General features: G+C 74.1%; 48 protein-coding genes and 1 riboswitch. Of the genes, 21 read left to right on the plus strand and 27 right to left on the minus strand.

What is annotated here, in order from left to right; all coding sequences use genetic code 11:
- Positions 1–213: 213 nt before the first annotated feature.
- Positions 214–1,185, minus strand: a complete 972-nt coding sequence (locus ACWERV_RS31430) for an SAM-dependent methyltransferase (protein ID WP_452939640.1) — start codon at positions 1,183–1,185, stop codon at positions 214–216.
- A gap of 193 nt (positions 1,186–1,378) precedes the next feature.
- Here ACWERV_RS31430 and ACWERV_RS31435 point away from each other — a divergent pair, with 193 nt between their 5' ends.
- The gene (locus ACWERV_RS31435; protein ID WP_452939542.1) at positions 1,379–2,401 is read left to right on the plus strand and encodes a carbohydrate-binding protein; all 1,023 of its coding nucleotides are present in this window, start codon (positions 1,379–1,381) and stop codon (positions 2,399–2,401) included.
- On the opposite strand, the gene ACWERV_RS31440 is transcribed toward ACWERV_RS31435, so the two are convergent.
- From ACWERV_RS31440 to ACWERV_RS31450, 3 genes are all read right to left on the minus strand, one after another.
- Positions 2,391–3,155 carry a PfkB family carbohydrate kinase gene (locus ACWERV_RS31440; RefSeq protein ID WP_452939544.1) on the minus strand — a complete coding sequence of 255 codons (765 nt, stop codon included), beginning with the start codon at positions 3,153–3,155 and terminating at the stop codon, positions 2,391–2,393. The genes ACWERV_RS31435 and ACWERV_RS31440 overlap by 11 nt on opposite strands.
- A gap of 72 nt (positions 3,156–3,227) precedes the next feature.
- Complete coding sequence (nagA, locus tag ACWERV_RS31445) at positions 3,228–4,427, minus strand: N-acetylglucosamine-6-phosphate deacetylase (RefSeq protein ID WP_452939547.1); 1,200 nt, start codon at positions 4,425–4,427, stop codon at positions 3,228–3,230.
- Entirely contained in the window at positions 4,427–5,359 is a 933-nt protein-coding gene (locus tag ACWERV_RS31450; protein ID WP_398176670.1) for an ROK family protein, read from the minus strand. Before ACWERV_RS31450 ends, nagA begins: the two co-directional genes overlap by 1 nt.
- 272 nt (positions 5,360–5,631) lie before the next feature.
- Here ACWERV_RS31450 and ACWERV_RS31455 point away from each other — a divergent pair, with 272 nt between their 5' ends.
- The 3 genes from ACWERV_RS31455 to otsB are packed head-to-tail and all read left to right on the plus strand — an operon-like array spanning position 5,632 to position 8,075.
- Positions 5,632–6,924, plus strand: coding sequence for an extracellular solute-binding protein (locus ACWERV_RS31455; protein ID WP_452939550.1), 1,293 nt, complete (start codon positions 5,632–5,634; stop codon positions 6,922–6,924).
- Positions 6,925–6,931: 7 nt separating this feature from the next.
- Complete coding sequence (locus tag ACWERV_RS31460) at positions 6,932–7,177, plus strand: DUF3263 domain-containing protein (RefSeq protein WP_398176674.1); 246 nt, start codon at positions 6,932–6,934, stop codon at positions 7,175–7,177.
- 52 nt (positions 7,178–7,229) lie between these two features.
- Positions 7,230–8,075: a trehalose-phosphatase gene (gene otsB, locus ACWERV_RS31465; RefSeq protein WP_452939552.1), complete on the plus strand. Its 846-nt coding sequence runs from the start codon at positions 7,230–7,232 to the stop codon at positions 8,073–8,075.
- Between the two features lie 213 nt (positions 8,076–8,288).
- Here the strand turns inward: otsB and ACWERV_RS31470 are convergent, their stop codons facing one another.
- Together ACWERV_RS31470 and ACWERV_RS31475 are read right to left on the minus strand one after the other, a co-directional pair.
- Positions 8,289–9,698: an alpha,alpha-trehalose-phosphate synthase (UDP-forming) gene (locus tag ACWERV_RS31470; RefSeq protein WP_452939554.1), complete on the minus strand. Its 1,410-nt coding sequence runs from the start codon at positions 9,696–9,698 to the stop codon at positions 8,289–8,291.
- Positions 9,699–9,931: 233 nt separating this feature from the next.
- Positions 9,932–10,897 (minus strand): glucosyl-3-phosphoglycerate synthase, encoded by a 966-nt coding sequence (locus ACWERV_RS31475; RefSeq protein ID WP_452939557.1) that lies wholly within the window; start codon positions 10,895–10,897, stop codon positions 9,932–9,934.
- Between the two features lie 167 nt (positions 10,898–11,064).
- Positions 11,065–11,191: riboswitch (SAM riboswitch) on the plus strand.
- Between the two features lie 17 nt (positions 11,192–11,208).
- On the opposite strand from ACWERV_RS31475, the gene thrC reads away from it, so the two are divergent.
- The 4 genes from thrC (at position 11,209) to groL (ending at position 15,356) form a co-directional block, all read left to right on the plus strand.
- On the plus strand, positions 11,209–12,507 hold the full coding sequence (gene thrC / locus ACWERV_RS31480) for a threonine synthase (protein WP_452939560.1): 1,299 nt from the start codon (positions 11,209–11,211) through the stop codon (positions 12,505–12,507).
- Positions 12,504–12,779 carry a ubiquitin-like small modifier protein 1 gene (locus ACWERV_RS31485; RefSeq protein WP_452939563.1) on the plus strand — a complete coding sequence of 92 codons (276 nt, stop codon included), beginning with the start codon at positions 12,504–12,506 and terminating at the stop codon, positions 12,777–12,779. Before thrC ends, ACWERV_RS31485 begins: the two co-directional genes overlap by 4 nt.
- A 434-nt stretch (positions 12,780–13,213) precedes the next feature.
- Entirely contained in the window at positions 13,214–13,417 is a 204-nt protein-coding gene (locus ACWERV_RS31490; protein ID WP_003986833.1) for a cold-shock protein, read from the plus strand.
- Positions 13,418–13,733: 316 nt separating this feature from the next.
- The gene (gene groL / locus ACWERV_RS31495; protein WP_398176687.1) at positions 13,734–15,356 is read left to right on the plus strand and encodes a chaperonin GroEL; all 1,623 of its coding nucleotides are present in this window, start codon (positions 13,734–13,736) and stop codon (positions 15,354–15,356) included.
- A gap of 85 nt (positions 15,357–15,441) precedes the next feature.
- On the opposite strand, the gene murQ is transcribed toward groL, so the two are convergent.
- From murQ to ACWERV_RS31510, 3 genes are all read right to left on the minus strand, one after another.
- Positions 15,442–16,374 (minus strand): N-acetylmuramic acid 6-phosphate etherase, encoded by a 933-nt coding sequence (gene murQ / locus ACWERV_RS31500; protein WP_452939567.1) that lies wholly within the window; start codon positions 16,372–16,374, stop codon positions 15,442–15,444.
- 232 nt (positions 16,375–16,606) lie between these two features.
- Complete coding sequence (locus ACWERV_RS31505; protein WP_452939570.1) at positions 16,607–17,575, minus strand: MurR/RpiR family transcriptional regulator; 969 nt, start codon at positions 17,573–17,575, stop codon at positions 16,607–16,609.
- 56 nt (positions 17,576–17,631) lie between these two features.
- The gene (locus tag ACWERV_RS31510) at positions 17,632–18,258 is read right to left on the minus strand and encodes an exonuclease domain-containing protein (RefSeq protein WP_452939572.1); all 627 of its coding nucleotides are present in this window, start codon (positions 18,256–18,258) and stop codon (positions 17,632–17,634) included.
- A 90-nt stretch (positions 18,259–18,348) separates the two neighbouring features.
- Here ACWERV_RS31510 and ACWERV_RS31515 point away from each other — a divergent pair, with 90 nt between their 5' ends.
- Positions 18,349–18,711, plus strand: a complete 363-nt coding sequence (locus ACWERV_RS31515) for a hypothetical protein (RefSeq protein ID WP_452939575.1) — start codon at positions 18,349–18,351, stop codon at positions 18,709–18,711.
- Complete coding sequence (locus ACWERV_RS31520; protein WP_398176697.1) at positions 18,708–18,992, plus strand: DUF4031 domain-containing protein; 285 nt, start codon at positions 18,708–18,710, stop codon at positions 18,990–18,992. The genes ACWERV_RS31515 and ACWERV_RS31520 overlap by 4 nt, the downstream gene beginning before the upstream one ends.
- 16 nt (positions 18,993–19,008) lie before the next feature.
- On the opposite strand, the gene ACWERV_RS31525 is transcribed toward ACWERV_RS31520, so the two are convergent.
- Positions 19,009–19,350 carry a Pepco domain-containing protein gene (locus ACWERV_RS31525; RefSeq protein ID WP_452939578.1) on the minus strand — a complete coding sequence of 114 codons (342 nt, stop codon included), beginning with the start codon at positions 19,348–19,350 and terminating at the stop codon, positions 19,009–19,011.
- 193 nt (positions 19,351–19,543) lie between these two features.
- Here ACWERV_RS31525 and ACWERV_RS31530 point away from each other — a divergent pair, with 193 nt between their 5' ends.
- The gene (locus ACWERV_RS31530) at positions 19,544–20,209 is read left to right on the plus strand and encodes a class I SAM-dependent methyltransferase (RefSeq protein ID WP_398176701.1); all 666 of its coding nucleotides are present in this window, start codon (positions 19,544–19,546) and stop codon (positions 20,207–20,209) included.
- Positions 20,210–20,236: 27 nt separating this feature from the next.
- Here the strand turns inward: ACWERV_RS31530 and ACWERV_RS31535 are convergent, their stop codons facing one another.
- From ACWERV_RS31535 to ACWERV_RS31550, 4 genes are all read right to left on the minus strand, one after another.
- Entirely contained in the window at positions 20,237–20,923 is a 687-nt protein-coding gene (locus ACWERV_RS31535; RefSeq protein WP_452939580.1) for an HD domain-containing protein, read from the minus strand.
- Positions 20,924–21,014: 91 nt separating this feature from the next.
- Positions 21,015–21,806 carry an ABC transporter permease gene (locus tag ACWERV_RS31540; protein ID WP_452939583.1) on the minus strand — a complete coding sequence of 264 codons (792 nt, stop codon included), beginning with the start codon at positions 21,804–21,806 and terminating at the stop codon, positions 21,015–21,017.
- A gap of 39 nt (positions 21,807–21,845) precedes the next feature.
- Positions 21,846–22,664 (minus strand): ABC transporter permease, encoded by an 819-nt coding sequence (locus ACWERV_RS31545; protein WP_452939586.1) that lies wholly within the window; start codon positions 22,662–22,664, stop codon positions 21,846–21,848.
- 2 nt (positions 22,665–22,666) lie between these two features.
- Positions 22,667–23,614 carry an ABC transporter ATP-binding protein gene (locus ACWERV_RS31550; protein ID WP_452939588.1) on the minus strand — a complete coding sequence of 316 codons (948 nt, stop codon included), beginning with the start codon at positions 23,612–23,614 and terminating at the stop codon, positions 22,667–22,669.
- 596 nt (positions 23,615–24,210) lie between these two features.
- Between ACWERV_RS31550 and ACWERV_RS31555 the strand changes: the two genes are divergently transcribed.
- Positions 24,211–26,322, plus strand: coding sequence for a HelD family protein (locus ACWERV_RS31555; protein WP_398176711.1), 2,112 nt, complete (start codon positions 24,211–24,213; stop codon positions 26,320–26,322).
- A 23-nt stretch (positions 26,323–26,345) separates the two neighbouring features.
- Here the strand turns inward: ACWERV_RS31555 and ACWERV_RS31560 are convergent, their stop codons facing one another.
- Complete coding sequence (locus ACWERV_RS31560; protein ID WP_398176713.1) at positions 26,346–27,056, minus strand: copper homeostasis protein CutC; 711 nt, start codon at positions 27,054–27,056, stop codon at positions 26,346–26,348.
- Between the two features lie 192 nt (positions 27,057–27,248).
- Here ACWERV_RS31560 and ACWERV_RS31565 point away from each other — a divergent pair, with 192 nt between their 5' ends.
- Together ACWERV_RS31565 and ACWERV_RS31570 are read left to right on the plus strand one after the other, a co-directional pair.
- Positions 27,249–29,597: a WD40 repeat domain-containing serine/threonine protein kinase gene (locus ACWERV_RS31565; RefSeq protein WP_452939592.1), complete on the plus strand. Its 2,349-nt coding sequence runs from the start codon at positions 27,249–27,251 to the stop codon at positions 29,595–29,597.
- 152 nt (positions 29,598–29,749) lie between these two features.
- Complete coding sequence (locus tag ACWERV_RS31570) at positions 29,750–29,926, plus strand: hypothetical protein (protein ID WP_452939595.1); 177 nt, start codon at positions 29,750–29,752, stop codon at positions 29,924–29,926.
- Between the two features lie 64 nt (positions 29,927–29,990).
- On the opposite strand, the gene ACWERV_RS31575 is transcribed toward ACWERV_RS31570, so the two are convergent.
- Together ACWERV_RS31575 and ACWERV_RS31580 are read right to left on the minus strand one after the other, a co-directional pair.
- Positions 29,991–31,643, minus strand: a complete 1,653-nt coding sequence (locus ACWERV_RS31575; protein WP_452939598.1) for a DNA repair helicase XPB — start codon at positions 31,641–31,643, stop codon at positions 29,991–29,993.
- 592 nt (positions 31,644–32,235) lie between these two features.
- A complete protein-coding gene (locus ACWERV_RS31580; RefSeq protein ID WP_452939600.1) occupies positions 32,236–32,382 on the minus strand; it encodes a hypothetical protein in 147 nt (48 codons plus the stop codon).
- A 923-nt stretch (positions 32,383–33,305) separates the two neighbouring features.
- Here ACWERV_RS31580 and ACWERV_RS31585 point away from each other — a divergent pair.
- Positions 33,306–33,875: a VanZ family protein gene (locus ACWERV_RS31585; RefSeq protein WP_452939603.1), complete on the plus strand. Its 570-nt coding sequence runs from the start codon at positions 33,306–33,308 to the stop codon at positions 33,873–33,875.
- Positions 33,876–33,879: 4 nt separating this feature from the next.
- Here the strand turns inward: ACWERV_RS31585 and ACWERV_RS31590 are convergent, their stop codons facing one another.
- On the minus strand, positions 33,880–36,420 hold the full coding sequence (locus ACWERV_RS31590; protein ID WP_452939606.1) for a helicase-associated domain-containing protein: 2,541 nt from the start codon (positions 36,418–36,420) through the stop codon (positions 33,880–33,882).
- A gap of 122 nt (positions 36,421–36,542) precedes the next feature.
- Between ACWERV_RS31590 and ACWERV_RS31595 the strand changes: the two genes are divergently transcribed.
- The 3 genes from ACWERV_RS31595 (at position 36,543) to ACWERV_RS31605 (ending at position 38,262) form a co-directional block, all read left to right on the plus strand.
- On the plus strand, positions 36,543–36,815 hold the full coding sequence (locus ACWERV_RS31595; protein WP_452939609.1) for a hypothetical protein: 273 nt from the start codon (positions 36,543–36,545) through the stop codon (positions 36,813–36,815).
- Entirely contained in the window at positions 36,812–37,222 is a 411-nt protein-coding gene (locus tag ACWERV_RS31600) for a type II toxin-antitoxin system VapC family toxin (protein WP_452939611.1), read from the plus strand. The genes ACWERV_RS31595 and ACWERV_RS31600 overlap by 4 nt, the downstream gene beginning before the upstream one ends.
- Positions 37,223–37,293: 71 nt before the next feature.
- Positions 37,294–38,262, plus strand: coding sequence for a hypothetical protein (locus tag ACWERV_RS31605; RefSeq protein ID WP_452939614.1), 969 nt, complete (start codon positions 37,294–37,296; stop codon positions 38,260–38,262).
- Between the two features lie 51 nt (positions 38,263–38,313).
- Here the strand turns inward: ACWERV_RS31605 and ACWERV_RS31610 are convergent, their stop codons facing one another.
- The 4 genes from ACWERV_RS31610 to ACWERV_RS31625 form a co-directional block, all read right to left on the minus strand.
- Positions 38,314–39,324 carry an ABC transporter substrate-binding protein gene (locus tag ACWERV_RS31610; RefSeq protein ID WP_452939617.1) on the minus strand — a complete coding sequence of 337 codons (1,011 nt, stop codon included), beginning with the start codon at positions 39,322–39,324 and terminating at the stop codon, positions 38,314–38,316.
- A gap of 67 nt (positions 39,325–39,391) precedes the next feature.
- Positions 39,392–40,297, minus strand: a complete 906-nt coding sequence (locus ACWERV_RS31615) for an ABC transporter ATP-binding protein (RefSeq protein WP_452939619.1) — start codon at positions 40,295–40,297, stop codon at positions 39,392–39,394.
- Positions 40,294–41,370, minus strand: coding sequence for a FecCD family ABC transporter permease (locus ACWERV_RS31620; protein WP_452939622.1), 1,077 nt, complete (start codon positions 41,368–41,370; stop codon positions 40,294–40,296). The genes ACWERV_RS31615 and ACWERV_RS31620 overlap by 4 nt, the downstream gene beginning before the upstream one ends.
- Positions 41,367–42,365, minus strand: a complete 999-nt coding sequence (locus ACWERV_RS31625; RefSeq protein ID WP_398176738.1) for a FecCD family ABC transporter permease — start codon at positions 42,363–42,365, stop codon at positions 41,367–41,369. Before ACWERV_RS31625 ends, ACWERV_RS31620 begins: the two co-directional genes overlap by 4 nt.
- 120 nt (positions 42,366–42,485) lie before the next feature.
- Between ACWERV_RS31625 and ACWERV_RS31630 the strand changes: the two genes are divergently transcribed.
- Positions 42,486–43,166, plus strand: a complete 681-nt coding sequence (locus tag ACWERV_RS31630) for an HAD family hydrolase (RefSeq protein WP_452939624.1) — start codon at positions 42,486–42,488, stop codon at positions 43,164–43,166.
- Between the two features lie 29 nt (positions 43,167–43,195).
- On the opposite strand, the gene ACWERV_RS31635 is transcribed toward ACWERV_RS31630, so the two are convergent.
- Positions 43,196–43,435 (minus strand): hypothetical protein, encoded by a 240-nt coding sequence (locus ACWERV_RS31635; protein WP_452939626.1) that lies wholly within the window; start codon positions 43,433–43,435, stop codon positions 43,196–43,198.
- A gap of 167 nt (positions 43,436–43,602) precedes the next feature.
- Here ACWERV_RS31635 and ACWERV_RS31640 point away from each other — a divergent pair, with 167 nt between their 5' ends.
- Positions 43,603–43,986 carry a cold-shock protein gene (locus tag ACWERV_RS31640; protein WP_043180173.1) on the plus strand — a complete coding sequence of 128 codons (384 nt, stop codon included), beginning with the start codon at positions 43,603–43,605 and terminating at the stop codon, positions 43,984–43,986.
- A 122-nt stretch (positions 43,987–44,108) separates the two neighbouring features.
- Here the strand turns inward: ACWERV_RS31640 and ACWERV_RS31645 are convergent, their stop codons facing one another.
- The 4 genes from ACWERV_RS31645 to ACWERV_RS31660 all read right to left on the minus strand — a co-directional run bounded on the left by ACWERV_RS31645 (position 44,109) and on the right by ACWERV_RS31660 (position 47,727).
- On the minus strand, positions 44,109–45,038 hold the full coding sequence (locus ACWERV_RS31645; RefSeq protein ID WP_452939629.1) for a 1,4-dihydroxy-6-naphthoate synthase: 930 nt from the start codon (positions 45,036–45,038) through the stop codon (positions 44,109–44,111).
- Positions 45,025–45,714, minus strand: a complete 690-nt coding sequence (locus ACWERV_RS31650) for a futalosine hydrolase (protein ID WP_452939632.1) — start codon at positions 45,712–45,714, stop codon at positions 45,025–45,027. The genes ACWERV_RS31645 and ACWERV_RS31650 overlap by 14 nt, the downstream gene beginning before the upstream one ends.
- A gap of 4 nt (positions 45,715–45,718) precedes the next feature.
- Entirely contained in the window at positions 45,719–46,210 is a 492-nt protein-coding gene (locus ACWERV_RS31655) for a hypothetical protein (protein WP_398176749.1), read from the minus strand.
- A 140-nt stretch (positions 46,211–46,350) separates the two neighbouring features.
- The gene (locus tag ACWERV_RS31660) at positions 46,351–47,727 is read right to left on the minus strand and encodes an MFS transporter (protein ID WP_452939634.1); all 1,377 of its coding nucleotides are present in this window, start codon (positions 47,725–47,727) and stop codon (positions 46,351–46,353) included.
- Between the two features lie 268 nt (positions 47,728–47,995).
- On the opposite strand from ACWERV_RS31660, the gene ACWERV_RS31665 reads away from it, so the two are divergent.
- On the plus strand, positions 47,996–48,402 hold a 407-nt coding region (locus ACWERV_RS31665), incomplete at its 3' end, for a DUF3027 domain-containing protein (RefSeq protein ID WP_452939637.1).

Here is a 48,402-nt window from a genome sequence, read left to right on the forward strand (position 1 = left end):
GCATTCCGAGGAGGTGCCCCGTGGCGGCCCCCGACCCCACCCGCACGGAGCGCGCGATGCCCCGCCGGGTACCACCCAGGGGCGCGAGGAACTGCGCGAGCAACCCCCCACCGGCAGAAGGTCGCGCGGCGAACCGCAACAAGGCACCCCGAGGCGCAAAGGCCCCGCGCCGAACCGCGCGCTCGACCCCCACCGGGGGAAGTTCGCGCAAGCTCACCCCAGGGCGTAGCCCGTCGCGCCCACCGCCGTGGCCAGCGCGGCGCAGTCCGGGGAGCGCGGGGTCAGGGACCACGTGAACGCCCCGAGCCCCTCCGTGGAGGTGAGGGACGCCGCCTCGCCCGCGGCGGCGAGGCCGCGGACGTACGCGGCGGGGTCCGTCGAGGCGAGGGAGAGCGGGGGGCGGGCCCCCGACACGCCGAGGGCGGCGAGAGCCACCCGCTGGGGGACGTGCACCGCACCCGGCAGGGAGTCCGCGGCGACATGCGCCGTGAGGTCGCACGTGGCGTCGGGGAGGGGCGGGACCTGCCGCCCGGCGCGGTAGCCGGTGAGGGTCCCGTACGGCGGGCGGTCGTCGCGCGTGTGGGCGTAGTCCACCGCGACCGCGAGCCCGGCGGAAAGGCTGCGCGCCGCCTCCGCCCACGCCAGGTCCCGCGCGAGCCCGACCTCGGCGCGGGTGTGCGGCGCCGCAAGCGGCCACCAGCGGCGCAGCCACTCCGCGTCGGCGCCGGTCACCTCGGCGCCCAGCCGCTCGGCCCCGTCGGGTACGCGGACCTCCACGTACCGGACGGCCCCCGCCTCGTCCGCCTCCACGACGTCGAGCGGCACGTTGTCGAGCCATTCGTTCGCGAAGAGCAGCCCGCGTCCGCCGCGCGGCGGCCGGGTGGTCCAGGTGATGCGGGGGTCGAGCCCGGCGGGGGGCGGGGCCAGCTCGACCGCGTACGCCCGGACGCGCCCGGCGATCTCGGGCGGCAGGGCCCCGAGGACGCCTTCGCACAGCTCGCCGCCGCCCGCCGCCATGTCGGTGAAGGTCAGCTCGGCGGGGTGGCCGAGTGCCGTGTCGACCCGGCGGAGGAGTTCGGCGACGGCCCGCGCGTAGAGCGGGGAGACGTGCACGGACGTGCGGAAGTGCGCGGCGGGGCGTTCGCGGACGAAGAAGCCGTCCGGGCCGTACAGGGCCTGGGCCATCGCCTGCCGCCAGGGAAGCCACCGCGGGGTGGGGCTGGTCACAGCGGGAACCTTCCTGGCCTGGTGGTGCGTCCTAGGGCTGGGCACGGAGCCGCCCCGGGCCGGTAGGGTTCCGGCATACCACAGCGCCGCGGGCGCCAGCGCGCAGGTGGCGGCGGATGTGCGGTAAGGCAGTACGAGGGAGTGGACAGGGATGACGGCCGGACAAGACGGCACGCCGGAGAACGACGACCCGTTCGGGTATCTCTACCGGGCCGAGGACGGCAGCGAGCAGCCGGCCGCCCCCCGTGCCTCGTACAACCAGGTGCAGCGGGTCGGCGAGCGGCGCCCGCAGCCCCAGCAGCAGCAGGGCGGCTACGGCTACCCCCAGCAGCAGAGCGGCCAGCAGCAGGGCGGTTACGGCTATCCGCCCCCGCAGCAGGGCGGCCAGCAGCAGGGTGGCTACGGCTATCCGCCGCAGCAGCCGTACGGCCAGGGTCAGGGCCAGGGGCCGCGCGGTCCGCAGCAGGGCGGTCCGCCGCAGTACACGCGGCAGCAGCCGCAGTACGCGCCGGGCGGCCCGGACGACGGCGGCCACCGCGGGGGCGGCGGTGACGGGGGCGACGGCAACCGCCGGGGCCTGCTCATCGCGGCCGGCGCGGTCGTGGTCGTCGTCGCGATCGTCATCGCCGTCGCCATGACCAGGGGCTCGGGCGACAAGAAGCCCGAGGCCAAGGACAACACCCCGGCGGCCACTGCGACGAGCGCGCCCACGACCGAGCCGACGCCGTCCGACACCCCGACGCAGTTCGCGTCGGACAAGGTCGACGCGGCGACCCTCGTGCTGGGCAGCCCCGCCGCGGTGAGCAACCAGTGGACGGGCGCGAGCGCCGCGAACGGCACGTACGTCGACCACATGAACCAGGCCGGTGCCAGCGTGACGTGGAAGGTGACCGTCCCGACGGACGGCTCGTACACCTTCTTCATCAACTACGGCAACGCGGGCCCGGACGCGACGCTGTCCCTCACGGTCGACGGCAAGATGCGCACCACGCCCGTCAAGCTCCGCAACTACGGGAACTACACGTCGTGGGACAAGGCGTGGAACAACACGACCTACGCCTGGGTCACGCTCAAGGCGGGCGAGAACACGCTCCAGCTCTCCTACCAGCCCACCGACACCGGCGGCGTCAACCTCGACCAGCTGTGGCTCAAGCAGGGCCAGGTCAAGAAGTAGCGAGCGGCTCGACCACGACGCGGGGGAGCACCGCCTCGTACGTGCCCGGGTCGTAGCCCCCGGCCGGGGCGGGCGACTGCGCCAGCGCCACCGCGCGGGCCAGCCGCTCCGGCCAGGGCAGGCCCGCCACCGCGCCCGACAGCAGCCCGGCGAGCGCGCGGTCCGCGGCGGTCCGGTCCAGGCGGCGGGTGGTCCGGGGCGGTGCGGCGCGCCAGCCGCCCTCCTCGGCGAGGGCCAGCATCCCGGTGCCGTCCGGGTCCAGCGTCGCGGCCACCGCACGGGCCCCGCGGCGGTAGGTGTCCCGCGCGGCCCGCGCGGGTTCGGCGAAGCCGGTCAGGCCCGCGAGCCCGGCGGCGTCCTGGACGACGAGGTCGGGCCGGGCGCCCAGGCCGCGGCGCAGCGCGGGCCCGTCCGCGTCCAGGGCCACGTAGACGCCTGCCGCGCGGGCCTCGCGTATCAGCTCCGCGTACCCGCCGACCGGTACGCCCGGGGGCAGGCCGCCGCACAGCGCGACTCCCTCCGCCCCGCGGTCCAGCAGCCCCCGGTATCCGGCGAGCAGGCCCGCCCAGTCCCGTACGGGTTCCGCCGCCGGTTCCGTCGTACCGCCGCCGACCCCGGTGACGGTGACCTCGTGCCCGAGCGCGCGCAGCACACCGGCCACGCGCAGGCCCTTGCCCTGGCCGGGCGGGGCGGGGGAGGACGCGGGCGGTACGGGTTCCATCGTGACGACGATCACCCGTCGATGATCCCGCACTCCCGCCTCCCCGCCCAGGGGGCGACGCCCGCCCGTCGGGCGGCCCGGGGAAAAACGGGCGAGGTCAGGGGGTCAGGGGCGGACGATCCACTCGCCCTGCCGCATCACGCCCACCACGGCGTACTCCGCGTCGAGGACGACGAGATCCGCGTCCTTGCCCGCCTCCAGCGTCCCCACGCGGTCCGCGAGGCCGATCAGGCGGGCCGGGTTCGTGGAGATCGCCGCCACCGCGTCGGTGACGGAGAGCCCGTCGAGCGTGACGGCCCGCTTGAACGCGGTGTCGAGCGTGAGCGTCGATCCGGCGATCGTGCCGTTCTCGGCGAGCCGTGCGACGCCCTCGCGGACCTCGACCTTGAGCGGACCGAGGTCGTACGTCCCGTCGCCGAAGCCGGCGGCGTCCATCGCGTCGGTGATGAAGGCGACGCGGCCGGCCCCGGCGGTGCCGAAGGCGAGTTCGAGGACGGCGGGGTGCAGGTGGGTGCCGTCGTTGATGAGTTCGACGGTGACGCGCTCGTCCTCCAGCAGGGCCGCGATGGGGCCGGGGGAGCGGTGGGCGAGCGGCGGCATCGCGTTGAACAGGTGGGTCGCGACGGTGGCGCCCGCGTCGATGGCCTCGACGGTCTGCTCGTAGGTGGCGTCGGTGTGGCCGATCGCGGCGATGACGCCGAGGTCGGCGAGCAGCCGCACGGAGTCGATGCCGCCGGGGAGCTCGGATGCGAGCGTGAACATCTTGGCGGTGCCGCGGGCGGCGTCCACGAGCTTGCGGACGTCGGCGGGGTCGGGGTCGCGCAGCAGCGTCTCGTCGTGCGCGCCCTTGCGGCAGGGGTTGATGAAGGGGCCCTCGTAGTGGATGCCGGCGATGTCGCCCTGCTCGACGAGTTCGGAGAGCATCCCGGAGCGCCGCACCAGGAAGTCCATGGACTCGGTCACCGTGGACACGACGAGCGTGGTCGTGCCGTGCTCGCGGTGCGTGCGGACCCCGGTGAGGACTTCCTCGGCGGTGCCGGAGGTGAAGGACGCGCCGCCGCCGCCGTGGTTGTGGATGTCGACGAAGCCGGGGACGACGAGGTGGTCCGCGGGCAGGTCGAGGACGACCTCGGCGGCGGAGCCGGGCGCCGGACCGGAACCGTTCCCGGAGGCCGTGTCCGCCGGGCCCGCGGAGGCGATCCGCGTGCCCTCGATCGTGATCCGGCCGCCGTCCACCACACCCGAGGGCAGGACCACACGGGCACCCGCCAGCACCGAGCGCTGCGTTGTCGTTACGGGAGCCATCAGGCGGTTACCTCCACGGAGAGTAGATCCCAGGCGAGCAGGCCCGCGCCCAGGCATCCGGCGGTGTCCCCCAGCGCGGCGGGGACGATGAGGGGGAGTTTCTGGAAGGTGATGCGGGACTCCACGGCGCTGCGCAGCGGGCCGAAGAGGGTGTCCCCGGCTTCGGCGAGGCCGCCGCCGATGATGAGCATCCGCGGGTCGAGCAGGGTGAAGCCGGTGACGAGGCCCGCGGCGAGCGCGTCCACCGCGTCCCGCCACACCTCGATCGCACGCGGGTCGCCGGCCTCGACGGCGCGGGCGCAGTCGGCCGCGTTCGCGTCGGGTCCGCCGCCGGCCGCGGCCCAGGCGCGGGAGACGGCACCGGCCGAGGCGAGGGTCTCCAGGCAGCCGCGCTGGCCGCAGCCGCACTCGGGGCCGTCGGGCCGGACGACGACATGGCCGATCTCGCCCGCGTAGCCGTGGGCGCCCGCCTCGATGCGGCCGTCGATGCCGATGGCGCCCGCGATGCCGGTGCCGAGCGCGAGGAAGAGGAAGCGGTCGGTGCCCTGCCCGGCGCCGATCCGGCCCTCGGCGAGTCCGCCGCTGCGGACGTCGTGGCCGAGCGCGACGGGGACGCCGTCGAGGCGGGCGGAGAGCAGGTCGCGCAGCGGGACGTCGCGCCAGCCGAGGTTCGCGGCGTAGGCGGCGATGCCGCGCACGTCGTCGACGATGCCGGGGACGGCGACACCCGCGGCGGCGGCGGGCTCGCCGAACTCGCGTACACCGTGGTCGCGCAGGTCCGCGGCGAAGTCCAGGATCGCCGCCACGACCGCGTCCGGTCCGCGCTTTCGGCCGGTCGGCCTGCGGTCCTCGTGCAGCAGTGTTCCGTCCGCTGCGACCAGGGCGGCTTTCATCCCGGTGCCGCCGACATCAAGGGCGATGACATGTCTCACGGAGGACAGTCTCCCGGGTAACCCCCAAAAAGGTCTAGTCCACTCGTCGAGGAAGATCCGCGGCGCTGCCGGGGCGTTGTCCGCCGGGGCTGTTGTGGCATAGACCTCCTGGCCTGTGCGGATCGGCGTACGCGCAGGTCGGAGGGGTGGTCAGATCGCTGGACGGCCCCGATTGCGAAACAGTTTCGTAAGTGGTGTAGACCTTGGGTGAACCTATGGGGAAGACTCTGCGCTTCCGCAGACAAATCCATCCTCGAAGGCGGTAAACCGGCATGCGCGTCCAGCGGCGAAGAGTGCGGCGGCTCCTCGGCACGGGGGCGCTCGGCCTGAGCACGGCCCTGACCGTGACGGCGGTCGGCGGGTGCGGCGGGCAGTCCCCGCTCAGCAAGGACGTCACGCTGCACATGGTCGCCGCCGACTACGGGGACCCCAAGACGGGCAACAGCTCCACCGGTTACTGGAAGACCGTCGTCGACGGCTTCCAGAAGGACCACCCGCACATCAAGGTCGACGTCCAGGTCATCGACTGGGACCACGTCGACGACAAGGTCGACTCGATGGTCAAGGCCGGCAACGCCCCCGACATCGCGCAGATCGGCTCCTACGCCGGTTACGCCGCCAAGGGCCAGCTCTACAGCGCCGACAGCCTCTTCACCATCAGCCAGCAGGCCGACTTCATCCCCTCGCTGGCCACCATCGGCTCCGTCAACCGGGTGCAGTACGGGCTGCCCTGGGTGTCCAGCTCGCGGCTGTTCTTCTACAACAAGACCCTCTTCAAGCAGGCCGGCATCAAGCAGGCGCCCAAGACCTGGGACGAGGTCGCCAAGGACGCCAAGAAGCTCAAGGCCAAGGGCGTCAAGGTGCCCTACGGGCTGCCGCTCGGCACCGAGGAGGCGCAGGCCGAGGCGCTCATGTGGATGCTCGGCGACTCCGGCGGCTACACCAGCAGCGCCGGCTCCTACAACCTCGACTACTCCGGCAACGTCACCGCCTTCCGCTGGCTCAAGCAGAACCTCGTCGGCAAGGGCCTGACCGGCCCCGGCACCCCCGGCAAGACCAACCGCCGCGACGTCTTCGCCGGCTTCCTCGCCGGCGACGTCGGCATGCTCAACGGCCACCCCACGCTGCTCGCCCAGGCCAAGGCCGCGCACATCGACGTCGGCCTCGCCGCCCTGCCCGGCCTCGACGCCCCCGCCCGCGACACGCTCGGCGTCGCCGACTGGATGATGGCCTTCAAGAAGAAGGGCGACGACCACCTCAAGGCCGACGCGGCCTTCCTCCAGTACGTCTACCAGCCCGCGAACTCGCGCAAGTTCCTCGACGAGTACGGCTTCCTGCCCGTCACCAGCTCCGTCTCCCAGGAGATGGCCGACGACCCGAAGGAGGCGGACATGAAGCAGTTCATCGACGTGCTGCCGACGGCCGTCTTCTACCCCATGAACAAGACGTCCTGGGGCGCGGTCTCCGACGAGATCAAGAAGAGCATCGGCCAGGCGGTCGAGGCGGACCCCTGGCAGGTGCTCGGCGCACTCCAGCGGTTCGCGTCCTCGCAGAGCGGGCAGTAGCCCGCGTATGAGCGACCACGCGGAAGCGGGCGAGCTGCCCGAACGGGACCGGGCGGTGCTGGACCTCGCGTCCCGCTCCTGGCCCGGCCCCGGCGCCCGCGACCGCGCCGTCCGCGAACGCCTCGGCCTGTCCCCGACGCTCTACCTCCAGCGCCTCAACGCCCTCCTCGACGACCCCCGCGCCGCCGCGTACGCCCCGGCGACGGTCCGCCGCCTGCGCGACGCGCGAGCCGAGCGCCGCGCCCGCCGCTGAGCGTTTCCCGGGGGCCGCGCGGGGGGCCGCACCCCGCGGGTAGGTTAGGCGCATGGCCGAGATCCCGACGCCCGGAACGGGCGAGGGCCGAGAAGCCCTCGCCGCCCTCCTCGCAGAACCGCACCGCGCGGTCGTCGCCCTGGACTTCGACGGCACCCTCGCCCCCATCGTCCCCGACCCCGAGCAGGCCAGAGCGCACCCGGGAGCCGTCCCGGCACTGGCCCGGCTCGCCCCGCACGTCGCCGCCGTCGCCGTCGTGACGGGCCGCCCCGCCGGCGTCGCCGTACGGTACGGCGGCTTCGCGGGCGTCCCCGCCCTGGAGCACCTGGTGGTGCTCGGCCACTACGGGGCCGAGCGCTGGGACGCGCACAGCTCCGCCGTGCACAGCCCGGGTGCCCACCCCGGGGTGACCGCCGTCCGCGCGGAGCTGCCCGGCTTCCTGGACCGCAACGGCGCCTGGCAGGGCACCTGGATCGAGGACAAGGGCGGCCGCGCGGTCGCCGTCCACACCCGCCGCGCGGAGAACCCGGACGCCGCCTTCGAGGCGCTGCGCGGCCCCCTCACCGAGCTGGCCGCCACGCACGACCTGGTCGTGGAGCCCGGCCGGTACGTCCTGGAGCTGCGCCCGCCGGGCATGGACAAGGGCGTCGCGCTCGCCGCGTACCTGCGGGAGGTGGACGCCGGCAGCGTCCTCTACGGCGGCGACGACCTCGGCGATCTCGCCGCCTACGCCGCCGTGCGCGAGCTGCGCAAGCAGGGCCTGCCCGGTCTGCTGGTCGCCGCCGCCGGCGGCACCGAGGCCCCGCAGGAGCTGACGAGCCAGGCCGACCTCGTCGTCCCCGGCCCGGAGGGCATCGTCGCCCTGCTGGACTCCCTCGCCGACGCCGTCACCGCCTAGGGCCTGTCGTCTGGATCTCCGCGGCGTCGCGTGCCCCGGCACGCACATCTTCCCCCTGCCTTCGGCGGGAGGTGCCCCCAGCGTTGTCGTCGGTCGACAACGCTCCGCGTTGCCTCCCTCCTCCGCCTTGCAGCTGCACGCACCGGACCCCGCTCCTTCCTCCACGGAGATCCAAACGACAGGCCCTAAGCCGCACCGGCCCGCTCGCGGCGGCTACTCCAGCGCCGCGAGCTGGTCGAGGAACCACCGGGTCGGCGGCAGCGCCGTCGCCGCGGCGGCGAGCCGCTTCGTCCGGTCCGCGCGCTCCGCGTCCGGCAGCGTCAGCGCGTCGTTCAGCGCCTCCGCGGTCGCGCTCACGTCGTACGGGTTGACCACGATCGCGTCGTCGCCCAGCTCCGCGTAGGCGCCCGCCTCGCGGGAGAGGATCAGCGCGACCCCGTTGTCGGAGACCACCGGCATCTCCTTGGCCACCAGGTTCATCCCGTCCCTGATGGGGTTGACCAGCGCCACGTCCGCCAGCCGGTACGCCGCGAGCGAGCGCGCGAAGTCGTCGTCGACCTTCAGCAGCACCGGCTGCCAGTCGGCCGTCCCGAACTCCTCGTTGATCTCCGCCGCCACCCGCGAGACCTCCGCGGTGTAGTCGCGGTAGACCGCCAGATCCTGCCGCGAGGGATACGCGAAGGCCACATGCACCACCCGGCTGCGCCAGCCGGGCCGCTCCTGGAGCAGCCTGCGGTACGCCAGCAGGCCGCGCACGATGTTCTTGGACAGCTCCGTGCGGTCCACCCGCACCACGAGCTTGCGCCCCGGACCCGTCTCGGCCCGCAGCGTCGCCATCCGCTCCACGACGTCGTCCCGCCCCGCGCGCTCGCGCAGGAAGTCCGCGTCCGCGCCCAGGCCGTGCACGCCCAGCCGCGTCGTCCGCCCGCGGTACGTCACCGCGTGCCCGTCCGCCGACACCTCCGCGCCCAGCACGTCCACGCAGCACGCCGCGAACGCGTCCGCCCACCGCCGGGTGAGGAAGGCCGCCCGCTCCGCGCCGAGCATCCCCCGCAGCACCTCGGCCGCGATGTCGTCCGGCAGCAGCCGGAAGTAGTCCGGCGGCGCCCACGGGGTGTGCGAGAAGTGCCCGATCCGCAGGTCTGGACGCCGCTCCCGGAGCATCGCCGGGACCAGCACCAGGTGGTAGTCCTGCACCAGCACCGAGGCCCCGGGCGCGGCCGCCTGCGCCAGCGCGTCCGCGAACGCCGCGTTGTACGCCTCGTAGGACGCCCACCGCCCGCGGAACTCCTCGTCGAAGACGGGCTCCAGCGGTGTCTGGTAGAGCATGTGGTGCACGAACCACAGCACGGAGTTCGCGATGTCGTTGTACGCGGCATGGAAGACGTCCGGGTCGATCGCGAGCATCCGCGAGCCCGGCTCGCCGACCCCGCGCCGGACCGCCTCCCGGTCGCCGTCACCCAGCGCGGCGCACACCCACAGGGAGTCGCCGTCCGACTCGATCGCGCTCAGTCCGGAGACGACCCCGCCGCCGCCTCGCCGGCTCTGCAGTTCGCCTCCGGCGAGGGTGTACGAGATCGGGCCGCGGTTCGACGCGACGAGCACACGTGCGAGTCCATCCACGTCTGCGTACCTTGCCACTCGCCTTGGGCGCCAAACATACGCGCCGGGATGCGCCCCGTCAGGGGCGCGGGGAACTGCGCTCCCCCAGAGCTTCGCCTGGGAGGTGCCCCCAGCCCCCACCGGGGCGCGGGTCGTCACCGACCCAAGGGGTCTCTTCGGTCCGATCCGGACCACCGGCCGGTGGGGGCGGGCCGCGCAGTTCCCCGCGCCCCTGGCGTGCCCCTCGCGCAGGGTTACGCGGCGCGGTGGCGGAGGTACTCGGGGACGGCGACCATCGGAGGGCGCTCCTCCGTGTCGACCGGGTGGGTCGAGGGGACGAAGCCCGAGGCGGCGCGGTCGTACTGGGTGAGGCGCGGCCGCACGAGATGGCCGCGCGCCAGCCGCAGGTGCGCCGTGCGGTAGATCGCCGCGGCCATGCGGCCCAGCGCCGCCCCGTCCTGGTGGCGGTGGTGCCGGACGCCCACGTCCACCTGGCCGAGCGCGTCCAGCCCGACCAGGGCGAGCGCGTCGACGAGCATGCCCAGCTCGACCCCGTAGCCGACCGGGAAGGGGAGCTGTTCGAGCAGCGAGCGCCTTGCCGCGTACTCGCCGCCGAGGGGCTGGACGAAGCCCGCCAGGCGCGGCCAGTGCAGGTTGAGCAGGGGGCGGGCGACGAGTTCGGTGACGCGGCCGCCGCCCGCGGGGACGACCGTGCCGCCGGTCTCCAGCGGGCGGTCGTACATCGCCTTGACGAGCTGGACGCCGGGCTCGGTGAGGAGCGGGCCGACGATGCCGCTGACGAAGCGGGAGTCGAACTCCCGCAGGTCCGCGTCGACGAAGCAGACGATCTCGCCGCTGGTCACGAGCAGGGAGCGCCACAGCACCTCGCCCTTGCCGGGCAGTGCGGGCAGCCGGGGCAGGATGTCGTCGCGCGCGACGACGGTGGCCCCGGCGGCCCGTGCGACCTGGGCCGTACGGTCGCGGGAGCCGGAGTCGACGACGATCAGCTCGTCCACGAGCGGGGCGTCCGGCGTCATGAGGTCGCGGCGGATGGCGGCGACGATCGCGCCGACCGTGGCCTCCTCGTCGCGCGCGGGCAGCACGACGCTGACGGTCCCGGCCGGGCCCGCCGCCCGCTTGGCGGCGAGCAGCGTCTCCAGCGGCCGCTCGGCGGCCGACCAGGACCGTGTGGCGAGCCAGCGCTCGACCTCTTCCAGCACGTTCAGCGCTCCCGTGTGTCCCGTGTGTGACGCATCTCGCGGTACGGACGGCTATCTCACCGGTGTCCGGTGTCGGTTACAGTCTTGAACAACGTCCGTACGCCCCGCATGCCGGGGTCGAACGGCGGGACAAACGCCCGGACCGGCTCAGCCGTCCGGTGCCATACCGCTCATCCAGAGGGGCAGAGGGAACGGCCCGTTGAAGCCCCGGCAACCCTCCCGCCGACCGCGAGGTCAGGTGGGGACGGTGCCAATTCCGGCTCGCGGCGACCTACGCCGTGGGGAAGATGAGGAGAAAGGGCCTCGCCACCATGGCTGTGCAGAACACCGCCACCACCACCCCCCAGGACGCCTCGCAGGACGCCGCTTTCGGCCCCGCCGTCGCGCTCTCCTGCCGCGAGTGCGGCACCCGCTACCCGCTGACCCCGGTCTTCGCGTGCCTGGAGTGTTTCGGGCCGCTGGAGGTGGCCTACGAGCTGCCGACCGGTGACCCGGAGCGGCTGCGCAAGCAGATCGAGTCCGGTCCGGCGAACATCTGGCGCTACGCCCCGCTGCTGCCCGTCCCCGCGGACGTGACCGAGAAGCAGAACCTGAACCCCGGCTGGACCAAGCTCGTCAAGGCCGACAACCTGGCCCGTGAGCTGGGCGTGACCGGCGGCCTGTACGTCAAGGACGACTCCGGCAACCCGACGCACTCGTTCAAGGACCGGGTCGTCGCCATCGCGCTGGAGGCGGCCCGCACCTTCGGTCTGACGACGCTGTCGTGCTCCTCCACCGGCAACCTGGCGGGCGCGGTCGGCGCGGCCGCGGCGCGGGCCGGTTTCCGCTCCTGTGTCTTCATCCCGGACGACCTGGAGCAGGGCAAGGTCGTGATGGCCGCGGTCTACGGCGGCGACCTGGTCGCGATCAAGGGCACGTACGACGACGTGAACCGCTTCTGCTCGGAGCTGATCGGCGACCCGGCCGGCGAGGGCTGGGGCTTCGTCAACGTCAACCTGCGCCCGTACTACGGCGAGGGCTCCAAGACGCTGGCGTACGAGATCGCCGAGCAGCTCGGCTGGCGGCTGCCGGACAACCTGGTCATCCCGATCGCCTCGGGCTCGCAGCTCACCAAGATCGACAAGGGTCTGAAGGAGCTGATCGCGCTCGGCCTGGTCGAGGACAAGCCCTACAAGATCTTCGGCGCGCAGGCCGAGGGCTGCTCGCCGGTCTCGGCGGCCTTCAAGGCCGGCCACGACGTGGTGCGCCCGGTCAAGCCCGACACCATCGCCAAGTCGCTGGCGATCGGCAACCCCGCGGACGGCCCGTACGTCCTGGACATCGCCCGCCGTACCGGCGGTGCGATCGAGGACGTCACCGACGAGCAGATCGTGGACGCCATCAAGCTGCTCTCCCGTACCGAGGGCATCTTCGCCGAGACGGCGGGCGGGGTGACCGTCGGCGTGCTGAAGAAGCTGATCGAGACCGGGCAGCTCGACCCGGCCGCCGAGACCGTCGTGCTGAACACCGGCGACGGTCTGAAGACCCTGGACGCCGTCTCCCCGACCACCGGGCCGACCGCGACCATCGCCCCCTCCCTTGCCGCCTTCCGAGAGGCTGGACTCGCATGAGTGCTTCCGTCCGCATCCCCACGATCCTCCGCACGTACACCGGGGGCCAGGCCGAGGTGCCCGCCGACGGCGCGACGCTCGGCGAGGTCATCGAGTCGCTGGAAAAGAATCATGCGGGTATTTCCGCCCGGGTTCTCGACGACACCGGAAAGCTCCGGCGTTTCGTGAACGTCTATGTCAACGACGACGATGTACGGTTTTCCGACGGACTCGCCACGGCGGTGCCGGACGGTGCCAGCGTGTCGATCATTCCCGCGGTCGCCGGCGGCTGAAACCGGATACCGGCAACGGATACCGAGCGTGAGCGAGAGCGTGATCCGCTAGGTGTCACGGAACTGACGAGAATACGCAGAAGCTTGGACGTTTAGACCCCGCCCCATCCGGGAACTGCTTTCGCCCCGGGTGGGGCGCCCTCATGTGCGGCCCGAAGTCGTAGCGCCGATTTATCGGCAAATTCACACGCGATAAGCGCGCTATGTCCGCTGTGTCCCGCCCGAGTTGCCCCACATTATCGTTTCTTCCTCGGTTATTTCGGATGCGTCGCGCCAAGAATTCTCGTCCAATTGACCTGTTGCGGACGGCATCCGTGCAGATACATTCAGCCGCGGTCGACGCGTTCCGGCGCACACCCTCCACGGGGGGTGAGGTCTGACCCGGGCCCGCGGAGCGCGGGCCCGCGATAGGGCCAGTAATAGGGGAGTTAGGAATGGCTCAGGGCACCGTCAAGTGGTTCAACGCGGAGAAGGGCTACGGCTTCATCGCGGTCGACGGTGGTGCGGATGTCTTCGTCCACTACAGCGCGATACAGATGGACGGCTACCGCACCCTCGAAGAAGGCCAGCGAGTCGAGTTCGAGATCTCGCAGGGTCAGAAGGGGCCGCAGGCGGACATGGTCCGCGTGGCCGGCTGATCGGCGCGGGCGCGTTCGGCCACCGACGCGACGCCACGAAGGGCCACCCCCGCACGGGGTGGCCCTTTCGCCGTTGTGCGCCCCCCCGCGGGGCGCCCCGTCCGTGGCAGGCGCTTGCACTCGGCAGGGGAGAGTGCTAATCATTGGCGTTAGCACTCTGCGCGTGAGAGTGCCACTTGGACCGGGTCGGTGAGGCCCGTCCGGACGCCGGGAAGGAACCGGCGGCCGGCAGGCCGTCCGTCGCGGGCGCCACGCGGTCCGTTCCACCGCCCCCGCCTCCGGTGGGGGAACCCCCAGTCCGCGGAGGACACTTCACATGGCTAAGATCATCGCGTTCGATGAGGAGGCGCGGCGCGGCCTTGAGCGCGGGATGAACCAGCTCGCCGACGCCGTTAAGGTCACCCTCGGTCCCAAGGGCCGGAACGTCGTCCTTGAGAAGAAGTGGGGCGCCCCCACGATCACCAACGATGGTGTGTCCATCGCCAAGGAGATCGAGCTGGAGGACCCGTACGAGAAGATCGGCGCCGAGCTGGTCAAGGAAGTCGCGAAGAAGACCGACGACGTCGCCGGTGACGGCACGACGACCGCGACCGTCCTGGCCCAGGCCCTGGTCCGCGAGGGCCTGCGCAACGTCGCCGCCGGCGCCAACCCGATGGCCCTCAAGCGCGGCATCGAGCGTGCCGTCGAGGCCGTCTCCGCCGCCCTGCTGGAGCAGGCCAAGGACGTGGAGACCAAGGAGCAGATCGCTTCCACCGCCTCCATCTCCGCCGCCGACACGCAGATCGGCGAGCTCATCGCCGAGGCGATGGACAAGGTCGGCAAGGAAGGCGTCATCACCGTCGAGGAGTCGCAGACCTTCGGTCTGGAGCTTGAGCTCACCGAGGGCATGCGCTTCGACAAGGGCTTCATCTCGGCGTACTTCGCCACCGACCTGGAGCGGATGGAGGCGTCGCTCGACGACCCCTACATCCTGATCGTCAACTCCAAGGTCTCCTCGGTCAAGGACCTGCTCCCGCTGCTGGAGAAGGTCATGCAGTCGGGCAAGCCGCTGCTGATCATCGCCGAGGACGTCGAGGGCGAGGCCCTGTCCACCCTGGTCGTCAACAAGATCCGCGGCACCTTCAAGTCCGTCGCCGTCAAGGCCCCGGGCTTCGGCGACCGCCGCAAGGCCATGCTGGGCGACATCGCGATCCTCACCGGCGGCACGGTCATCTCCGAGGAGGTCGGCCTCAAGCTGGAGAACGCGGGCCTGGACCTGCTCGGCCGCGCCCGCAAGGTCGTCATCACCAAGGACGAGACCACGATCGTGGACGGCTCCGGTGACGCCGACCAGGTCGCCGGCCGCGTCAACCAGATCCGCGCCGAGATCGAGAACAGCGACTCGGACTACGACCGCGAGAAGCTCCAGGAGCGCCTGGCCAAGCTCGCGGGCGGCGTCGCGGTCATCAAGGCCGGTGCCGCGACCGAGGTCGAGCTCAAGGAGCGCAAGCACCGCATCGAGGACGCGGTGCGCAACGCCAAGGCCGCCGTCGAGGAGGGCATCGTCGCCGGTGGTGGCGTGGCCCTGCTGCAGGCCTCCGCGGTCTTCGAGAAGCTGGAGCTGGACGGCGACGAGGCGACCGGCGCCAACGCCGTGAAGCTCGCGCTGGAGGCCCCGCTCAAGCAGATCGCCGTCAACGGTGGTCTCGAGGGCGGCGTCATCGTCGAGAAGGTCCGCAACCTGCCGATCGGTCACGGCCTCAACGCCGCGACCGGCGAGTACGTGGACATGATCGCCGAGGGCATCATCGACCCGGCCAAGGTCACCCGCTCCGCGCTGCAGAACGCCGCGTCGATCGCCGCGCTGTTCCTGACCACCGAGGCCGTCATCGCCGACAAGCCGGAGAAGGCCGCCGCGGCCGCTCCGGGCGGCATGCCCGGCGGTGACATGGACTTCTGATCCCCTCCCGGGATCACCTGTCCTGCACGCGTACGACGGCGCCCGCCCCCCGTTCCGTCGGGGGCGGGCGCCGTCGTGTCCGCCCCTACGCGGGTCGGGCCGACTCCAGCGCCTCGCGCAGATGACCGCCGGACTCGCGCAGCAGCCGCTCCGCCGTCGCCGCGTCCACCCGCGCCAGCAGGGTCAGGATCGCGGGCTTGACCTCCCCGTCGGTCGCGGTGAGCGCGTCCTCGATCGCCGTGTCGTCCGCGCCGGTCGCGAGCGAGACGATCCGGCGCGAGCGGGCGCGCAGCTTCTCGTTGGACGCGCGCACGTCCACCATCAGGTTCCCGTACGTCTTGCCCAGCCTGATCATGGTGATCGTCGAGAGCATGTTGAGGACCAGCTTCTGCGCGGTGCCGGACTTCAACCGGGTGGAGCCGGTGAGCAGTTCGGGCCCCACGACGACCTCGATGCCGTGCTCGGCGGCCGCCGCGAGCGGCGAGCCCGCGTTGCACGCCAGGCCCACCGTGAGCGCCCCGAGCGCCCGCGCGTGCTCGACCGCGCCCAGCGCGTACGGGGTGCGCCCGGAGGCGGAGACGCCCACGACGGTGTCGGCGGCGGTCAGCCCCAGCGCGTCCAGATCGGCCGCGGCCAGCTCCCTGCTGTCCTCGGCGCCCTCGACCGAGGTGACCATCGCGGACGGCCCGCCCGCGATGAGCCCCACCACCTCCCCGCCGGGCGTGGTGTTGAAGGTCGGCGGGCACTCGCTGGCGTCCAGCACGCCGAGCCGCCCCGCGGTCCCGGCGCCCGCGTAGACGAGCCGGCCGCCGCGCGCCATCCGGGCCGCGATGCCGTCGATCGCGGCGGCGATGGCGGGCAGTTGGGCGGCGACGGCGGCCGGAACGGTGGCGTCCTCACCGTTCATCGTGCGGGCGATCTCCAGCGTCGGCATCCGGTCGATCTCGGCGAGCTCCGGCCGGAAGGCCTCGGTGGTCAGCGTGTCCAGTTCGCGGCGCAGCTCGGTGTACTGGGGCATATGCGGCTCGTTCATCCTTCTCGCAGGTGTCGGCTCGGCGGGTGGGGCCGCAGAAGGGGCGTGGTGCATTATTTCAGGCCATGACCGGTCATGGCCCGGGAGGTCCGCGGGGCGGTCCCCCCGGAGGCGGTCGGCGGCGGTCGGGGGCGTGCGGTGCCGTCCGGGGACCCGCATGTCCCGTGCGGGGCCCGGCGGTTCGCGGCCCGGCGGCCGCGGCTCCGGTCGGCAGCGTTCAGCCGCGGCTCGGGCGGGGCCGGTGGCGGTGGGCGAGGGCCTCGTAGGAGGCGGCGAGCGCGGGCGCCGCGGTCTCGTACGTCCGCTGCGCGACCCCGACGAACAGGCAGTCCACCACCAGCAGTTGACTGGTCCGGCTGGACATCGCGGCCGGCCGCAGCTCGCTCTCCCGGGAGCTGGACGTGGTCAGCACGGCGTCCGCCCACTGGGTGACCGGCCCGTCCGGACGGCCCGTCAGCGCGATCGTCGTCGCCCCGCGGTCGAAGGCCGCCCGCAGCGGCTCGATCACGTCGTGCGTGCTGCCCGAGTGGGTGATCGCCACCGCGGCGTCCCCCGGCCGCAGTTGGACGGCGTTGGTCACCGCCAGATGCGGATCGGTGTGCGCCTGCGCGATCAGCCCGATGCGCAGCAGCTTCTGCGCCAGGTCCTGCCCGACCAGCCCGGAGGCGGCCATGCCGTACACGTCGATCCGCCGGGCCCCGGCCAACGCGGCGACGGCGGCCTCCAGTTGGGCCATGTCCAGCTGGGCGGCGGTGTCCGCGAGGGTCTGCTGCTCCTCCAGGGCGAGCTTGGCGACGACATCGGGCAGCGGGTCGTCCACCGCGATGTCCGCCGTCACGACGGGCGGCACCCCGGCCGCCTGCTGCGCGGCGAGCGCGGCCAGGGCGAGCCGCAGATCCCGGTAGCCCGGGTAACCGAGCAGCCGCGCGGTACGGACGACGGTGGCCTCGCTGGTACCCGTACGGATCGCGAGGGCGGTGACGGTCTGCTGGGCGCAGCCGGCCGGATCACCCGCGACGGCTTCCGCGACGCGCTGCATGGAGCGCGTCATGGAGGGCGCGAGCGTACGGACCTTGGCGGCGAGCGCCCCCGGGTCGGGGGGCGTGACGGGTATGACGGGCGCGTCCGGGCTGCCGCGCAGCGGGCGGACACCCGGCGGGAAATTTTCCTTCACGCTGTGGGTCACTCTATGAAAGGTATTTTCACGCCATCGGGCCGTCAAGCCGTGGCCAGCGCCATTGCTCACGGACCGGCGGACCGGTCCCGGTCGCCGGGCTGTTTCCCGCCGGGCAGGCCCCCGCCGTGCAGGTCCCCGTCGGGCCAGTCCCCGCGCGCGGCCACGTCCAGCACGAGCGCCGCGATGTTCCACGCGTCGTCGTCCCCCCGGTGGTGCCGCCCCTCCAGCGGCAGCCCGGCCACCTCCAGCGCCTGCGCCATCCCGGGCCTGCGCCGCAGCCCGTACGACGCGGTGAAGACGGCCTTCGCGTTGGTGTGCGCGCTCCCGAAGGGATACTCCGTGCCCGTGTGACGGCACTGCCGCGTGAACTGGTTGCGGTCGTAATCCCCCCAGCTCGCCCACGGCAGCACTCCCGCGCGGTGCGTCGCCGCGAGCGCGCGGCACGCCTCGGCGAAGCTCGTCCCGCCGTCCACCTCGTCCTGCGTCAGCCCGGTCAGCTGCGTGCAGAACGCGCTCACGCGCGAGCGGGCCGGGCGCACCAGCAGCCGGTGCTTCGCCCGCCGGGTGCGGGTGGCCAGATCCACCACGGTGAGCCCGATCTCGATGATCTCGCTCACCTGCCCCGCGGGCGGCTGCCCCTCCCAGCACGTCGCCTCGACGTCGACGACATTGAGGAGGTGAGGGGTGTCCATGCGCGTGAGCATAGGAACCCCCGAGGGACGGGGGCCAACCGTTTTCCGTACGGTACGGCCGCTCCGCGGGGGTGTCGCCGGGAAGGGATAATGGGGCTCATGGACGACCCGGCGGAAGCGGCACTGCACGAGGCCCGCGCCCGCGTGCTCGCGGATCTGGGGGCGCGTGACGTGACGGGCCCCGCGATCGTCTCCCTCGTGGAGGAGGCGGTCGCCGAGCGCCGCTGGTGGGTGGGCAAGTGGCCGGACGGCGCCCCGTTCGTGCCCGGCCTGGTCGCCCAGGACGTGCAGGACGCGCTGCTGGAGACTTACGGCCGCTGGCCGCTGTGCCCGTACTGCGACGAACCGCACGCGCTCGCGGTCGAACCGGAACTGGGCCCCGACCCGGTCTGGGTGTGCGAGGTGCGCCGGGAGACGGTCGCCCCGGTCGGCGAGCTGGGGCCGCGCCCGTGACCGTGTACCTCGACCCGCCGACCTGGCCGGGCCACGGCCGGATGTGGTCCCACCTGGTGAGCGACGTCTCGTACGACGAGCTGCACGCCTTCGCGGCGCGGCTCGGCGCCCCGCCGCGCGCGTTCGAGCGCGACCACTACGACATCCCCGCCGAGCGCTACCCGGACGCGGTGTCGCTGGGCGCCGTGGAGATCGGCAGCAAGGAACTGGTCCGCCGCCTCACGCAGGCGGGCCTGCGCCGCCGCAAGTACGACCCGCGCCGCGCGGGCGCCGCCGGGTAGGCCCGGCGCCGTCCCGTCAGGGGCGCCGGAAGGTCAGCGTGAGGGCGCGGCTGCCGCTCACCTGGCCGGTGCCGATGAGCTGGACGCCGCCGCTCGCCGTGACCTGGAAGGAGAGCTGGGCCTCGGCCAGCGGCAGGGTGCCGCCCCGGGCGGCGACGTCGGCGAAGACCTGCTGGAGCGCGTCCACGGTGGCGGCGAGGTTGCGTCGCAGCGGCCCGAGCGGCACGGCCCGCAGTTCGGGGTTGCCGCCGAGCAGCCCCATGGTGTCCTCGTCGTCCTCGGGCTCCACCCAGAAGGGCAGCGTCGCGCCGTCCCCCACGGCCGCCTCCGCCTCGCCCGCCGCCTCGACGTCCGTCATGCGCGCTGCCCCCACTTTCCGGTCACCCCTGCCCGCGGTGCGTCAACTGTAGGCGCTGGGCGCCCGGTTGACGGCCGGGACCGGCGGACGGCCCGCGGGCGGGGTGCGCGGGGGAGCGCAAGGGTGCACGGGAGAGGGGGAAATCGTGGAGTACGGGACCTGAACGCGGGGCTTCCGCCAGGATGTCCGGGTGATGTCCGTGACCTCCCTCACCGCACCCGGACCGCTCGACGAGGAGCGGCTGTACTGGGACTGGTACCAGCGGCTCGGGCCCGGTGCCGAGCTGCTCGGCGACGTCGCCGGGGCCACCGTCGCCGACCTCGGGGCCGGGACGGGCGAGCGTGCCGCCCATGTCGCGGCCGTGCTCGGCGCGGAGCAGGTCGCCGCGATCGACACCTCGGCCACCCGCGTCACCCTGGGGCGCGAACGGTACGCCCACCTGGCGGAGCTGGACTTCGTGCACGGCGATGCGGCCACCTACCTCGCCGCGGCCGCGGGCAGCGTCGACGTGGCCTACTCCTGCTTCGGCGCCGCCGACTTCTCCGACCCGGTGCACCTGCTGCCCGCCGCCGCGAGCGGGCTGCGGCCCGGCGGCACGTTCGTCCTGGCCACCCTCGCGCACTACGAGGACGGCGCCCCGCCCGCGGCCGAACTGCGGCCCACCGAGGTGTCGGTGCGCTCCTCCAGCGGCAGCCTGACGACCAAGCGGCGCTGGGTGCTGGCGCCCGCCGTGTGGGAGAAGCTGCTCGCGGAGGCGGGTTTCACCGCCATCACCACCGAGGTGCTGCGCGACCCGGGCGGCGACCGCCGGCCGCCCATCGCGACGACCCTCATCCGGGCCGTGCGCGGCACGAGTTGACGCCCGACCGGCCGAACGGGGGCCGTATCAGGCCTCCAGCAGCTCCAGTTCGGTGGTGAGGTTGCGGCGCGCGGTGCGCTCCCAGTGCTCGCGGCCGTACCCGGTGCGGAACAGGTGCGGCAGCTCCAGGAGTTGCCGCAGCACGTCGGCCCGCCCGGCGCGGAAGTCCGGGTCGGGCACGAAGCCGTACTCGGCGCGTACGGCGGCGGCGTAGGCGGCGTACGCGGCCGGGTCGCCCGCGAGGACGGCGAGGTCCGCGTCGCACAGCACCTCGCCGTCGGCGTCGCCGGGCGCGGGGTCGTGCGTGACGGTCAGCCGCACCAGCCGGACGACCTCCGCGACGCGCTCCGCGGCGACTCCCGCCTCGGTGAGCGCCCGGCGCGCGAGGTCGGCGCTGCGCTCCTCGTTCTCGCTGCGGTCGGGGCGGTAGACGGCGTCGTGGAACCACGCGGCCAGCGCCACGGTGTCCGGGTCGTGCGCGTAGACGGTCAGCTCGGTCGCCCGCGCGAGGACCTCCGCGAGGTGGTCGACCGTGTGGTAGCGGCGCTGCGGCTCGCCCCAGCGCTCCAGCAGCTCCCGCCCGTACGGCCCCGGGTCGGGGGCCTGCTCGCCCGCCCCGCCGCGCTCGCTCTCCTGGCAGCGGCGCAGCAGCTGGTTCCACTCGGCGAGCAGGGCGTCGTACCGCGGATGGGCCGCGGAGCTGGTGTGAGGCATGCGGGCCATTGTGACGGAAGCGCACCCCGGGGGCGGTCGCGGGTCCGGCGCGGCGGCACGCCGACACCTCCCCGCGCCGCCCCCGGCGTCCTCACGGCAGCAGCCTGCGCCCCAGCCGGCGCATCGCCAGGGCCAGCGCGGCGGCGCCGAAGACGGCCAGGTAGAGGGCCGCAAAGCCGACCGCCGGGGTCATCCGGCCGAGCGCGGGCCCGCGGACCAGCTCGATGCACTGGTAGAGGGGCAGGCACTCCACCGCGAGCTGCACCGGGCGCGGGTAGACGCCCAGCGGGTAGAAGGTCGTCGCGAACAGGAACATCGGCAGCATCACCAGCTGCACCAGCTGGAAGTCCTGCCAGCTGCGGATGTACGTCACGACCGCCAGGCCCGCCGCCGCGAACGCGAACGCGATGAGCAGCGCCCCCGGCAGGATCAGCAGCCCCCACGGCGAGTGCACGAGCCCGAACGCGGCGAGCGCCGCCCCGAAGACGGCCGTCACCGCCGTGCCGCGCAGCAGCGCCCACGCCACCTCGCCGAGCGCGACGTCGCGCACGCCCAGCGGGGTGGCGAGGATCGCCTGGTACGTACGGGTCATGGTGAGCCTGCCGTACAGCGAGAACGTCGTCTCGTTCATCGACCCGTTCATGGCCGCCGTCGCCAGCAGCGCGGGCGCGACGAAGTCGACGTAGCCGACGTCCGGGGCGCCCAGGCCCGGGACATGGCCGACGAGCGCGCCGATGCCGACGCCCATCGACAGCAGGTACAGCACCGGTTCGAAGATCTCGGCCAGCAGCAGATACCAGGTGTGGCGGTAGATGACGAGGTTGCGTTCGACGAGAGCGGCGGGGCCCGCGACCGCGGGCGAAGTCCACAACGCGCGCAGCACGGCGGTCCTTTCGGAAGAGGTGTGGGGTTCGTACGGCGGTCAGCGGTGCAGGCGCCGGGCGTACGCGCGGCGGGCCGCCCACAGCCCGGCGGCGGTCAGCAGCACGAGGTACCCGGTGTGCACGGCCGCGGCGCCCGCGCCGAGCCCGCCCAGCGTGATCCCGCGGGTCAGCTCCACGCCCTGGTAGAGCGGTGTGCACTCGGCCACGTACCGCAGCCAGTGCGGGAGTTGGGAGACGGGGAAGAAGGTGCCGGAGAACATGTAGAAGGGCATCACCACGAAGCGGTAGATCCCGTTCAGCCTGCTCTGCCGCTCGGTGCGCACCGCGTACGCCATCAGCGGTGTCGCGAAGGCCAGCCCCGTCAGCAGCACCGGCCCCGCCGCGAGCAGCGCCTTCACCGGGCCCACCACCCCGAAGGCCACGACCACCGCGAGGAAGAGCAGCCCGCTCAGCAGCACCCGGAAGGCCACGAAGAGCGCGTGCCCGGCGAGGATGTCGCCCGGCCGCATCGGAGTCGCCGCCGCGGCCGGGTAGTTGCCGCTGCCGCGCGCCGACTGGAAGACGGGGAAGCCGCCCTCGATCACGCCGTTCTGCATCGCGGAGGCCGCGACCAGGCCGGGCGCGAGGAAGTCCAGGTAGGGCGTCCCGGCGAGGTGGCCGCTGTGCCCGGCGTCCACCAGCTTGCCCAGGCCCGCGCCCATCGCCGCCAGGAACAGCAGCGGGTTGGCCACGCTCATCACCACGGTGCCGCGCCAGATCCGCCGGTAGCGGCGCATCCAGTAGCCGAACTCGCGCAGCGCGGGCACCCGCGCGGCCAGCACGTCGGTCGTCGTCGGACGCACAGTCGTCGCGCTCATCGTCAGTCCACCAGCGTCCGGCCGGTGAGGGTGAGGAAGACGTCCTCCAGGCCCGCGCGCCGCACCAGCGCCGCCTGCGGGCCGACCCCCGTCGCGTGCACGGCCTTCAGCGCGGACTCGCCGTCGTCCGCGTAGACCAGCAGCCGGTCCGGCAGCACCTCGGCGCGCTCACCGATCCCCGCGACCTCCGCGGCAACACCGTCCAGCGCCGTGTCCGGCGCGAACCGCAGCTCCAGCACCTCGCGCGTGCAGTGCGCCTCGATCAGCTCCCGCGGACTGCCCTCCGCGACGATCCGGCCGTGGTCCATCACCACGATCCGGTCGCACAGCTGCTCGGCCTCGTCCATGTAGTGCGTCGTGAGCAGCAGCGTCACACCCTGCTGCTTGAGCCGGAACAGCCGCTCCCACAGCAGATGCCGGGCCTGCGGGTCCAGGCCCGTCGTCGGCTCGTCCAGCAGCAGGATCTCCGGCTCGTTGATCAGCGACCGGGCGATCGTCAGCCGCCGCCGCATCCCGCCCGACAGCGCCTCGACCTGCTCGTCCGCCTTGTCCGCGAGCCGCGCGAAGTCCAGCAGCCGGGTGGTACGGGCCCGTATCTCGGCCCGCGGCAGACCGAAGTACCGCCCGTAGACCAGCAGGTTCTCCCGCACGGTCAGCTCGGTGTCGAGCGTGTCGTCCTGCGGTACGGAGCCGAGCCGGGCGCGGATCGCCGCGCCGTCCTCGGCGGGGTCCAGGCCCAGCACGCGCAGCGTGCCGCCCGACACGGGGGAGACGGCGGCGATCATGCGCATCGTCGTCGACTTCCCGGCCCCGTTCGGCCCCAGGAACCCGAACGCCTCCCCGCGCCGCACCCGGAACCCGATCCCCGCGACGGCCTCCAGCTCCTCCCCGCCCCCACGGGCGGCATGCACCTTCCGCAGCCCCTCGGCCTCGATCAACACGTCGTCCACGCGGCTCCCTTCCTCCCCCGCCCCGCGGGCGGCTGCGCCATCCCACCAGACACCCCACCGAAAATCCACCACGTTTTCCCGCAAGAACCGTACGACCCCCAGGAATTCACGGAGCCCCCCTCCGAGGGGCGTGCCACATGCGGTTGCCGGTCGCCTTTCCCCCGGTGGGGGCTTGCCGCGCAGTTCTCCCCCAGAGCTTCGCCTGGGAGGTACCCCCACGCGCCCCTGAAAACGCTCACCCCGCCCGCCAATGCCCCACCGGCGGAGGGTCCCGCAACTGCGGCCAGCGGCAGCCCAGTGGGTTAGGGGGCGCGAGGAACTGCGCGAGCAACCGCCCACCGGCGGAAGGTCCCGCAACTGCGGCAAGCGGCAGCCCGGCGGGCAAGGCCCGAGCCCCGCAGGGCCACGCGGCGAACCCGGCGCGGAGCGCGAGACGCGGAGGTCTCGGACCAAGCCACCGGCGAGGTAATTCGTTCGCCTCCCCCGCGCCGGAGGCGTAAGATCGCCGGTCTTGCCGCCTCCCGGACGGGAGCGCCGCCGCCCGGACGGAAACCGGCCGGCCCCTCACGTACCCGCGCCGACCGCCGGAGGCCTCCGTGCCCTCGCACGCCCAGAGCCAGGACCAGGACCAGAGCCAGCACCCGCACCAGAGCAGCAGCACCCCCGCCGGAGGCGACCCGCTGGGCCGCGAGCGCGGCCATCTCGCCGCGTCGCGCGCCGCGCTGCGGGCGATGCGCGCGGACGTCGAGTCGATGGACATCAGCGACGTCAGCGGCAACTGGGTGGACGCCAAGATCCTGGCGGCCGCCTACGAGGCCCGCATCATCGCGCTCGCCGACCTCGCCGACACGCCCCTGTTCTTCGGGCGGCTGGACTACGAGCACGCGCCGGGCGTGGACGCGGCCGAGGGCGCGGAGGGCGAGAGCTTCTACATCGGGCGGCGGCACGTCCACGACGCGGTCGGCGACCCGATGGTGATCGACTGGCGCGCGCCCGTCTCACAGCCGTTCTACCGGGCCTCGCGCGCCGAGCCGATGGACGTCCGGCTGCGCCGCCGGTTCGGTTACACCGGCGGGGAGCTGACCGCGTACGAGGACGAGCACCTCACGGATCCCGGTGAGGCGGCGACCGCGAGCAAGCTGCTCCAGACGGAGATCGAGCGGCCGCGTGTCGGTCCGATGCGCGACATCGTCGCGACGATCCAGCCGGAGCAGGACGAGATCGTGCGCGCCGGGGTGACCGGCACGGTGTGTGTGCAGGGGGCGCCGGGCACCGGCAAGACGGCGGTGGGCCTGCACCGTGTCGCGTATCTGCTCTACGCGCACCGCGAGCGGCTGGCCCGCTCGGGCACGCTGGTGATCGGCCCGAACGCGTCCTTCCTGCGCTACATCGAGCAGGTGCTTCCGGCGCTCGGCGAACTCCACGTCAAGCAGGCCACGGTGGACTCCCTCGTCGCCCATGTCCCGGTGCGCGGTACGGATTCGGCGCAGGCCGCCCGCCTCAAGGGCGACGCCCGGATGGCGGAGGTGCTGCGACGCGCGGTGCGTTCGGGCATCCGGATGCCGCAGGAGCCGGTCGTGGTGGTCCGCGGGTCCCGCCGCTGGCGCGTGCCCGCGTACGAACTGGAGGAGATCGTCCGCGAGTTGGCCGGGCGCGACATCCGTTACGGGGCCGCGCACGACGCGCTGCCGCAGCGCATCGCGCACGCCGTGCTCGTGCAGATGGAGCGCGCGGGGGAGGCCCCCGACGACCGCGTGCAGGACGCGGTGGCCCGCAACCCCGCGGTGAAGGCGGCGGTCAAGGCGTGCTGGCCGCCGGTGGATCCGGCGAAGCTGGTGCTGCGGCTGCTGTCCGACGCGGAGTTCCTCGCCGAGGCGGCCGACGGCGTCCTCGAACCGGAGGAGCAGCGGACGATCCTGTGGGACAAGCCCGCCCGCGGGCTCGCGTCGGCGAAGTGGACGGCGGCCGACGCCGTCCTCGTGGACGAGGCGCAGGATCTGGTGCAGCGCACGCCGTCGCTCGGGCACGTGGTGCTGGACGAGGCGCAGGACCTGTCACCGATGCAGTACCGCGCGGTCGGGCGGCGCTGCTCGACCGGTTCGGCGACCGTGCTCGGCGACATCGCGCAGGGCACCACGCCCTGGGCGACGGCGAGCTGGGCGGAGGCGCTGACGCACCTCGGCAAACCCGGCTCCCGTATCGAGGAGTTGACGCGCGGCTTCCGTGTGCCGCGCGAGGTCATCGGTTACGCGTCCCGGCTGCTGCCGCAGATCGCGCCGGACCTCGCCCCGGCGACGTCGGTCCGTGAGGCGGGCGGCGACTTCGCCGTACGGGCCGTCGCGGAAGGGGAGTTGGAGGCGGCGGTGCTCGCCGCGTGCGGGACGGCCCTGGAGCACGAGGGCTCCGTCGGCCTGATCGCCGCGGACCCGGACGTCCCGGCGCTGTCCGCCGTGCTCACCGCGGCCGGCCTGCCCTTCCTCGCCCCCGGTGACGAGACCTCGGCGGACGCCCGCCTCACCCTCGTCCCGGCGTCGCTCGCGAAGGGCCTCGAATACGACTACGTCGTCCTCGCCGAGCCCGCCGCGATCGTCGACGCCGAACCCGACGCGCGCACGGGCCTGCGCCGCCTGTACGTGACGCTGACCCGTGCGGTGTCCGGCCTCACGGTCCTGCACGCGCGGCCGCTGCCGGAGTCGCTGGCGTCCTGAACGCGGGTGCCGCGCGGGGAAGTTCAGCCGACGGCGACCGGGGCGTCCAGCGCCTCGCGCCAGGTCCGGACGGCGGACGGGTCCACCGCTCCGGACCATCCGCCGGCCCGCACCGCGCCGCCGACGTGGAAGCCGTCGAGGCCCGCCGCGCGCAGCTCCGGGACGTGTTCCAGCAGCAGGCCGCCGCCCACCAGCAGCCGCGGCTCGTAGCCGGGGTCACCGCTGCGCGCAGCCTCGGCGCACAGCACGTCCATCCCGTCGCCGACGCCCTTCGCGGACCCGGCCGTCAGATACGTGTCGAGGCCGGGGAGCCCCGCGAGCTGGAGCCGTACGGCGTCGCGGTCGGTGGCCCGGTCGATCGCGCGGTGGAAGGTCCAGCGGCATCCGTCGAGCACGTCGACCAGCGCGTGCACGGCCTCCAGATCCGCCGCGCCGCTCCCGTCGAGGAAGCCCAGCACGAACTCCTCGGCGCCCTCGGCCCGCAGCCCCTGCGCCGCCTCGCACAGTTCGTCCAGCCGCCGCGCCCCGCCCGCGCTGAAGCCGTCCGTCAGCCGCAGCATCACCCTCAGCGGGATGTCGACGGCGTCGCGGATCGCCCCGAACGTCTCCCGCGACGGGGTCAGGCCGTCGGCGGCCATGTCCGTGACCAGTTCCAGCCGGTCGGCGCCGCCGGTCTGTGCCGCAACGGCGTCATCGGGTCCGAGGGCGATTACCTCGAAGATTGGTCTAGACATATGACCAAGGTTGCCACATGCCCCCGCCCCACGCGACCCCCGGGGTCCCCATGACATATGGGTGTCACAGTCGGGCCCGGCGGACACGGAGCGCCCGCCCCGCGTGAAGGTGCGGGGAGTTCGTGAAGAGCTTGCACGCACCGCGCCCGCCGCGATCAACTGAGCGGCGAGCCACCGAGCGGAGAGGGCGGAATGGAGTTCCTGGGGGAGCCGGGCCGACCGGCGGAAACGGGCCCGTACCGACCGGTCGCCGCACTAGGCGAAGGCGGCATGGGCCGCGTCCTGCTCGCCGTCTCGCCCGACGGCCGCCTCGTCGCCGTCAAGCTCGTGCACGAACAGCTCGTGCACGAACCCGGCTTCCGCGACCGCTTCCGCCGCGAGGTCACCGCGTCGCGGCGGGTGGCGGGCGCCTACACCGCCGCCGTGCTCGACGCGGACGCCGATGCCGCGACCCCCTGGCTGGCCTCGGTCTTCGTGCCAGGTCCCGCGCTGCGCGAGGTCGTCGAGCGTACGGGCCCGCTGGACCCGCCCGCGGTCGTACGGCTGGCGGCGGGCCTCGCGGCAGCCCTCGGCGAGGTCCACCGGGCGGGGCTGATCCACCGCGACCTGAAGCCGTCCAACGTGCTGCTGGCCGCCGACGGCCCGCGCGTCATCGACTTCGGCGTCGCGCGCGCGACCGACAGCGAGGGCGGCACCGAGATCACCCGCACCGGCGTGGTGGTCGGCTCGCCCGCCTTCATGTCGCCCGAGCAGGCGGAGAGCCGCGCCCTGACCCCGGCCGCCGACGTCTTCTCGCTGGGCTCGGTCCTGGCCTACGCCGCTACGGGGCGCAGCCCGTTCACGGGCACATCCGCGCTGATGACGCTCTACGACGTGGTGCACGGCGAACCCGAACTCGGTGCGCTGCCGCAGGAGTTGCGCGACCTGGTGGGCGACTGCCTCGCCAAGGACCCGGCCGCCCGGCCCACCCCGGCGCAGATCCTGGCCCGCATCGGTCACGTCCCGCCCACCACCCGCCCCTGGCCCGCGCCCGTGCACGAGCTGATCCGCGCGCAGGCGGCGGAGATCGAGCACATCCTCGCCGGCACGGCGCCGGGCCCGGCGGGGGAGGAGCCCGGCCCTGGGGCGGGGCCGGAGGCCCCGGACGTCGCGCCGGGCCCGGCGGCTGCGGTGGCGTCGGAGGCCCTGGACGTCGCCGCCCTGCCGACGCGGACCGCCGCGGGCCCGGCCGTCCCGCCCGCCGGGCCCGCGCCCGTACCGCCGGAGCCGCCCGTACCGCCCGCGGACGTACCGGCCGGGGTGGGCGCGCAGGCCCCCGCGGAGCGGCGGGGGCCGAGCCGGCGGGCGCTCGTGCTCGGCGCGCTGGGCGTCGCCGGGATCGGCGCCGCCGTGGGCATCCCGCTGGCGCTGGACGGCGGTTCCGGCGGCGGCAGCGGTACGGCCTCGGGCGCGCCGCCGTCGCGGAGAGCGTCCGGCCCCGCGTCGTCGTCCTCCTCGTCCGCCCCGCCGTCCTCGGCGACGGCTGGCCCGACGCCGACCGCGCCGCCGTCCCCGCTGCCCGCGGGGGAGGAGACGGCGGCGTACGTCCTGTCCGAGAAGACGGCGATGCTGACCGCCGCCGAGATCAGCCCGGACGGCAAACTCGTCGCGGTGGGCGACATGGACGGCGGACTGGCGCTGCGCCTGGTGCCGAGCCTGCAGATCGACACCGTCCTCGCCCAGCCGGTCGACGGCTCCCTCGACCACACCACCGGTGACGTCACCTTCAGCCCCGACGGCAAGCTGCTCGCGAGCGTCGATGACAACGCGGCGGTCACCCTCTGGGACGTCGCGTCCCGCAGAAGCGTCGCCACCCTGCACGGCGACCCGGGCCAGCGGCGGACGGCGTCCACCTACGCCCTGGTCTTCAGCCACGACGGCAGGTCCCTGGCGCTGGGCGCCACCCGCACGATCACGGTGTGGGACGTCGCCTCCCGGCGCAGGACCGCCAAGGTGACCTGGCCGCGCGACAGCGAGGCGGAGTACGAGGCGGAGAGCGACCTTCAGGGCCTGGCCTTCACGGCGGACGGCCGGACGGTCGTGGCGTCCACGTCCGTCGGCAAGCTGTACTTCTGCGACCTGCGCGCACAGCGCGTCGCCGCCACCGTGCGCGGCCCGCGCGACGGCCTGACGGACGTGGCGGTGAGCCCGAACGGCAAGATCCTCGCGGTGGGGGCGTACGGCGAGGTGCGGCTGTGGCGCCCCGACACCCGCAAGGCGCTGGAGAGCGTGCCGAGCGACCCGTACTGGGTCAGCAGCCTGGCCTTCAGCCGCGACGGCAGATTCCTGGCCTCGGCGGCCATCGGCGGCTCGGTGCAGGTCGTCTCGACCGCGGACTGGAGCGTCGTGCACGCCTTCGACGGCACGGTGGACGGGGCGACGGAGACGCTGAGCGCCGCGATGACCGACACCACGGCCCCCGACAGCGTCGCCTTCAGCCCGGGAGCCGACTACCTGGTGGAGCCGCTGGACTACTACCTGGTGCTGTGGAAGCTCAGGTGAGGCGGGTCGGGTACGGCGCGGGGCGGACGGACTCGGGGTGACCCTGAGAGCGGGGTAGGGGGTGCGGGTCCGCCCGGGGGATGATCACCGGGCGGGAGAATTACATCCTCAGCCCGACGTGGGGCGAATGCCGGATTTCGTACCGTGGGGACATGGCCTCCTCGACGATCACTCCAGCCCCGGCGCCGCAGCTCGTGCACGGCGCGACGATCCCCGAATCCCGCCCCGACCACCCCCGCCACCGCGTGGGCGACGCCCTGCGTGCGATACGCGTCTACGCCGTCGCGGCGGTGGAGGTGGTGGTGCTCGGCACCGGCGGCAGGCGCTAACTCCCGACCGCCCCCGGCCCGCAGGGCCCGTCGGCCCCGAGCCCCGTTCCGCCGGCCCCCGCTCCTAGATGTCCTCGCCCGCGCCCGTGAGCAGGTCGTCCGCGTCGACGATGCGGTAGGCGTAACCCTGCTCGGCCAGGAAGCGCTGGCGGTGGGCCGCGAAGTCCTGGTCGATGGTGTCCCGGGCCACGACGGAGTAGAAGCGGGCCTCGTGACCGTCCGCCTTCGGGCGCAGCACTCGTCCCAGCCGCTGCGCCTCCTCCTGGCGGGAGCCGAAGGTCCCCGAGACCTGGATCGCGACCGTCGCCTCGGGCAGGTCGATGGAGAAGTTGGCCACCTTCGACACGACCAGCACCGACAGCTCGCCCTGCCGGAAGGCCTCGAAGAGCTTCTCGCGCTGCGCGTTCGGCGTCTCGCCCTTGATCACCGGGGCGCCCAGGTGCTCGCCCAGCTCGTCGAGCTGGTCGATGTACTGCCCGATGACCAGGGTCTGCTGACCCGCGTGCTTGCGCACCAGCGCCTCGGTGACCTTGCGCTTGGTCGCCGTCGTCGCGCAGTAGCGGTATTTCTCCTCGGCCTCGGCGGTGGCATAGGCCAGCCGCTCCGAGTCCGTGAGGTTGACCCGCACCTCGACGCAGTCGGCGGGCGCGATGTAGCCCTGCGCCTCGATCTCCTTCCAGGGGGCGTCGAAGCGCTTGGGCCCGATGAGCGAGAAGACGTCCGACTCACGGCCGTCCTCCCGGACGAGCGTCGCGGTCAGCCCGAGGCGGCGGCGCGCCTGGAGGTCGGCGGTGAACTTGAAGACCGGAGCAGGAAGGAGATGGACCTCGTCGTAGATGATCAGACCCCAGTCCCGGGAGTCGAACAGCTCCAGGTGCGGGTAGACGCCCTTCCGCTTGGTCGTCAGGACCTGGTAGGTCGCGATGGTGACGGGCCGGATCTCCTTGCGCGTCCCGCTGTACTCGCCGATCTCCTCCTCGGTGAGCGTGGTGCGCCGGACCAGCTCGTGCTTCCACTGCCGCGCCGAGACGGTGTTGGTGACCAGGATCAGGGTCGTCGCCTTCGCCTCGGCCATCGCGCCCGCGCCGACCAGCGTCTTGCCCGCGCCGCACGGCAGCACGACCACGCCCGAGCCGCCGTGCCAGAAGCCCTCCACGGCCTGCTTCTGGTAGGGCCGCAGTCCCCAGCCGTCCTGGTCGAGGTGGATCGGGTGCGCCTCGCCGTCCACGTACCCGGCGAAGTCCTCGGCCGGCCAGCCCAGCTTGAGCAGCACCTGCTTGATCTGGCCGCGCTCGGAGGGGTGGACGACGACGGTGTCCTCGTCGATCCGGGCGCCGACGAGCGGCTGGACGCGCTTGGAGCGGAGGATCTCCTCCAGCACGGGGCGGTCGGTGGTGGTCAGCACGAGCCCGTGCGCGGGGTGCTTGCTGAGCCGCAGCCGCCCGTAGCGGTCCATCGTCTCGGCGACGTCGACGAGCAGCGCGTGCGGCACGGGGTAGCGGCTGTACTCCACCAGCGCGTCCACCACCTGCTCGGCGTCGTGCCCGGCGGCACGGGCGTTCCACAGCCCGAGCGGGGTGAGCCGGTACGTGTGGATGTGCTCGGGCGCGCGCTCCAGCTCGGCGAAGGGCGCGATGGCCCGCCGGCAGGCGTCGGCCAGCTCGTGGTCGACCTCCAGCAGGAGGGTCTTGTCGCTCTGGACGATCAGGCAGGACACGCGGGTACCTCCGGGCTGGCCGGGATGGGGCGAACGAAAAATTGTACGCCGGGCGGGTGGACCGACAGGGTGTCCGCCGTCACCCGGGGGTGAGGGGGTGGCGAGAAGAGGGCGGGAGAGGGGGTGACGGGTCGCTGCGGTTCTCGGTGCGGGCCTCGGCGCGGGCCTGCTGAGGGGCCCGGTGCGGGCCGGGTGCGGGGGCCGGAGCGCCATCCGTGCGAATCTGCGGCATCCTTACTCGCGCCTTACATCCGCGTTAGTCCTATTTGATGTTTTCTGCGGTCATGGATCACCAGCAGACGCATCCTCCCGCCGAGCCGCGCCGGCGCAGGACGTTCCGTGCGGTCGCGGCCTCCTCGGCCGTCGTCGTCGCGGGAGTCATCGCCGCGGCCGGCCTGCTGCTCCCCGCCTCCGCCTCCGCCTCGGGGGACCCGACGGGCGACGGGGGGCCGTCCGCCGGCCATGGCGTCACGCAGCCCACCGACGACTGGCCCAGCGCCCCCGACACCAACGGGCCGACCCACCCACCGGTCACGTCCCACCCGCCAGCCACGTCCCGTCCCCCGATGACGACGCAGCCGCCGACGACGGCTCAGCCGAGCGCGCCCGACACGGACTGGCCCAGCGCCCCCGACACCGGGTGGCCGCAGCCCAGCACGTCCAGCTGCCCGCCCACCCACCACCCGTCGCACCCGCCGACGTCCCGTCCGCCGACGCACCACCCGTCGCATCCCCCCACGCACCACCCGTCCCACCCCCCGACACATCACCCGTCGCATCCCCCGACGCACCACCCTTCCCACCCGCCGACGCACCACCCGTCGCATCCGCCGACGCATCACCCTTCCCACCCTCCGACGCACCCGCCGACGTCCCACCCGCCGACGCATCACCCGTCGCATCCCCCGACCCATCACCCGTCGCACCCTCCGACACACCCGCCCACGCACCCGCCGACGCACCACCCCTCGCATCCGCCGACGCATCCGCCCACGAAGCCGCCGACGACGCCGCCGACGTGGACCCCGCCCACGACGCCTCCCACGTGGACGCCGCCGACGCACGAGCACCCGTCGCACCCGCCGACACATCCGCCCACGCACCCGCCGACCCACCCGTCGCAGCCGCCGACCACGTCCCCCGGTCTGCCGCACACGGGTTCCGACGGGATCGAGTGGATCGCGGCCTCCGCGGTCGCGGCGCTCGGTGCCGGTGGAACGCTGCTCGTGATGACGCGTCGCCGGCGCGGCGGCCAGCACCACTGAGCCCGTCGCACGACCGCCGCGTGAGCCACCCGCGGCGCTGAGAACCGACCGGCCGCCCCATGCTCTTCCCGGCGTGGGGCGGCCGGTCGCGGGTAGACGGCCCGTCAAGAGAACGCTTACCGGGAGGGTTACCGCCGTGGCGATGCGTATGGCCTTCTTCGATCGCCTGCGCGGTCCGAGGACCGCACCTCCGGAGGCGGCGGTACCGGCGCCGCGCCCCAAGCCCAAACCGAGGCCCAAGCCCAGGCCGAAGGCGGCGCCCGAGGCCGAGCCCGACGCGGAGCCCAAGGCGAGACCGAGGCGGAGGACGGCACCGAAGCCGACATCCGGCCCCAGGGCCCCGCGCACCGGCACCGGAACCGGCAGCCGCACCCGTACCCGCACCACCCGCCCCCGGGTGCGGAAGCCGCCGCCCCCGCTGCTCCAGCGGCACTCCCTCGGCCCGATGCTCGCCCGGGGGCTGGTGCTGGCCCTGGCGGTGGTCTGCATGGTGGCCTTCGCGGTGGCGCTGGCCCGCGTCACCCTCGTCCCCTCGCCCGCGTCGGACTCGCTGGCCCACACGAACCTGCGGCCGGGCGCGTCCATCCGCGCGTACCTCGACCAGCCGGACATCCACGACACGATCAAGCAGCTCGGCGGCAACGTCCTGCTCGGCGTCCCCTTCGGGATCCTGCTCCCCACGCTCTTCCCGCGCACCCGCGGCTTCCTGCGGGTGGCGCTGCTGACGGCCCTGACCATGGTGCTGGTCGAGACGGCGCAGGGGTCGATGGTGGAGGGCCGGGCGTTCGACGTCGACGACGTCATCCTCAACACCGTGGGCGCCCTGATCGGCTACCTGCTGCTCGGCCACCGGCTGGCCGCCGCGCTGCACCCCGACCGGCCCCACTGGTGGCACCGCCTCTTCCCGCCCCGCCCGAAGCCCGGAACCGGGGCCGCGGCCGGATCGGGGGCCGCGAAGAAGCCGTGACGGCTCAGGCGGGGTCGTCGGCGAGTTCGGAGACGCCCGTGATGCGGTGCAGGGCGAAGGTACGGACCTCGTCCGTCGTGTGGTCGTACGCGGTGACGTGGCCGCCCTCGACGCGGACCGGGGCGATGACGCGCTGGGTGGCCGTGCCCTCCGCGTTGACGTAGCCGATCCACAGCGACTGGCCGGTCAGGACGGCGGCCTGCATCGTCGCGAGGGTCTCGGCGGAGGGGCTGCGCGGCAGTCCCGGCGGGGCGGTGTCGGCCGGGGCGCGGCGGACGGCGGTGGCCGCGCGGTCCCCGGCGCGGATGGCCTTGACGGCGAGCCCCAGCAGGTTGGCGTCCGGGACGGGCGGTCCGTCCGGCACGGGGACGGGGGCGCTGCGCGGCGGGGTGCGGCGGGCGTCGGGGCGGGTGATGAGCACGTCGCCGTCGGCGGACTCCGCGGCCGGGGCCAGGCCCATGTCGCGCAGCCGCTCCAGCAGCCCCGCCGGGTCGGTCTGCGAGGCCAGCACGGTCGGGGCCAGCCGGCGCAGGCCCAGGCCCGAGGCCCGGCGGTCGGCGAGCAGCTCGGTCAGCAGGGTGTCGTCGTCGCAGCGCAGGTAGGCGGCGGCCGCGCCGACGCGCAGCGTGCCGTGCCGCCGGGCCACGTCGTCGATGAGGTAGGCCAGCGGCTGCGGTACGGGGGTGCGGGAGTGCTCGGCGAGGAAGGACTGCAGCTCGGCGGCCGTACGCCCGGCGTCGAGGGCGCGGCGGACGGATTCGGGGGTGAAGCGGTAGACGGTCGCGCCGCCCTTGGACTCGATGTCGGCCAGCACGCCCAGCGTCTCGGCGAGCGGCGCCACCAGCGGCCCCGGGGCGACCGCCGTGAGGTCCGCCTGGAGCAGCACATGGTCCAGCGGCTCCGGCAGCAGCGGCGCGAGCTTGGCGGCGGCGCGCCCCGCGGCGGCGTCCGGCGAGGCGGGCACATCGCTGGGGGAGCCGGAGGAGCCGGAGGCCCCTTGCGCCGCCGCGTCCAGCAGCGGGCGCGCGTGCGCGGCGAGCGCCCCGCGGCCCGTGACGCCCAGCGTCTCCGCGTCCTCCAGCGTCCAGCCCACCAGGTCCGTGCGCAGCGCGTCCGCCCCCGCCCGCAGCGGCCGGTCCCAGCGCAGCCGGGCCAGCAGCTCGCCGGGCTCCGCCGCGGAACCCGCCGGGAGACCGGCCAGCAGCCGCAGCACCGCGACCCGCACGTGCGGCGCGAGCGAGCGGTCGAGGTCGGGCCCGAGGGCGGCCAGCGCGCGGCCCTTGGCGTCGCGCGTGCCGACCAGGCCGGGCGTGCGGGTCGCGGCCAGCCACGCGGTCGCGAGCGCGGCCCACTGCCGTTCGGCGGTCAGCAGCAGCCACTCGTCGGCGGCCGGCGTGGGCGCGTAGGCCTCGTCCACCTCGCCGTCGGCGGCGACGAGACCGGCCGCGTAGGCCAGCTCCAGCCAGAAGGCGGCGCGCGGCTCGGTGAGGTCGAGGGCGGCGGCGGTGCGGCGCAGGTCGCGCACGCTCAGACCGCCCGCGCGCAGCACCGCGGGCCCGCCCGACTGCCACTCCTTGAGCAGGTCGGTCACGGTGCGTACGGCGGTGAAGGCCTGGCCCGCGGCGGTGGCGTCCACCGTCTTCGCGGTCCTGGCGACCGGTGCGACCTGCGGCGGCACCGGCTGCGGCGTGCGGTGCGCGCGGCCGGCCCGCAGGGCGAGCGCGGCCTCCCGGGGCAGCACGACGTTGTGCTGGCCCACCGGCAGCAGCAGGCCGCGGGCCAGCAGCCACTGCACGGGTGTGGCGGCCTCCTCGGCGCGTATGGCCACGGTCGCGTCCCGCACCTCGCCGTACGGCGGCCCCCACACCAGCCGGTCCAGCACCGCCCGCACGCCCTCGGGGGCCCGCGCCAGCAGCGCCGCGAAGGCGTCCAGGTCGGCGAAGAGCGCCGCCAGCGCCTCCACCGCGCTGGCCGGGTCGTGCGTGGCGCCCAGGCCCGCGTCGGCCAGCAGCTCCTGGAGGCGGGCCGGGGACATCCCGGCCGTCGCCTCGGCCACGGTCGGGCCGAGACCGGTCGAGGACGGCATCGACGCGGACGGCGCGAGCACGTCCCGCGCGGTGCGCACCAGGCGCAGCCGGTCGTCGTCGCCCCACACCAGCCCGCCGTCCCGCAGCGCGCCGACCGCCCGCGGCAGCTCGGCGGCGACCGCCGCCGCCTCGGCCTGCGCCAGCGGCTCCCCGAGCCCCGGCCGCGCCTCCCGCGCGGGCAGGCCCGTCATGAGCCCGCTCAGCTCCGCGTAGGGGCAGCCGTCGGCGGTGAGGGCGAGCGCCTCCGCCGTCTGCCGTGTGAAGGCGTCGAGGTGGTCCAGGGCCCGCGCCACGGACGTCCGGGTCGCCGCGCGCGTCGCCAACTGCGTCACGTCGGTGGGCACGGGCGCGATGAGGTCGGGCCGCGCGCGCAGCAGCCGTACGAGCGCGTCGTCGTCCCGCGCGCGCAGATCCTCCGCGAGGGTGCGCGGCGCGCTGCTCTGGCCACCGGTCGTCATCCGTCCCACAGTAGGCCCTGCCCACCCCACCCGCGCCCTTCTGCCCAGGACCCGGAGCCGCGCGGGCCCGGGAGGCCCCGATCGGCCCGCCCACGGTGCCCGGCACTTCTACACTGGGTCGCGTGACCGCCGCATACGACTACGAGGACATGCACCACCTGGTGGACCGGCTCACGCCGACCCAGGTGCGCCGCCTGCGGCTGCTCGTGACCCAGGACGAGGAACTGTCCGAGGTGGCCCAGAGCCTGCCCGCGTCCGGCAGCCGCGCCGAGGAGGCGGTGCCGGACGGGCTGCTGGCGCTCATCGGCAGCATCGAAGGCCCGGCCGACCTGGGGGATGAGCACGACCGGTACATCCGCGAGCGCCTGCGCGAGCGGTTCGGAGACTCGGCGTGACCGTCACCGTGCTCGACACGGGCCCCCTGGTGGCGGCCCTGAACGCCGCGGACCGGCGCCACGCGGAGTGCGCCGGCCTGCTGCGGTCCCTCACCGGCCGCAGGCTGCTCCCCAGCCCCGTGATGACCGAGGTCTGCTGGCTCCTGGAGCGCTGGCCCAAGGTCGAGGCCGCGTTCCTGGAGCAGATCGCGCTGGGGACCTTCGAACTGGTCCACCTGACCCCCGCGGACCTCACCCGGATGGCTGAACTCGTCATCCGCTACGCCGACTTCCCGCTGGGATCGGTCGACGCCTCGGTCATCGCCGTCGCCGAGCGCTTCGGGGTCGAGCGTGTCGCCACCCTCGACCGGCGGCACTTCGGCGTCGTCAGGCCCGTGCACACCACCGCGCTGCAACTTCTCCCGTAGCGGCGCGGGTTACGGCGACACGGAGCCGTCCGGCCGGTACCGTCGGCGAAGGCCTGTGGAGGGGAGCGGCGGTGGGGGTCGAGAGCGACCGGCTGGTGTTCGACTATCTGAGCCGGGTCGGCGACCTGGCGCAGACCGCCATGCCCGCCGCGCAGCGCATGCAGCTCGTCGCGCAACTGCGCAGCGACATCGAGCGGGAGCGGCGCGGCGCGGAGTCCGACGCGGACGTCAAGCGCATCCTCGGGCGCATGGGCAGCCCCGACGAGGTGGTCGAGGCCGCCGCGGGCAAGCCCGGCGCGGAGCGGCGCGAGGAGCCCCCGCCGCCCGCACGGGAGCCGCGGCCGGGGTCGTACGGGCCCTACACGGCCGGGCCCGGTGTGCCGCGGCAGCCGAAGGGCGCGGCCCGGGAGGGCGGCACGGAGGGGCGCGGCGGCCCCCTGTGGTGGCAGGGCGGACCCGGCGGTGGCGGCGGGCGGCCCGGCGAGGAGCTGGACGGGCTGCCGGGCATGACCGGCGGCATCTTCATCCCGGACGACGACGAGGAGCTCGACGCCGTCGGCCGCCCCCTGCCGAAGGACGGGACGGGCGAGGACGAGCCCGCGCCGGAGGAGGCGGGCACGGCCCCCGCCGTCGAGCCCGCGCCCGTGGCGCCCGCCAGGAGGCGCCGCCTGCTGCCCCGGCCGGCGGGCGGCGGCGGGGCGCGCCGCTGGGGCAGCCCCATGCTGCTGATCGCCGCCGCGCTGCTGGTGGGCGGCGCTGCGGTCGGCTCCCTCGTCCCGCTCGGCCTCGGCTGGCTGACGGCGTGGCTGTCGCGCAAGCTCAGCCGCCCGCAGGCCAAGTTCGCGGTGCTGTTCATCCCGGGTGCCTTCGCGGCCGGGATGGTCGTGTGGATCTGGGGCCGCGACGTCGGCAAGTGGGGCAGCCCGATCGCCAAGGGCCAGGTGGGGCAGGCCTTCCAGGACAGCTGGCCGCTCACGCTCCGGCTCGCCGCCGTCGGCACCGCGCTGTATCTGCTGTGGCGCAGCCGCCGGTCGGCGTGACCGGCCCGCGCCCCTTTCCCGGGGCCCGCGCCCCTTCCCCGGGGCCCAGGGCTAGCCCTTCGTGAGGTCCTGCTGGAGTTCGTCGAGCACCTTGCCGGCCGCGGTGTAGCCGATGCCCTGGTACCACAGCTCGTCGTCCACCCGGTGGACCCGGCCCGCGCCGACGGCGGCGAGCCGCTTCCACAGCGGCCCGGTCGTCACCTCCGTCTCCTTGGCGGCCTTGGGGTCGCCGTAGGTGGCGTAGAAGAGGTCGTCGCCGTCCGCCTTGTCGATCTGCTCGGGGCTGACGTCGACGCTGAGCTGGTCGACGTCCTGCGCCGCCGGGCGGCCGAGGCCGACGTCCTTCAGGACGATGCCGATGTAGCTGGCGTTGCCGTACAGCCGGATGTCGGCGCCCTCGACGAAGCGCACCATGCTCACCCGCGTCGCCGCCGCCTTGGTGCTGCCGCCGAGCGCCGCGGTGACCTGGGCGACGTGCTTGTCGTACGCGCGCACCACCGCGGCGGCCTGCGCGGTACGGCCCAGGGCCGCCGCGTGCAGCTGGAAGTTGGCCTTCCAGGGCGCGCCGGTGGACTCGGTCAGCACGGTGGGGGCGATCTTCCGCAGGGCGTCGTAGTGCGCGCCGTCGCGCACCTTGCTGCTGAGGATGAGGTCGGGGTGCAGCGCGGCGACGGCCTCCAGGTTGGGGCTCGCGATGGCGCCGACGTTCGCGATCCCGGCGACCTCGTCCTTCGGCAGGTAGTCGAGGAAGCCGCTGCTGGTGCCCGCGCCGGTCGCCCCGACGGGCTTGACGCCGAGGGTGATCGCCGAGTCCAGCTCGGCGGTGTCGAGCACGACGACACGTTTCGGGTGGTCGGGGACGGTCACCTTGCCCATGGCCGTGTCGACGGTGTGCGTGCCGCCGGACGGCTTCCCGCCGTCGTCCGACGAGGACGAGCAGGCGGTCGCGGTGAGCGCGGCGCAGCACGCGAGGGCGGCGAGCACGGCGGCGGGACGGGCCGGGCGAGTGGGACGGGCGGTGCGGGCGGGGCTGGACGAACGGGCGCTGCTGGTACGGGACATGGCGGTTCTCCGTTCAGGCGTGCCGGTCAGTGGTGCGGGGGCGCGGTGCCGTGCTCGGGTGTGCCGGTCAGTGGTGCGGGGGCGCGGTGCCGTCCTTCGGGGACGCGGGTGCCTGCCAGGGCGCGCCGGGGACCACGAGCGGGTCGCCGGTCACCGGGTCCGGTACGACGACCGACTCCAGCCCGAAGACCTCGCGGACCAGCCCCGCGGTGACCACCTCGGACGGCGGGCCCTCGGCGACGATCCGCCCGGCCTTCATCGCGACCAGGTGGTCGGCGTAGCGGGCGGCCTGGTTGAGGTCGTGCAGGACGGCGACGACCGTACGGCCGCGCTCCCGGTTGAGCCGCCGCACCAGGTCCAGCACCTCGACCTGGTGGGCGATGTCGAGGAAGGTCGTGGGCTCGTCGAGCAGCAGCAGGTCGGTGTCCTGGGCGAGGGCCATCGCGATCCAGGCGCGCTGCCGCTGCCCGCCGGACAGCTCGTCGACCAGCCGGTGGGCGAGGTCCGCGGTCGCGGTGCGCTCCATCGCCTCGGCGACCAGCCGCTCGTCCGATTCCGACCACTGCTGCCACCACTTCTGGTGCGGCTGGCGGCCGCGCGAGACGAGGTCGGCGACGGTGATGCCCTCGGGCGGCACCGGTGACTGCGGCAGCAGTCCCAGGGTGCGGGCGATCTGCCGGGTCGGTACGCGGGCCAGCTCGGCGCCGTCCAGCAGCACCGCGCCCGCGCGCGGCCTGAGCAGCCGGCCGAGCGCCCGCAGCAGCGTGGACTTGCCGCAGGCGTTGGGGCCGACGATGACGGTGACCTGCCCGTCCGGGATCTCCAGGTCGAGACCCTCGACGACGGTCCGTTCCTCGTACGACAGCGTCAGCGCGCGGGCGGCGAGCCGGTTGCGGGGCGGTCCTGCCGCCTCCGGCCGCGCGGCGGGGACGAGGGCGGGGGCGGCGGTCGCCGCGGGCTCTGGGGTCGTCATGACGGATCTCCGGAACGGCTGCGGCTGCGCACGATCAGCCACATCAGACAGGGCGCGCCGACCGCGGCGGTCATCACGCCGACGGGCAGCTCGGTCGGCGAGAAGAGCTTGCGGGCCAGCAGGTCGGCGACCACCACGATGAGCGCGCCGGTCAGCGCGGAGGCCAGCAGCGGGATCTGCGCGGAACGCGTCAGGCGGCGGGCGATCTGCGGCGCGAGCAGCGCGACGAAGTCGACCGGGCCCGCCGCCCCGGTCGCCACCGAGGCGAGGACGACGCCCAGGGTGACCAGGCCGAGGCGGATACGGCCCAGCCGCACCCCGAGCGCGGTCGCGGTGTCGTCGTCGAAGGACACGGTGCGCTGCGCCCGCGCCGCCCACAGCGCGCACGGCAGCGCGACGAGCAGCACCAGCGCGAGCGGCCGCGCCTCGTCGTAACCGCGGCCGTTGAGCGAGCCGGTCAGCCACACCTTGGCCTGCTGGGCGACCAGGTAGTCGCCCTTGGTCATGAACAGCTGGGTGATCGACGACAGCGCGACGGAGAAGCCGATGCCGATCAGCACGAAGCGCGACGCGTGCAGCCCGCGCCGCCACGCGAAGAGGTAGACGAGCGCGGCCGCCCCGAGCCCGCCGGCGACCGACAGGTAGGGCAGCGCGGTGTACGACGTCACCCCGTACGTCATCGCGGCGACCGTGAGCGCGCCCGCGCCGTGGGTGACGCCGATGACGTCGGGGCTGGCGAGCGGGTTGCGCGCGACCGTCTGGATCAGCGCGCCGGACACGCCGAACGCCGCGCCGACCAGCAGGCCGAGCACCAGCCGCGGTTCGCGCAGCTCGCCGACCACCAGCTCGTCGGGGCTGGGGCGGCCCAGCACGACCTTCAGCACCTCGCCGGGCGCCACGAAGGACTCGCCGACGCACAGGTAGGCCACGCACGCGCCCGCCAGCAGCAGCGCCAGCACGCCTGTGACGGCGAGCGAGCGCCGGTGCACCAGGAAGGAGCCGCGCCCGCCGGGGCGGACGACCGTGTAGCCCGCGGGCCGCACGCGGCGGCGGCCCGTGTCCGTCGCGCTCACGCCGCCACCACCGCCCGGCGCCGCACCAGCGCCACCAGGAACGGCACCCCGATGAGCGCCGTCATCACCGCGACCGGCACCTCGGACGGCGGGAAGACGATCCGCCCCACCACGTCCGAGACCAGGATCATGACCGGGCCCAGCAGCAGCGCCATGGGCAGCACCCAGCGGTGCGCGGTGCCGACCAGCGCCCGCGCCAGGTGCGGGACGGCCAGCCCCACGAAGGCGATCGGCCCGGCGGCCGCGACCGCGGCGCCGGTCAGCACCGTCGCCCCCAGCGCCCCGAGCAGCCGCAGCAGCGCCACGTTCTGCCCCAGGCCCTTGGCGACGTCCTCGCCGAGCGCGAGCGCGTCCAGCCCGCGGGCCATCGCCAGCACCAGCAGCAGCCCGGCCAGCAGGAAGGGCCAGATCATCCCGATGATGTGGGTGTCCCGCCCGGACAGCGAACCGACCTGCCAGAAGCGGTACGTCTCCAGCGTCTGCGCGTCCGTCGTCAGCACCCCGGAGACGATCGAGGTCAGGAACGCGTTCATGGCCGCGCCCGCGAGCGCCAGTTTCACCGGCGACGCCCCGCCCCGGCCGCGCGCGGCGATCGCGTACACGGCGACGGCGGCGGCTCCGGCGCCCGCGAAGGCGAACCAGACGTAGCCGCTGAGCGTGCCCACCCCGGCGTACGCGATGGCGCACACCACGCCGAGCGACGCGCCCTGGCTCACGCCGAGGATGCCGGGCTCGGCGATCGGGTTGCGGGTGATGCCCTGCATGACGACTCCGGCGACCGCGAGGGCCGCCCCGACCATGATCCCGATGACCGTGCGCGGCACCCGCAGGCTGCGGACCACCTCGGCGTTCTGGCTCGTGCCGCCGTGCAGCAGCGCGTCCAGCACCTGGTCCGGGGGTATCGCGCGGCTCCCGACGGCCAGGCTGAGCAGCACGGCGAGCAGCAGGGCCACCGCCGCCGCGGCCATCCAGCCGGTGCGGCGACGCAAGGGCATGACGAGCGGTCCTCCGGAAAGCGGCGACCGTCGGACGCCGGGCATGAATTAGCTTAGGCTGCGCTAACTATACGCCCAGGCCAGGTCACCTCAGGGGTGAGGTTGACCCGTCAGGTGACAATGGGTGCCGTGACCACTGAGACCACTGATCTGCGCTCCGTGCCCTCGACCGCGGTGCCCTCGGCCGCGCCGGCCCTCACGGTCGGCTTCGACCTCGACATGACGCTGATCGACTCCCGGCCCGGGATCAAGGCCGTGTACGACCGGCTCGCGGCGGAGACCGGTGTGTTCATCGACTCCGACCTCGCCGTCACGCGGCTGGGACCGCCGCTGGACGAGGAGCTGGCCCACTGGTTCCCGGCCGAGCGCGTGCCGGAGATGGCCGACCGCTACCGCGAGCTGTACCCGCACCACGCCATCGCCCCCACCCCGGCGATGCCCGGCGCCGTGGAGGCGGTGGCGGCCGTCCGGGCGGCGGGCGGCCGCCCGGTGGTGGTGACCGCGAAGTACGGCCCCAACGCCGAGCTGCACCTCGCGCACGTGGGCATCGAGGCGGAGCTGCGCGGCTGGCTGTGGGCGGAGGCCAAGGCCGAGGCGCTGCTCGAATGGGGCGCCGGCATCTACGTCGGCGACCACACCGGTGACGTGCGGGGAGCGCGCGCGGCGGGCGCGCTCTCCGTGGCGGTGGCCACCGGGCCGTGCAGCGCGGCGGAGCTGCGGGCGGCGGGGGCCGACGTCGTACTCGCCGACCTCGGTGATTTTCCCGGCTGGCTGGCCGCCCACACCTCCGCGGCGGCCTGACCGCCGGATTCACGCCTGTGGGTGACCCGTCAGGCCTGCGGGTGACTCTCGGGCCGCCGCTGCGCCAGCGCCGACCGCAGCAGCCCCAGCAGTGACAGCGCCAGCCCCACCCCCATCAGCATCGAGACGAAGTACGCGGGTGTCGGCAGCCGGTGGGTGCCCAGCAGCAGCGGGGCGACCGTGGCGAGGGTGCCGACCGCGCCGACCATGAAGACGACGGCGCCGGTCCTGACGAGCAGGTCGCCCGCGCCCCTGGTTTGTTTGCTCACCGGACAAGGGTAGGTCCGTTGCGTGAGGCGCGGGGGAACGGTGCCTCGCCGTCTTGTCACACGGCATCTGGCCATTAGCCTTGGTGTCGGCGGGTCTCCGGTGGGCCCGCTGCTGTCTTATCCAGAGCAGTTTCGAGCAATATCGAGCAATGAGGACGAGGTCGGACGTGCCTACCGGCAAGGTCAAGTGGTTCAACAGCGAGAAGGGCTTCGGCTTTCTCTCCCGCGACGACGGCGGCGATGTCTTCGTGCACTCCTCCGTGCTGCCCGACGGGGTCGCCTCGCTCAAGCCCGGCCAGCGCGTGGAATTCGGTGTCGTCGCCGGCCAGCGCGGCGACCAGGCGCTGTCCGTGACATTGCTGGACCCCACGCCCTCCGTCGCCGCGGCCCAGCGCCGCAAGCCCGACGAGCTCCTGCCCATCGTGCAGGACCTCACCACACTGCTCGAAGACGTCGCCCGCTCGCTCCAGCGCGGCCGCTATCCCGACAAGGCGCACGGCCACAAGATCGCGTCCGTGCTGCGCGTCGTGGCCGACCAGCTGGACGTATAGCCGACAAAAGGCGGCGCCTTACCGGAGGATCGAACTCCGGTAAGGCGCCGCCGTTTTCCGCCGAATCCCGGCCGGCCGTCCGCGGGCTCCGCGGGCGGCCGCTTGCCGGGATAGCCGGAATTTCAGAAAGCGAGCGCGTCCGCGCCGAGCGCCGGCACGAGTCCTTCGGCCGCCGCACGCGTCAGCAGACCGCGTACGGCCGCGTAACCGGCCTCGCCCAAATCCGCTGTGAATTCGTTCACATACAGCCCGATGTGCTGGTCGGCGACCGCCGGATCCATCTCCTGCGAATGCGCGAGCACATACCCGCGGGACGCCGCCGGGTCGTCCCACGCCATCCGCACCGACGTGCGCGCGGCCTCGGCGAGCGCGTGCAGCCGCTTCTTGCCCAGCGAGCGGCGCGCGATGATCGCGCCCAGCGGGATCGGCAGCCCGGTCGTGCCCTCCCAGTGCTCGCCCATGTCGGCGAGCTTGTGCAGCCCGTAGTTCTGGTAGATGAAGCGCGCCTCGTGGATCACCAGGCCCGCGTCCACCCGGCCGTCCCGCACCGCCGGCATGATCTCGTGGAAGGGCATCACCACGATCTCCCCGACGCCGCCGGGCACCTCGGCCGCCGCCCACAGCCGGAAGAGCAGGTAGGCCGTCGACTTCTCGCTCGGCACCGCCACCGTCTTCCCCGACAGGTCGGTGCCCGGCTCCCGGGTGAGCACCAGCGGCCCGCAGCCGCGCCCCAGCGCCCCGCCGCAGGGCAGCAGCGCCCAGTCGTCCAGCACCCACGGCAGCACCGCGTAGGAGACCTTCAGGACGTCGAACTCGCCGCGCTCGGCCATCCCGTTGGTGATGTCGATGTCCGCGAACGTCACGTCCAGCGGCGGCGCGTCCGGCACCAGGCCGTGCGCCCAGGCGTGGAAGACGAAGGTGTCGTTCGGGCACGGGGAGTAGGCGATCCTCAGTGCCTCTGGGCCGTCCCCGGGGCCGTTCCCGGCGCCGGGGTTCCCGCCGGGAAGGGGAGTGGGCGTGCGGTCGTCCGCGCCGCTGCTAGCTGTCGTCATGTCCTGCCTCAACCTCCAGTACACCGGGGAGCGTCCCGAACGCCGCCGTCAGCGCCGCCAGCGCGTCGCCGATCCGCCAGGCCGCGCGGTCGCGCGGGCCCACGGCGTTGGAGATCCCGCGGATCTCCAGCACGGGTATCTCCAGATACGCCGCCGCCTCCGCCACCCCGAAGCCCTCCATGCCCTCGGCCACCGCGCCCGGGTGACGGGACGCCAGCTCGGCGGCACGTTCACCCGTACCGGTGACCGTGCTGACCGTCAGCACCGGTCCGTAGGCGGCGCCGAGCGCGTCCGCGACCGCCCGGCTCAGCGGTGCGGGCGGGCGGTGCTCGGAGCGGCCGAAGCCCAGCTCGGCGATCGGGGCGAAGCCCTCGGGGGTCTGCGCGCCGAGGTCCGCGGCCACGATGGACCGCGCCACCGCCAGCGAGCCGACCGGCGCCGCGGGCGCGAAACCGCCGCCGATGCCCGCGCTGACCACCAGGTCCGGGCGGCGGGCGGCGTCCTCCACGAGCAACCGGTACATCGCGGCGGCCGCCGCGGCGGCCGGGCCCGCGCCCACCGTGGCGACGTCGAAGCCGCGCGCGGCCTTCCCGGCGGCGGTCAGGCCCGCGCGCACGGCCTCCCGCTCGGCCTCGACCGCGGTCAGCACCAGGACGCGGCGGCTGCGCCGCGCCATCGGGCTACTGCCCCCGGATCAGGTTGACCTGGATCACCCGGTAGGAGTCCTCGCCGCTGGTGTCGGACGACTCCACGATGTTCAGCGTCACCTGCTTGGCGGTGCTGGTGCCGCCGGTCGTCGGGTCCTGCTGGTTGAACAGCTGCTCGCTGTCCACCGACCAGTACGTCTTGTCCTTCAGCGGCTCCGGCGTCACCAGCGTCGTACCCGACGCGATCAGCCAGCCCTTCTTCGCGATGGACGGGTCCACGCCGATCCGGACCTTGTCGCCGACCGGCACCGTGATGTGGTGCTTGGGGGTCACCTGGAGGCACGCGAGGAAGACGTTCTGTTCGAGCTTCTTGCCGCCGTCGAAGCACTTGTCGGCGGCCTCCGCCTGCACGGTCTTGCCGCCCACCGTCACGGTCGCCATGGCGGTCGGCTTGTCGCAGGCGGTCAGGACGACGAGCCCGAGGGAGAGGGCACCAAGGGTGGTGGCAGTACGGCGAATGCTCATGGCAGGAGGCTACCGGGCGGTCGCCCCCAGCCCGCGCGGGGGTGCGCGTGTCCCGGGGCGTACGCCGTACGGGCGCGCGCCCGGCAACGCGCCGGTCAGACGTACGGCCGGACGCATGTGCGGGGTCCGGAAAGGACCGCTCAGGCGACCCGGGCGCGGGCCGTACCGCCGCGGCGCGCACCGCCCAGCAGCCCGCGGGCCGCCACGCTGAACGCCAGCAGCACCAGCCCCGCCGCGCACCCCATGCCCAGCGGGCCGATCAGCGGCAGCATTATGCCGAGCCCGCCGCCGACCACCCACGACAGCTGGAGCGCGGTCTCGGACCGGGCGAAGGCGGACGTACGCACCAGCTCGGGCACGTCACGCTGGATCAGCGCGTCCAGCGACAGCTTGGCCAGAGCCTGCGAGATACCCGCGACGGCGGTGAGCGTGGCCACCGTGATCAGGCTGTACCAGCCGGCCGCGACCGTGGCCGCGGTCAGCGCGCACAGCAGCACCGTCGCGATGATCACCTCGGGTCCGCGGGCCTTGAGCCAGGCGCCGAGCGCCGTCCCGAACGCGTTTCCGACACCCGCCGCCACACCCACCACGCCCAGCGACATCGCGGGCGTCAGCCCGCCCAGCGGGTGCTCGCGCATCATGAACGCCAGGAACATCGTCAGGAAGCCGGACAGCGACCGCAGCCCCGCGTTGCCCTGCAACGCGTGCAGCACCGACGAGCCGACGCCCAGCAGGCCGGGCTTGCGCCCCGGGATCCCCGCGGGCTCGGGGTCGGCCTCCTCGTCCGCCGACAGCCGCACCCGCTGCTCGCCGCGCGCCGAGTCGACCTTCGACGGCAGCGACAGCGACAGGATCGCGCCGCACAGGAAGACCACGAAGGCGCCGTAGAGCGGCCACTGCGGCCCTATCACGTTCAGCCCCGCGGCGACCGGGGCCGCGACCGCCGTGGCGAGCAGACCCGACAGGGTGACCCGCGAGTTGGCCTTCACCAGCGTCGTACGGGCCGGCAAGAGCCGTGGCACCACCGCGCTGCGCACCACGCCGTACGCCTTGGACGCCACCAGTACGCCCAGCGCCGCCGGATACAGGCCGAGGCCCGCCGTCGAGATGACCCCGGCCATCGTCCAGGCCAGCACCGCGCGGGCCATCATCGCCATCGCCATCGCGGCGCGGCGGCCGTGCTGGAGCCGGTCCAGCAGCGGGCCGATCACCGGCGCCAGCAGCGCGAAGGGCGCCATCGTCACCAGCAGGTACAGCGCCACCCGGCCGCGTGCCTCGCCGCTGGGCACCGAGAAGAACACGGTGCTGGCGAGCGCGACGGTGATCATCATGTCGCCCGCGGAATTCACCGCGTGCAGCTCGATCAGCTTGGCCAGACCAGACTCGCCCGCGCCGCCGGAGCGGGTCGCGCGCCGGATGCGGTGGCCCAGCGCACGGGCGGGTGTGCCCACGGCGTGGCCGAGGGCGCGCCCGGTGCTGCGCACCGGCCCTCGGCCGGCGGTGACGGTTCGTGCCATGTCGCAATCCTGCCCCAATCGGAAGAGAGCTCACCCCCTCCTTTGCGGGCGTGGTGCGCACAGGTACCGTGCGATCACGCAGAATGGGTGGTAACAGGTGCGCCCGAGGACGTTCGGGCAGGGCCGGATGAGGCAGGGAGACCAGGCGTCGAAGCGGTCCACAGGTCCGCTCCGCTGCAACTCCCCGCATCTCCGTCAGGCTCCTTCCCGCCCGCGAGCGCACACGTGAGACGGCGTAGAGAGAGAAACGATTTCTGTGAGTGCAGCGATGCGAAGCCGTACCCCGGACCGCCTGTGCGCCGAGGCGGTCGAGATGGCCAGGGCCGTCACGCTGGAGGCCGCGGGGCCGGAAGCGGTGGGGGAGCACCTGGGTGTCGCCGCGGAGGGCGACCGGGTCGTCACGCACTACTTCGCCTGCACGGAGGCGGCCTACCGCGGCTGGCGGTGGGCCACCACGCTGACCCGGGCCTCCCGCGCCAAGGTCGTCACCATCGACGAAACGGTGCTGCTGCCCGGCGCCGACGCCGTCCTCGCGCCCGAGTGGGTGCCGTGGAGCGAACGGCTGCGGCCCGGTGACATGGGGCCGGGCGACCTGCTGCCGACCGAGGCCGACGACCTGCGCCTGGAACCGGGCTGGACGGGCGAGGACGAGCCGCGCGGCGCCGTCGCCGAGCA

Source organism: Streptomyces sp. NPDC004031 (genome assembly GCF_053604375.1).

Bases quoted from the DNA above. Each gene is read 5' to 3' on its own strand.
- ACWERV_RS31430 (WP_452939640.1), bottom strand. From the start codon at position 1,185: ATGGCCCAGGCCCTGTACGGCCCGGACGGCTTCTTCGTCCGCGAACGC.
- ACWERV_RS31435 (WP_452939542.1), top strand. From the start codon at position 1,379: ATGACGGCCGGACAAGACGGCACGCCGGAGAACGACGACCCGTTCGGG.
- nagA (WP_452939547.1), bottom strand. From the start codon at position 4,427: ATGGCTCCCGTAACGACAACGCAGCGCTCGGTGCTGGCGGGTGCCCGT.
- ACWERV_RS31455 (WP_452939550.1), top strand. From the start codon at position 5,632: ATGCGCGTCCAGCGGCGAAGAGTGCGGCGGCTCCTCGGCACGGGGGCG.
- ACWERV_RS31460 (WP_398176674.1), top strand. From the start codon at position 6,932: ATGAGCGACCACGCGGAAGCGGGCGAGCTGCCCGAACGGGACCGGGCG.
- otsB (WP_452939552.1), top strand. From the start codon at position 7,230: ATGGCCGAGATCCCGACGCCCGGAACGGGCGAGGGCCGAGAAGCCCTC.
- thrC (WP_452939560.1), top strand. From the start codon at position 11,209: ATGGCTGTGCAGAACACCGCCACCACCACCCCCCAGGACGCCTCGCAG.
- ACWERV_RS31485 (WP_452939563.1), top strand. From the start codon at position 12,504: ATGAGTGCTTCCGTCCGCATCCCCACGATCCTCCGCACGTACACCGGG.
- ACWERV_RS31490 (WP_003986833.1), top strand. From the start codon at position 13,214: ATGGCTCAGGGCACCGTCAAGTGGTTCAACGCGGAGAAGGGCTACGGC.
- groL (WP_398176687.1), top strand. From the start codon at position 13,734: ATGGCTAAGATCATCGCGTTCGATGAGGAGGCGCGGCGCGGCCTTGAG.
- murQ (WP_452939567.1), bottom strand. From the start codon at position 16,374: ATGCCCCAGTACACCGAGCTGCGCCGCGAACTGGACACGCTGACCACC.
- ACWERV_RS31510 (WP_452939572.1), bottom strand. From the start codon at position 18,258: ATGGACACCCCTCACCTCCTCAATGTCGTCGACGTCGAGGCGACGTGC.
- ACWERV_RS31515 (WP_452939575.1), top strand. From the start codon at position 18,349: ATGGGGCTCATGGACGACCCGGCGGAAGCGGCACTGCACGAGGCCCGC.
- ACWERV_RS31525 (WP_452939578.1), bottom strand. From the start codon at position 19,350: ATGACGGACGTCGAGGCGGCGGGCGAGGCGGAGGCGGCCGTGGGGGAC.
- ACWERV_RS31530 (WP_398176701.1), top strand. From the start codon at position 19,544: ATGTCCGTGACCTCCCTCACCGCACCCGGACCGCTCGACGAGGAGCGG.
- ACWERV_RS31535 (WP_452939580.1), bottom strand. From the start codon at position 20,923: ATGCCTCACACCAGCTCCGCGGCCCATCCGCGGTACGACGCCCTGCTC.
- ACWERV_RS31545 (WP_452939586.1), bottom strand. From the start codon at position 22,664: ATGAGCGCGACGACTGTGCGTCCGACGACGACCGACGTGCTGGCCGCG.
- ACWERV_RS31560 (WP_398176713.1), bottom strand. From the start codon at position 27,056: ATGTCTAGACCAATCTTCGAGGTAATCGCCCTCGGACCCGATGACGCC.
- ACWERV_RS31565 (WP_452939592.1), top strand. From the start codon at position 27,249: ATGGAGTTCCTGGGGGAGCCGGGCCGACCGGCGGAAACGGGCCCGTAC.
- ACWERV_RS31570 (WP_452939595.1), top strand. From the start codon at position 29,750: ATGGCCTCCTCGACGATCACTCCAGCCCCGGCGCCGCAGCTCGTGCAC.
- ACWERV_RS31590 (WP_452939606.1), bottom strand. From the start codon at position 36,420: ATGACGACCGGTGGCCAGAGCAGCGCGCCGCGCACCCTCGCGGAGGAT.
- ACWERV_RS31610 (WP_452939617.1), bottom strand. From the start codon at position 39,324: ATGTCCCGTACCAGCAGCGCCCGTTCGTCCAGCCCCGCCCGCACCGCC.
- ACWERV_RS31615 (WP_452939619.1), bottom strand. From the start codon at position 40,297: ATGACGACCCCAGAGCCCGCGGCGACCGCCGCCCCCGCCCTCGTCCCC.
- ACWERV_RS31625 (WP_398176738.1), bottom strand. From the start codon at position 42,365: ATGCCCTTGCGTCGCCGCACCGGCTGGATGGCCGCGGCGGCGGTGGCC.
- ACWERV_RS31630 (WP_452939624.1), top strand. From the start codon at position 42,486: ATGGGTGCCGTGACCACTGAGACCACTGATCTGCGCTCCGTGCCCTCG.
- ACWERV_RS31645 (WP_452939629.1), bottom strand. From the start codon at position 45,038: ATGACGACAGCTAGCAGCGGCGCGGACGACCGCACGCCCACTCCCCTT.
- ACWERV_RS31650 (WP_452939632.1), bottom strand. From the start codon at position 45,714: ATGGCGCGGCGCAGCCGCCGCGTCCTGGTGCTGACCGCGGTCGAGGCC.
- ACWERV_RS31655 (WP_398176749.1), bottom strand. From the start codon at position 46,210: ATGAGCATTCGCCGTACTGCCACCACCCTTGGTGCCCTCTCCCTCGGG.
- ACWERV_RS31660 (WP_452939634.1), bottom strand. From the start codon at position 47,727: ATGGCACGAACCGTCACCGCCGGCCGAGGGCCGGTGCGCAGCACCGGG.